At 63.8% G+C, this 56,382-nt stretch carries 55 protein-coding genes (2 of these 55 only partly in view); 11 read left to right on the forward strand and 44 right to left on the reverse strand.

Annotation, left to right across the window (positions count from 1 at the left end):
• Positions 1-428: the 5' portion of a D-glycerate dehydrogenase gene (locus FJ967_RS10660; protein WP_140731661.1), read on the reverse strand. It extends 574 nt beyond the left edge of the window; only the first 428 of its 1,002 coding nucleotides appear in the window; it begins with the start codon at positions 426-428; its stop codon lies beyond the left edge, outside the window.
• Positions 429-576: 148 nt separating this feature from the next.
• Between FJ967_RS10660 and FJ967_RS10665 the strand changes: the two genes are divergently transcribed.
• Positions 577-1,134 (forward strand): SH3 domain-containing protein, encoded by a 558-nt coding sequence (locus FJ967_RS10665; protein ID WP_140731662.1) that lies wholly within the window; start codon positions 577-579, stop codon positions 1,132-1,134.
• Here FJ967_RS10665 and FJ967_RS10670 read toward each other — a convergent pair.
• Positions 1,124-1,504, reverse strand: coding sequence for a DUF4260 domain-containing protein (locus FJ967_RS10670; RefSeq protein WP_181175768.1), 381 nt, complete (start codon positions 1,502-1,504; stop codon positions 1,124-1,126). The two genes, FJ967_RS10665 and FJ967_RS10670, sit on opposite strands and share 11 nt — an antisense overlap.
• Before the next feature lie 64 nt (positions 1,505-1,568).
• Positions 1,569-2,000 (reverse strand): iron response transcriptional regulator IrrA, encoded by a 432-nt coding sequence (gene irrA / locus FJ967_RS10675; RefSeq protein WP_181175772.1) that lies wholly within the window; start codon positions 1,998-2,000, stop codon positions 1,569-1,571.
• 242 nt (positions 2,001-2,242) lie between these two features.
• Between irrA and fabA the strand changes: the two genes are divergently transcribed.
• The 4 genes from fabA to FJ967_RS10695 all read left to right on the forward strand — a co-directional run bounded on the left by fabA (position 2,243) and on the right by FJ967_RS10695 (position 6,590).
• Positions 2,243-2,758, forward strand: coding sequence for a 3-hydroxyacyl-[acyl-carrier-protein] dehydratase FabA (gene fabA / locus FJ967_RS10680; RefSeq protein ID WP_010913332.1), 516 nt, complete (start codon positions 2,243-2,245; stop codon positions 2,756-2,758).
• Positions 2,759-2,807: 49 nt separating this feature from the next.
• On the forward strand, positions 2,808-4,028 hold the full coding sequence (fabB, locus tag FJ967_RS10685; RefSeq protein WP_140731664.1) for a beta-ketoacyl-ACP synthase I: 1,221 nt from the start codon (positions 2,808-2,810) through the stop codon (positions 4,026-4,028).
• Positions 4,029-4,056: 28 nt separating this feature from the next.
• Entirely contained in the window at positions 4,057-4,869 is an 813-nt protein-coding gene (fabI, locus tag FJ967_RS10690; protein ID WP_140731665.1) for an enoyl-ACP reductase FabI, read from the forward strand.
• Positions 4,870-5,045: 176 nt separating this feature from the next.
• On the forward strand, positions 5,046-6,590 hold the full coding sequence (locus FJ967_RS10695) for a bifunctional diguanylate cyclase/phosphodiesterase (protein ID WP_140731666.1): 1,545 nt from the start codon (positions 5,046-5,048) through the stop codon (positions 6,588-6,590).
• Positions 6,591-6,602: 12 nt separating this feature from the next.
• On the opposite strand, the gene FJ967_RS10700 is transcribed toward FJ967_RS10695, so the two are convergent.
• The 10 genes from FJ967_RS10700 to rimP all read right to left on the reverse strand — a co-directional run bounded on the left by FJ967_RS10700 (position 6,603) and on the right by rimP (position 18,897).
• Complete coding sequence (locus FJ967_RS10700; RefSeq protein ID WP_140731668.1) at positions 6,603-7,613, reverse strand: class I SAM-dependent methyltransferase; 1,011 nt, start codon at positions 7,611-7,613, stop codon at positions 6,603-6,605.
• 69 nt (positions 7,614-7,682) lie between these two features.
• Entirely contained in the window at positions 7,683-9,830 is a 2,148-nt protein-coding gene (gene pnp, locus FJ967_RS10705; RefSeq protein WP_140731669.1) for a polyribonucleotide nucleotidyltransferase, read from the reverse strand.
• A gap of 408 nt (positions 9,831-10,238) precedes the next feature.
• Positions 10,239-10,613, reverse strand: coding sequence for a 30S ribosomal protein S15 (gene rpsO / locus FJ967_RS10710; protein WP_281405675.1), 375 nt, complete (start codon positions 10,611-10,613; stop codon positions 10,239-10,241).
• Between the two features lie 77 nt (positions 10,614-10,690).
• Entirely contained in the window at positions 10,691-11,785 is a 1,095-nt protein-coding gene (gene corA, locus FJ967_RS10715) for a magnesium/cobalt transporter CorA (RefSeq protein WP_140731671.1), read from the reverse strand.
• Between the two features lie 44 nt (positions 11,786-11,829).
• Positions 11,830-12,816 (reverse strand): tRNA pseudouridine(55) synthase TruB, encoded by a 987-nt coding sequence (truB, locus tag FJ967_RS10720; protein WP_140731672.1) that lies wholly within the window; start codon positions 12,814-12,816, stop codon positions 11,830-11,832.
• Positions 12,816-13,226, reverse strand: a complete 411-nt coding sequence (gene rbfA, locus FJ967_RS10725; RefSeq protein WP_140731673.1) for a 30S ribosome-binding factor RbfA — start codon at positions 13,224-13,226, stop codon at positions 12,816-12,818. The genes truB and rbfA overlap by 1 nt, the downstream gene beginning before the upstream one ends.
• Before the next feature lie 125 nt (positions 13,227-13,351).
• Positions 13,352-15,919, reverse strand: a complete 2,568-nt coding sequence (gene infB / locus FJ967_RS10730; RefSeq protein WP_140731674.1) for a translation initiation factor IF-2 — start codon at positions 15,917-15,919, stop codon at positions 13,352-13,354.
• Positions 15,916-16,566, reverse strand: coding sequence for an RNA-binding protein (locus FJ967_RS10735; RefSeq protein WP_140731748.1), 651 nt, complete (start codon positions 16,564-16,566; stop codon positions 15,916-15,918). The genes infB and FJ967_RS10735 overlap by 4 nt, the downstream gene beginning before the upstream one ends.
• Positions 16,567-16,604: 38 nt before the next feature.
• Positions 16,605-18,200 (reverse strand): transcription termination factor NusA, encoded by a 1,596-nt coding sequence (gene nusA / locus FJ967_RS10740; protein WP_140731675.1) that lies wholly within the window; start codon positions 18,198-18,200, stop codon positions 16,605-16,607.
• A gap of 49 nt (positions 18,201-18,249) precedes the next feature.
• Complete coding sequence (rimP, locus tag FJ967_RS10745; RefSeq protein WP_140731676.1) at positions 18,250-18,897, reverse strand: ribosome maturation factor RimP; 648 nt, start codon at positions 18,895-18,897, stop codon at positions 18,250-18,252.
• 289 nt (positions 18,898-19,186) lie between these two features.
• Between rimP and FJ967_RS10750 the strand changes: the two genes are divergently transcribed.
• Positions 19,187-19,351, forward strand: a complete 165-nt coding sequence (locus FJ967_RS10750; protein WP_140731678.1) for a hypothetical protein — start codon at positions 19,187-19,189, stop codon at positions 19,349-19,351.
• Positions 19,352-19,366: 15 nt separating this feature from the next.
• Here the strand turns inward: FJ967_RS10750 and FJ967_RS10755 are convergent, their stop codons facing one another.
• From FJ967_RS10755 to lnt, 4 genes are all read right to left on the reverse strand, one after another.
• A complete protein-coding gene (locus FJ967_RS10755; RefSeq protein ID WP_140731679.1) occupies positions 19,367-20,068 on the reverse strand; it encodes a tRNA (guanosine(46)-N(7))-methyltransferase TrmB in 702 nt (233 codons plus the stop codon).
• A 27-nt stretch (positions 20,069-20,095) separates the two neighbouring features.
• Positions 20,096-21,361: a methionine adenosyltransferase gene (gene metK / locus FJ967_RS10760; protein WP_140731680.1), complete on the reverse strand. Its 1,266-nt coding sequence runs from the start codon at positions 21,359-21,361 to the stop codon at positions 20,096-20,098.
• Between the two features lie 168 nt (positions 21,362-21,529).
• Entirely contained in the window at positions 21,530-21,949 is a 420-nt protein-coding gene (locus FJ967_RS10765; RefSeq protein ID WP_140731681.1) for a helix-turn-helix transcriptional regulator, read from the reverse strand.
• 138 nt (positions 21,950-22,087) lie between these two features.
• A complete protein-coding gene (gene lnt / locus FJ967_RS10770) occupies positions 22,088-23,680 on the reverse strand; it encodes an apolipoprotein N-acyltransferase (RefSeq protein ID WP_140731682.1) in 1,593 nt (530 codons plus the stop codon).
• Here lnt and FJ967_RS10775 point away from each other — a divergent pair.
• Positions 23,679-24,260, forward strand: coding sequence for a hypothetical protein (locus FJ967_RS10775; protein ID WP_140731683.1), 582 nt, complete (start codon positions 23,679-23,681; stop codon positions 24,258-24,260). The genes lnt and FJ967_RS10775 overlap by 2 nt on opposite strands.
• A 46-nt stretch (positions 24,261-24,306) precedes the next feature.
• On the opposite strand, the gene FJ967_RS10780 is transcribed toward FJ967_RS10775, so the two are convergent.
• From FJ967_RS10780 to FJ967_RS10845, 14 genes are all read right to left on the reverse strand, one after another.
• The gene (locus FJ967_RS10780; RefSeq protein ID WP_140731684.1) at positions 24,307-24,777 is read right to left on the reverse strand and encodes a VOC family protein; all 471 of its coding nucleotides are present in this window, start codon (positions 24,775-24,777) and stop codon (positions 24,307-24,309) included.
• Between the two features lie 14 nt (positions 24,778-24,791).
• A complete protein-coding gene (locus FJ967_RS10785; protein ID WP_140731685.1) occupies positions 24,792-25,883 on the reverse strand; it encodes a hemolysin family protein in 1,092 nt (363 codons plus the stop codon).
• Between the two features lie 27 nt (positions 25,884-25,910).
• Positions 25,911-26,408, reverse strand: a complete 498-nt coding sequence (ybeY, locus tag FJ967_RS10790; protein WP_140731686.1) for an rRNA maturation RNase YbeY — start codon at positions 26,406-26,408, stop codon at positions 25,911-25,913.
• Positions 26,409-26,426: 18 nt separating this feature from the next.
• The gene (locus FJ967_RS10795) at positions 26,427-27,419 is read right to left on the reverse strand and encodes a PhoH family protein (RefSeq protein ID WP_246675246.1); all 993 of its coding nucleotides are present in this window, start codon (positions 27,417-27,419) and stop codon (positions 26,427-26,429) included.
• Positions 27,420-27,502: 83 nt separating this feature from the next.
• Positions 27,503-28,912, reverse strand: a complete 1,410-nt coding sequence (miaB, locus tag FJ967_RS10800) for a tRNA (N6-isopentenyl adenosine(37)-C2)-methylthiotransferase MiaB (protein ID WP_140731688.1) — start codon at positions 28,910-28,912, stop codon at positions 27,503-27,505.
• Between the two features lie 76 nt (positions 28,913-28,988).
• The gene (locus FJ967_RS10805; protein ID WP_140731689.1) at positions 28,989-29,789 is read right to left on the reverse strand and encodes a 1-acyl-sn-glycerol-3-phosphate acyltransferase; all 801 of its coding nucleotides are present in this window, start codon (positions 29,787-29,789) and stop codon (positions 28,989-28,991) included.
• Positions 29,790-29,815: 26 nt separating this feature from the next.
• Positions 29,816-30,310, reverse strand: a complete 495-nt coding sequence (rimI, locus tag FJ967_RS10810) for a ribosomal protein S18-alanine N-acetyltransferase (protein ID WP_140731690.1) — start codon at positions 30,308-30,310, stop codon at positions 29,816-29,818.
• Positions 30,310-30,987, reverse strand: coding sequence for a tRNA (adenosine(37)-N6)-threonylcarbamoyltransferase complex dimerization subunit type 1 TsaB (gene tsaB, locus FJ967_RS10815; protein ID WP_140731691.1), 678 nt, complete (start codon positions 30,985-30,987; stop codon positions 30,310-30,312). Before tsaB ends, rimI begins: the two co-directional genes overlap by 1 nt.
• Positions 30,988-31,095: 108 nt before the next feature.
• On the reverse strand, positions 31,096-32,202 hold the full coding sequence (locus FJ967_RS10820) for a DUF1513 domain-containing protein (protein WP_140731692.1): 1,107 nt from the start codon (positions 32,200-32,202) through the stop codon (positions 31,096-31,098).
• 61 nt (positions 32,203-32,263) lie between these two features.
• The gene (locus tag FJ967_RS10825; RefSeq protein ID WP_140731693.1) at positions 32,264-33,343 is read right to left on the reverse strand and encodes an imelysin family protein; all 1,080 of its coding nucleotides are present in this window, start codon (positions 33,341-33,343) and stop codon (positions 32,264-32,266) included.
• Positions 33,343-34,944 (reverse strand): di-heme oxidoredictase family protein, encoded by a 1,602-nt coding sequence (locus FJ967_RS10830; protein WP_140731694.1) that lies wholly within the window; start codon positions 34,942-34,944, stop codon positions 33,343-33,345. The genes FJ967_RS10825 and FJ967_RS10830 overlap by 1 nt, the downstream gene beginning before the upstream one ends.
• Before the next feature lie 12 nt (positions 34,945-34,956).
• Entirely contained in the window at positions 34,957-35,442 is a 486-nt protein-coding gene (bfr, locus tag FJ967_RS10835) for a bacterioferritin (RefSeq protein WP_140731695.1), read from the reverse strand.
• The gene (locus FJ967_RS10840; protein ID WP_140731696.1) at positions 35,408-35,719 is read right to left on the reverse strand and encodes a (2Fe-2S)-binding protein; all 312 of its coding nucleotides are present in this window, start codon (positions 35,717-35,719) and stop codon (positions 35,408-35,410) included. The genes bfr and FJ967_RS10840 overlap by 35 nt, the downstream gene beginning before the upstream one ends.
• 106 nt (positions 35,720-35,825) lie before the next feature.
• On the reverse strand, positions 35,826-37,115 hold the full coding sequence (locus FJ967_RS10845) for an imelysin family protein (protein ID WP_140731697.1): 1,290 nt from the start codon (positions 37,113-37,115) through the stop codon (positions 35,826-35,828).
• Positions 37,116-37,548: 433 nt separating this feature from the next.
• Here FJ967_RS10845 and FJ967_RS10850 point away from each other — a divergent pair, with 433 nt between their 5' ends.
• Entirely contained in the window at positions 37,549-38,802 is a 1,254-nt protein-coding gene (locus FJ967_RS10850) for an FAD-dependent oxidoreductase (protein ID WP_140731698.1), read from the forward strand.
• An 85-nt stretch (positions 38,803-38,887) separates the two neighbouring features.
• Here FJ967_RS10850 and FJ967_RS10855 read toward each other — a convergent pair whose 3' ends face one another.
• Complete coding sequence (locus tag FJ967_RS10855) at positions 38,888-40,165, reverse strand: 4-aminobutyrate--2-oxoglutarate transaminase (protein ID WP_140731699.1); 1,278 nt, start codon at positions 40,163-40,165, stop codon at positions 38,888-38,890.
• Positions 40,166-40,408: 243 nt separating this feature from the next.
• Between FJ967_RS10855 and FJ967_RS10860 the strand changes: the two genes are divergently transcribed.
• From FJ967_RS10860 to FJ967_RS10870, 3 genes are read left to right on the forward strand one after another with little or no spacing between them, the layout of a single operon-like run.
• The gene (locus FJ967_RS10860; protein ID WP_140731700.1) at positions 40,409-41,545 is read left to right on the forward strand and encodes an efflux RND transporter periplasmic adaptor subunit; all 1,137 of its coding nucleotides are present in this window, start codon (positions 40,409-40,411) and stop codon (positions 41,543-41,545) included.
• Positions 41,542-42,618 carry an efflux RND transporter periplasmic adaptor subunit gene (locus FJ967_RS10865; RefSeq protein ID WP_140731701.1) on the forward strand — a complete coding sequence of 359 codons (1,077 nt, stop codon included), beginning with the start codon at positions 41,542-41,544 and terminating at the stop codon, positions 42,616-42,618. Before FJ967_RS10860 ends, FJ967_RS10865 begins: the two co-directional genes overlap by 4 nt.
• Positions 42,618-45,716 (forward strand): efflux RND transporter permease subunit, encoded by a 3,099-nt coding sequence (locus FJ967_RS10870; protein WP_140731702.1) that lies wholly within the window; start codon positions 42,618-42,620, stop codon positions 45,714-45,716. Before FJ967_RS10865 ends, FJ967_RS10870 begins: the two co-directional genes overlap by 1 nt.
• Before the next feature lie 12 nt (positions 45,717-45,728).
• Here FJ967_RS10870 and FJ967_RS10875 read toward each other — a convergent pair whose 3' ends face one another.
• The 12 genes from FJ967_RS10875 to FJ967_RS10930 form a co-directional block, all read right to left on the reverse strand.
• Positions 45,729-46,043 (reverse strand): hypothetical protein, encoded by a 315-nt coding sequence (locus FJ967_RS10875; RefSeq protein WP_140731703.1) that lies wholly within the window; start codon positions 46,041-46,043, stop codon positions 45,729-45,731.
• A gap of 41 nt (positions 46,044-46,084) precedes the next feature.
• The gene (locus FJ967_RS10880; protein ID WP_140731704.1) at positions 46,085-46,834 is read right to left on the reverse strand and encodes an ABC transporter ATP-binding protein; all 750 of its coding nucleotides are present in this window, start codon (positions 46,832-46,834) and stop codon (positions 46,085-46,087) included.
• Positions 46,831-47,676: an ABC transporter ATP-binding protein gene (locus FJ967_RS10885; RefSeq protein ID WP_140731705.1), complete on the reverse strand. Its 846-nt coding sequence runs from the start codon at positions 47,674-47,676 to the stop codon at positions 46,831-46,833. The genes FJ967_RS10880 and FJ967_RS10885 overlap by 4 nt, the downstream gene beginning before the upstream one ends.
• A gap of 10 nt (positions 47,677-47,686) precedes the next feature.
• Positions 47,687-48,607, reverse strand: coding sequence for a nickel transporter permease (gene nikC, locus FJ967_RS10890; protein ID WP_140731706.1), 921 nt, complete (start codon positions 48,605-48,607; stop codon positions 47,687-47,689).
• Positions 48,604-49,665, reverse strand: coding sequence for an ABC transporter permease (locus FJ967_RS10895; protein WP_140731707.1), 1,062 nt, complete (start codon positions 49,663-49,665; stop codon positions 48,604-48,606). The genes nikC and FJ967_RS10895 overlap by 4 nt, the downstream gene beginning before the upstream one ends.
• Before the next feature lie 18 nt (positions 49,666-49,683).
• Positions 49,684-51,327: an ABC transporter substrate-binding protein gene (locus tag FJ967_RS10900; RefSeq protein ID WP_140731708.1), complete on the reverse strand. Its 1,644-nt coding sequence runs from the start codon at positions 51,325-51,327 to the stop codon at positions 49,684-49,686.
• A gap of 260 nt (positions 51,328-51,587) precedes the next feature.
• Positions 51,588-52,874 carry a lytic murein transglycosylase gene (locus tag FJ967_RS10905; protein WP_140731709.1) on the reverse strand — a complete coding sequence of 429 codons (1,287 nt, stop codon included), beginning with the start codon at positions 52,872-52,874 and terminating at the stop codon, positions 51,588-51,590.
• Between the two features lie 25 nt (positions 52,875-52,899).
• Positions 52,900-53,505 (reverse strand): recombination mediator RecR, encoded by a 606-nt coding sequence (gene recR, locus FJ967_RS10910; RefSeq protein WP_140731710.1) that lies wholly within the window; start codon positions 53,503-53,505, stop codon positions 52,900-52,902.
• A 90-nt stretch (positions 53,506-53,595) separates the two neighbouring features.
• Positions 53,596-54,594, reverse strand: a complete 999-nt coding sequence (locus FJ967_RS10915; RefSeq protein ID WP_140731711.1) for a cell wall hydrolase — start codon at positions 54,592-54,594, stop codon at positions 53,596-53,598.
• A 221-nt stretch (positions 54,595-54,815) separates the two neighbouring features.
• On the reverse strand, positions 54,816-55,223 hold the full coding sequence (locus FJ967_RS10920; protein WP_140731712.1) for a hypothetical protein: 408 nt from the start codon (positions 55,221-55,223) through the stop codon (positions 54,816-54,818).
• Positions 55,224-55,238: 15 nt separating this feature from the next.
• The gene (locus tag FJ967_RS10925) at positions 55,239-55,562 is read right to left on the reverse strand and encodes a YbaB/EbfC family nucleoid-associated protein (protein WP_140731713.1); all 324 of its coding nucleotides are present in this window, start codon (positions 55,560-55,562) and stop codon (positions 55,239-55,241) included.
• 31 nt (positions 55,563-55,593) lie between these two features.
• A protein-coding gene (locus FJ967_RS10930; protein WP_140731714.1) for a DNA polymerase III subunit gamma/tau crosses the window boundary here: on the reverse strand, positions 55,594-56,382 show its final stretch. 1,038 nt of this gene lie beyond the right edge of the window; only the last 789 of its 1,827 coding nucleotides appear in the window; the start codon falls outside the window, past its right edge; its stop codon occupies positions 55,594-55,596.

Consider the following 56,382-nt stretch of genomic DNA (forward strand, 5'->3'; position numbering starts at 1 on the left):
GTCGGCGACCAGCCGGCCCATTTCTTGTCGCCGGTGAGCACGGTGGCGCCTTCGGCCAGCCGGCGCGGCACCGCCAGCATCAGCGCCATGGTCATGTCGGCGGTATCTTCGGTAAGCACATTGGGCGTGTTGGTGACAGTGATGCCCTTCTTGGCCGCGGCCGCCACGTCGATCTTGTCGACGCCGTTGCCGAAATTGGCGATCAGCTTGAGGTTGTCGCCGGCCTGGGCGATCAGCGCCGCATCGATCTGGTCGGTCACGGTCGGCACCAGCACGTCGGCCTCCTTGACCGCGGCGACCAGTTCGGGCTGCGTCATCGGCCTGTCCTCGACATTTAGCCTTGCGTCGAACAGCTCGCGCATGCGGGTCTCGACCGGGTCGGGCAGCTTTCGCGTGATGACCACGAGAGGCTTCTTTTTGCCTACCATTTTATCCCTCGTTGAGACCTCTTTAACCAAGACCGGCGAAACTGAAAGCTGGTCGCGGTAGCCGATTTACCCATGTAACAAGCGGTGCCGCCGAAGACAAAGAAAAAGGGGTGCCGCAGCCATCGGGCCGGCGCCGAAAGGAACGAAAGTGTCTGGTTTCGCGTCGCTTCGCCTGGCCCTCAGCGCAGCATTTCTCGGCGCTCTCCTCTATTCTCCGCTTGCCGGCGCGCAGAGCGCCGCCACCGCCCAGAGCGCCATCACGCTCGGACCGAGCGGTCTGCCGCTGCCGCGATTCGTCAGCCTGAAATCCGGGCGCGTCAACTCGCGCGTCGGCCCCGGTGCAAACTACTCGGTCGACTGGATGTATCTGAAGGCCGGCCTGCCGATGGAGATCATCCAGGAGTTCGATACGTGGCGGCGCGTGCGCGACGCCGACGGCTCGGAAGGATGGATCAACCAGTCGCTGCTTTCGGGCCGGCGCACCGCGATCATCGCGCCCTGGCAGCGCGGCAAGGGCGGCCAGATCAATCTTCTGAAGAGTGCCGACAAGGATGCCAGGGTGGTGGCGATCGTCGAACCCGGCGTGATGGGCACGATCAAGTCCTGCGACGGCCAGTGGTGCGAAATGACGCTCGACGGCCATACCGGCTGGCTTGCCCAGTCGGTCGTCTGGGGTGCTTATCCCGGCGAGCGGGTCAAGGATTGAGCGTCTCGCTTTTACGCCCGATGCGGCCAAGATGGGTGTCCTGAAAACCCGTTGACAGTTTCAGGCCGTAGCCCAGGGCACGATCGATCGCGATATGGGCGATCCAGATCAGCGCGATGGCACTGCCGACGGCATTGCCGGCGAGATGCCCGGCAACCAACAGAACCATCGGCACGATCAGGATGTGCAAGGCATTGTAGGCAATGGCGCCAAAGCGCGGTCCCGCCAGATAGAAGGCCATCGACAGATCCGGCGCAAGGATGAGCAGCGCGAAGAGCCACCAGGAAACGCCTGTCGCGCCATAGAAGACAATCGCGGCAGCCGCCACCACGGCCCATTCGAGCCGGACTATCAGATCGAGCGTTTTCATCCCAGGCCGATTGTTCTTGCCCGGGCGATTGGCCGGGCGCTGCCGATCGTTCGGCCCCTGCCCGTCATTCCGGACGCTTGGGCCGCAGCCTCACCACGATATCGACATTGGCGATTTCCATGCCTTCGGGCGGATCCGGCAGGTTGGTGACCGTGACCGGACCGTTGGCGATGTCGAAAATCCGGTTTTCGCCCTCGATGTAGAAATGGTGGTGGTCGGAGGTGTTGGTGTCGAAATAGGTCTTGGCGCCCTCGACGGCGAGGATGCGCAGCAGCCCTGCCTGGGTGAACTGGTGAAGCGCGTTGTAGACGGTGGCCAGCGACACCGGCACGCCTGCGGCCAGCGCTTCCTCGTGCAGTTCCTCGGCCGACAAATGGCGGTCACCCTTGGCAAAAAGCAGGTCGGCCAGCGCAATGCGCTGGCGCGTCGGCCTCAGGCCGGCTTCACGTACCCGCTTGTCCACAGCGACATTTTCCTTCCGGCAGCCCCGGTCCATCTGGTCTTCCAAGCTCACAGTCCCGCTTCAAGACACGCCCAGAGTGGCAAAAAAATGAATGTATGCCGAAACCGGACCCCTGTTGACATATATTCTGTCGCCCGAATGCGATCAATAGCGCGCATTGACCCGGGCAGACTGGCGGGTTAAGCGCAAACGCCGGTTTCCGGCCTGAAACAGATTGTGTTAGGACACCAACGACAAGGGCGCGCTACCGCCCGCACGATATGGGGACGAAATTGATGGCGGGTAAATCCAGCTACGACTACGAAGAATTGCTGGCCTGCGCCCGCGGCGAGCTGTTCGGAGAGGGCAATGCCCAGCTGCCCTACCCGCCGATGCTGATGTTCGACCGGATCACCGAGATAAGCGAGACCGGCGGCGCCTTCGACAAGGGTTTCATTCGCGCCGAATTCGATATCAAGCCTGACCTGTGGTTCTTCGCCTGCCACTTCATCGGCAACCCGATCATGCCGGGGTGCCTCGGCCTCGACGCGCTCTGGCAATTGACGGGTTTCTATCTCGGCTGGCTGGGCGAGCCCGGCAAGGGAATGGCGCTGTCGACCGGTGAGGTCAAGTTCAAGGGCATGGTCACGCCATCGGTGAAGAAGGTCGAGTATGGCGTGGATTTCAAGCGTGTGATGCGCGGCCGGCTGGTGCTCGGCATCGCCGACGGCTGGATGAAGGCGGATGGCGAGCCCATATATGCGGCGACGGACCTGAAGGTCGGTCTGTCCAAGCAGTCGGCGGTCGCTTGACCGCAGCCCTGGCCCACACACTGGCCGGCATCCCTGGAAGGAGTTGCGAATGAGACGTGTCGTAGTCACAGGCCTCGGCATCGTGTCGTCGATCGGCAACAATGCCAACGAGGTGCAGACCTCGCTGCATGACGCCAGATCCGGCATCAGCTTTTCCGATTCCTTTGCCGAGCATGGCTTCCGCTGCCAGGTCTGGGGCGCGCCGACGCTCGACCCCACCGCGATGATCGATCGCCGCGCCATGCGCTTCCTGAGCCAGGGCGCGGCCTGGAATCACGTCGCCATGGACCAGGCGATCGCTGATGCCGGCCTGGGCGAAGGCGACATCACCAACGAGCGCACCGGTATCGTTATGGGCTCGGGCGGCCCTTCCACCCGCACCATCGTCGAAGCCGCCGAAACCACGCTCAAGAACGGCAGCCCCAAGCGCATCGGTCCGTTCGCGGTGCCGAAGGCGATGTCTTCGACGGCGTCCGCAACCCTGGCCACATGGTTCAAGATCCACGGCGTCAACTATTCGATCTCGTCGGCCTGCTCGACCTCGGCGCATTGCATCGGCAATGGCTACGAGCTGATCCAGTGGGGCAAGCAGGACATGGTTTTCGCCGGTGGCCACGAGGATCTCGACTGGACGATGTCGGACCTGTTCGACGCCATGGGCGCCATGTCGTCGAAATACAATGACAGGGCATCGACCGCCTCGCGCGCGTATGACGCCAATCGCGACGGTTTCGTCATTGCCGGCGGCGCCGGCGTGCTGGTGCTGGAAGAGCTGGAGCATGCCAAGGCGCGCGGCGCCAAGATCTACGCCGAGATCGTCGGCTACGGCGCGACCTCGGATGGCTACGACATGGTGGCGCCCTCGGGCGAAGGTGCTGCCCGCTGCATGCGCCAGGCGCTGGCGACGGTTTCCACGCCGATCGACTACATCAACACCCACGGCACCTCCACGCCGGTCGGGGATTCCAAGGAAATGGGCGCGATCCGCGAGGTGTTCGGCGAAAAAATGCCGTTCATCACGTCGACAAAGTCGCTGACCGGCCATTCGCTGGGCGCGGCGGGCGTGCAGGAATCCATCTATTCGATCCTCATGATGCAGGGTGGCTTCATCGGCGAGAGCGCCCATATCGAGACACTCGATCCTGAATTCGAGGGCATGCCGATCGTGCGCAAGCGCATCGACAACGCCAGAATCGATACCGTTCTGTCGAACTCCTTCGGTTTCGGCGGGACCAACGCAACGCTCGTTTTCCAGCGCTACTCCGCATAGGGCCAAGTTTTTATAAGGATTGCCGGCCATGGACGGATTGATGAAAGGCAAGCGCGGGCTTGTCATGGGTGTCGCCAACGATCATTCGATCGCCTGGGGCATCGCGCAGAAATTGTCCGAACATGGGGCCGAACTCGCCTTCACCTACCAGGGAGAGGCTTTCGGCCGCCGGGTCAAGCCACTCGCCGACAAGGTTGGCGCGGCACTGGTCGTTCCCTGCGACGTCGAGGACAGCGCTTCGGTCGCCGCCACGTTCGAGACCCTTGGCAAGGAATGGGGCGGACTGGACTTCGTCGTCCACGCCATCGGCTTTTCCGACAAGAACGAGTTGAAGGGCCTCTATGCCGATACCAGCCGGGACAATTTCGTCCGCACCATGGTGATCTCCTGCTATTCCTTCACCGAGGTGGCACGCAATGCCGCGCCGCTGATGACCAATGGCGGCTCGATGATCACGCTGACCTATGCCGGCTCGGTCCGTGTCATGCCGAACTACAATGTCATGGGCGTCGCCAAGGCCGGCCTGGAGGCCAGCGTGCGCTACCTCGCCAACGATTACGGCCCGCGCGGCATCCGGGTGAACGGCATCTCGGCCGGTCCGGTTCGCACGCTCGCCGGCGCCGGCATTTCGGACGCCCGCCACATGTTCTCCTACCAGCAGCGCAACTCACCGCTGCGCCGCACGGTGACCATCGACGAGGTCGGCGGCTCCGCGCTCTATCTCCTGTCCGACCTTGCTTCCGGCGTCACCGGTGAAATCCACTATGTCGATTCCGGCTACCACATCGTCTCGATGCCGACGCTCGACGAGTTGAAGCAGGCGGACGGCGGCCGCGACTGAGCGTCGTTGCCGGCCAGCGTCGACGCGCTGGACCTTGGACGACATGCATCGGCCATGTCGCGAGGACATACTTCCCAGTAAAGAAAATAATCCCCTCCAGTAAAATTGGATGCATTCGCGGAAACTCATTTTAAGAAGATTTCCGCTATAGAGTTCCCGATCTGGGGACCTTTTCAATGCCTGCCGTCCGCAACCCGAAGCGAACACCAGTCTTCCGACTGCTCACGATAGCAAGTTCGGGCATTGGCAGTTTCGTGCTCGGCATCTGGGGTCTGAAGCACGGCCTCGGCGACGGATTTGTCGGCATATCGGCCGACATGATGGTCTCGATGATGGCCGCGCTCTGTGCGCTGGCGGCATCGGTGGCGGCAATGTCCTTCTTTGCCGGCGTCGATGAATCGGTGGATTTCGTCTTCAATGAAACCCATTTCGACAAGCTGACAGGACTGCTGGCGCGTCCGGCGATGGTCGGCAAGATCGCCGAGGCGGCTTGCGCGACAAGCCGGACCGGGGAGCCGGTGTTCCTGATCGACATCGACATCGACCGGTTCAAGCAGATCAACGATGCGATCGGCTACACACAGGGCGACGAGCTGATCCGCGCCTTCACCAGGCGGCTGCACACCTGCGTGCCAGCGCGCGCCCTGGTCGGCCGCATCGGGGCCGGCGAGTTCGCGGTGCTGCTCCCGGATAATCAGATTCAGGGAACGCTGGAAAGCATGGTCGAGAGGCTCATCGACGAGATGATGGAGCCATATGACCTCGGCAGCCATCAGCAATCGGTAAGCCTGTCGGTCGGCATCGTGGCGATGCCTAAGGACGGTATCGATCCGGTCCTCATCCTGCGCCGCTCCAACCTGGCGCTGCAGAATGCGCGTTCAAGCGGGGTCGGCAACTGGGCGGTCTTCGACAGCGAGATGGGGCGCGTGGCCGACCATCGTCAATGGGTCGAATCCGAACTGCATGCCGCTTTCGAGCGCGGTGATTTCGACCTTCACTATCAGCCGCAGCTCGATCTTCCGACCGGCCGCATTGTCGGCTACGAAGCGTTGATCCGCTGGAAGCATCCCGAACGCGGCATGATCCCACCGATGGAGTTCATCCAGATCGCCGAGGAAACGGGCATGATCAACCCGATCGGCGAATGGGTGCTTCGCAAGGCCTGCAGTGACGCCCGCCATCTGCCGGACGATTGTTTCGTCGCCGTCAACATCTCGCCGGTCCAGTTCATGACCAAGGATTTCGTCGGCGTGGTGCGCGACACGATGCGGGCCACCGGTATCAAGCCGTCGCGGCTGGAGCTGGAAGTGACCGAGACCGCGATGATGCAGGACCGCGACCGCGCGGCCACCATCCTGAAAGAGCTCGCCGGCATGGGCATTTCGGTCGCCGTCGACGATTTCGGCACCGGCTATTCCAACCTCAGCTATCTGATCGACTTCTCGTTCGGCAAGCTGAAGATCGACCGTTCTTTCGTCAGCCGTATCGATACCGATGCCAGCTCCGGGGCGGTGGTCTCGACCATTGTCGGGCTTTCGCGGGCGCTCGGCGTCAGCATCATCGCCGAAGGCGTCGAGACCGAGACCCAGGCGACGCTGCTCAGGGCAGCCGGCTGCGAGGTCGTACAAGGCTATCTGTTCGGCCGGCCGGCGCCGCTCAACGCCAACATCGGCGGCGCGCCAGCCGCCGAGGAGACCAAGCGGGTCGCCAACTTCCACTGAACCCGCCTCGCATCAGCGGCGCGCCGAGAACACCTTGAACATACCGTCACGGCCAAGCTCTGCATGACTGGCGAAAGCCGCCGACAGCACCGCTTCGTAAGGAAGCTGGCGATTGGCAACCATGAACAGGCGTCCACCGGGCTTCAGAGCCTTGGCCGCCGCCCGGATCATGCCGGCACCAATCTCCGGCTGTGCCGCATGGCTGCGATGGAAAGGCGGGTTCATGGCGATGACGTCGTAGCGGCGCTCGACGGGCTCGGCCAGCAGATCCGTCCAGAAGAAGCCCTGTGCCGCGGTATCGGCTAGGTTGCGCCTGGCCGCCTCCAGCGCATCGAAATCAGCCTCGTAGACATCGAGCGCCGACAGACCGGGTGAGCGGGCGGCCATCTCAGCCGCCACATAGCCCCAGCCGGCGCAGAAATCGGCGGCGCTGCCGCGCAGATCGCCGGGCAGGTTGTCGACCAGCAGTTTCGAACCGGCGTCGATGCGATCGAAGGAAAACATGCCGGGCGCGGTGTGGAACCGGCCCTCAACCAGCACGGCGGGATTGGCGGCACGAAGCGCGGCCGCGGCTTGAGTATCGGCTGGACGGCGCAGCCAGAAGGCAATGCCATGATATTTCGGCATGTGACCATCAAGCGGTGCAAGATCGCCGACGCGCTTGCGCAGGCTGGCAATGCCATCCTCCTTGCCACCGGCGACGACGATCAATCCACCCTCGGCGACGCGCTCGATAGCCTCGGCGACGCGCAGCTCGTTCTGGCCGCGATGGCGGCCGGCAAGCACGAGCGCGCCGTCGAAGCCGTCGCCTTGTGCCTGCGGGGCAACCCCGAAGCCGGCGGCGTGCAATGCCCGGAAATAGGGCCGAAAGCCTTGCACCACATGCAGTTCGGCATCGAAACCCGGCGGCGGTCGCAGACCGGCCTCGGCGCCCAGGAACAGCAATCGCTCGCCCTTGCGCGGCAAGGGAACGGCCTCGGCCTCGAAAGGATGGAAAAGTGTCTTCAGCGGCTCGGCGGACATCCCCATGCTCCCCTAAACGAAAACGGGCGCGACATAAGCCGCGCCCGCTTCGATTGGTTGTCAGGCGCCTCAGGCGGCGTTTTCTTCGCCTTCGGCCTTCTTCTCGCGCACGATTTCCTTGCCGGTGGCCTGGTCGACGACCTTCATCGACAGGCGAACCTTGCCGCGCTCGTCGAAGCCCATCAGCTTGACCCAGACCTTGTCGCCTTCCTTGACGACGTCCGAGGTCTTGGCGACCCGGTCGTTGGCAAGCTGCGAGATATGGACGAGGCCGTCACGCGGACCGAAGAAGTTGACGAAAGCGCCGAAATCAGCGGTCTTGACGACGGTACCTTCGTAGATCTCGCCGACTTCCGGCTCGGCGACGATGGTGTGGATCCACTTCTTGGCCGCCTCGATCTCCTTGGCGTTGGACGAAGCGATCTTGACCGTGCCGTCGTCCTCGATGTTGATCTTGGCACCGGTCTTCTCGACGATTTCGCGGATGACCTTGCCGCCTGAACCGATGACGTCGCGGATCTTGTCGGTCGGGATGTGCATGACCTCGATGCGCGGTGCAAACTCACCGAGCTCGGGGCGGGCGCCGGTCAGAGCATGCGCCATCTCGCCGAGGATATGCTGGCGGCCATCCTTGGCCTGGTCCAGCGCGATCTTCATGATCTCCTCGGTGATGCCCTCGATCTTGATGTCCATCTGCAGCGAGGTGATGCCGTTGGCGGTGCCGGCGACCTTGAAGTCCATATCGCCGAGATGATCCTCGTCACCAAGGATGTCGGAGAGCACGGCGAAGCGCTCGCCTTCCTTGATCAGGCCCATGGCGATACCGGCGACGGGCTTTGCCAGCGGCACGCCGGCATCCATCAGAGCCAGCGAAGTGCCGCAGACGGTGGCCATCGACGACGAACCGTTGGACTCGGTGATCTCCGAGACGACGCGCAGCGTGTAGGGGAACTGGTCGGCGGAGGGCAGCATCGGACGGATGGCGCGCCAGGCGAGCTTGCCATGGCCGATTTCGCGGCGGCCCGGCGAACCCATGCGGCCGGTCTCACCGACCGAATAGGGAGGGAAGTTGTAGTGAAGGAGGAACTTCTCCTTGTACATGCCGGTCAGCGAATCGACATACTGCTCGTCCTCGCCGGTGCCGAGCGTGGCGACGACCAGCGCCTGGGTTTCGCCGCGGGTGAACAGCGCCGAACCGTGGGTGCGCGGCAGGACGCCGACTTCCGAGACGATCTTGCGGACCGTCTTCAAGTCGCGGCCGTCGATGCGCGAGCCGGTGTCGAGGATGTTCCAGCGCACGACCTTGGCCTGCAGTTCCTTGAACACCGAACCGATCTGCTCGGAAGCATACTTGGCCTCCTCGCCCTCGGCCGGAGCGAACGCGGCCTTGACCTTCGCCTTGACGGCGTCGACGGCGGCGTAGCGCTTCTGCTTGTCGGTGATCTTGTAGGCGTTGCTGAGCTCGTCGCCGACGATCTTCAGCATCTCCGCTTCAAGCGCGGAATAGTCCGGAGCGGTGAAATCGCGCGGCTCCTTGGCGGCAACCTCGGCCAGCTTGATGATCGCCTCGATCACCGGCTGGAAGCCCTTGTGGCCGAACATGACGGCGCCGAGCATCAGGTCTTCGCCAAGTTCCTTGGCTTCCGACTCGACCATCAGCACGGCATCGCTGGTGCCGGCGACAACGAGGTCGAGCTTTGATTCCTCCATCTCGTCGACATGCGGGTTGAGCACGTACTCGCCGTTGATGTAGCCGACGCGAGCGCCGCCGATTGGGCCCATGAAGGGGACGCCCGAGAGCGTCAGCGCGGCCGAGGTGGCGACGATCGACAGGATGTCGGGATCATTTTCGAGATCGTGCTGGACGACGGTGACGACGATCTGGGTGTCGTTCTTGTAGCCGTCGGCGAAGAGCGGGCGGATCGGGCGGTCGATGAGGCGCGAAACCAGCGTTTCCTTTTCGCTCGGACGGCCTTCGCGCTTGAAGTAGCCGCCCGGGATCTTGCCGGCGGCATAGGTCTTTTCCTGGTAGTTGACGGTCAGCGGAAAGAAGTCGAGGCCGGGCTTGGGCTCCTTCATCGAGACGACGGTGGCCAGAACCTTGGTCTCGCCGTAGGTGGCGAGCACGGCGCCGTCAGCCTGGCGCGCGATCTTGCCGGTTTCGAGGATGAGCGGGCGGCCGCCCCATTCGATTTCCACTTTGTGTTGATTGAACATGTCTTGTCCTTTGTATGAGGAAGGGCCGCGCCATTTTCAGCGTGCGCGGGTGCCCTTTCCTCTGGCTTCCTTTCTCGGGCAGCCACGGGCAAGACAACGGGAGGCTCGGTTGGTCGGCACCCTGGCCTGCGAGCATCCTGCAATCCTGCCCCATGACCGTCCATGGGTGGTTCCGAGTGGCCCTCTGCGCGCTCGAAACCCGATATGGCCAATCGATCGATCGGCCTGCGCATGACCCCGAAAAGCACGGCTTACGGAACGCGTCACGCGCAAATTCAACGCTTCGGAGCGTCCGTCCGGCACTGAGACAAATGTGCGCGGCGCTCCAGTCCTGCATTCGAGATCGGTAGGTCCGGTGCTCGAATGCGCGACCGGCGGACTCCTTGAAAGAGCCCGCCGGTCAATTCGTCAACGGCGCAGACCGAGCTTCTCGATCAGTGTCTGGTAGCGCGCGTCGTCCTTGCGCTTGAGGTAGTCAAGCAGGCTGCGGCGCTGGGACACGAGAGCGAGCAGACCACGGCGGGAATGGTTATCCTTCTTGTGGTCCTTGAAATGGTCTGTCAGGTTCTTGATGCGCTCGGAAAGGATGGCAACCTGGACTTCCGGAGACCCGGTGTCGCCCTTGGCGGTTGCGAATTCGGTCATCAATTCCTGTTTGCGCTCGGCAGTGATCGACATCGTGTTTTTCCTTATATGTTCGAGGAAACGGGTCGCCCTCAGCCGGGATGTCGTCCAGCAGGGGCCGGTGCAAGCAAGGCGTCTCAGCGCTATGCTGCGGCGCATATAGTGCAATTCCCGACAAAACACCAGCCCAATTCACAAGCCGGCTTCTGACGCTCGAATTCCAGGTTCAATCCCGGTCAAAGCCACTTCTTCCACTTGAAGAATGCGATCAGCCCGACGGCGATGGCAGCCATGAACAGCAACGACAAGGGATAGCCGTAATAAGCCTTCAGTTCCGGCATGTTCCACGGCGAGGATTCAGGATCGAAATTCATACCCCAGATGCCGACCAGGAAGGTGAGTGGCATGAAGATGACCGAGACGATGGTGAGATAGCTTATGACGTCATTGGTGCGGGCCTGGCTCAGCGACAGGTGCATTTCGATCAGGCCGGTCAGCATGTCGCGCTGGGTCTCGACCAGTTCGATCAGCCTGAGAGAATGGTCGAGCGTGTCGTTGAGGAAGACCTTTGTCTCGGCCTTCACATAAGACACGTCGTTGCGGATCAGCGTTGCCAGCGCATCGCGCATCGGCCACAGCACGCCCTTCAGGACATTGGCATCGCGCCGCAATTCGTGCAGCTGCCGCATCTGGTGCTTGTGCGTCGAATGCAGCATCTGGTCCTCGATGCTGTCGACCAGGTCGCCGGCGGCCTCGATCGGCGGAAAATAGCTGTCGACGATGGCATCGATCAGCGCATAGGCGAGATAGTCGGCGCCGCGCGTGCGCAGCCGGTTGGGCGCCGAGCTCTCGATGCGCTTGCGCACCGGATCGAAGGGATCGCCTTCGCGCTCCTGGAAGGTGACGACGAAGTTCTCGCCAAGGAACAGGGCAATCTGTTCGTAGCGATGCGACGTCACGTCGTCGATCATGCGCACGACGACGAAGGCGTGATCCTCGAAGAAGTCTACTTTCGGGCGCTGCCCGGTATTGACGACGTCCTCCAGCGCCAGCGGGTGCAGAGTGAAGATGCGGCCGATCTCCTCGATCAGCCTGATGTTGGCAAGGCCGGTGCAATCGAGCCAGATGACCGGCCATTTCTCGCAATTGGCCACGACGTCGTCGATGCTGGCATTCTCGATCGTCTTGAATTTCTGCGGCGAGATCAAAGTCAGCCGCAACTCGGAGCGCCGGGCCGCCGGATCGGCGATCAGCGTGCCTGGCGAAGCGCCGACCGGCGGCCGCCTCGTCTTTGCCGGCGCGTGCTTCTTGACCGTCTCAGCCTTTGCCATGGAGCCCTCTGCCGCAATATCGTGCCGACATTAGATGAGAGGCATCACCCGGCAAAGACCCGCTTGGGTTTGAACATGCCTTGCTCGATGGCTCCAATGGCGACCAGCTTGCCGCGCGACGTCGCACAGGCCTCTTCGGCCTCCACCGGCGCGTCGCGGCCACGAATGATGACCGGATTGCCAAGACGGATCTTGGTCGCGGCGTCGTCGCTGATGGCGATCTGGGGCAAGCAGTCGAGCGCAGCCGAGGTGTCGACCAGAAGCGTGTCGATGGCGCCGAAGTCGACCGGCCTGGCCGCCGCATCAGCCTGTTCGGCTTCGTCGGCTCCGTCCGCTTCCTGCCCGTCCGCGGCGCCGAAGCGGGCCGCCTCGAGTTCGGCAATGGTGACGAAATCCTCCGGCGTGAACGGCTCGACCTCGACCCGGCGCAATTCGCTGATATGGCCGAAGCAACCGAGATCGCGGCCCATGTCGCGGGCCAGCGAGCGCACATAGGTGCCCTTGCCGCATTCGACCTCGAAAATGGTCCGGTCCGGCTCGTGCGCGACAATATCGAGCCGGCCGATCTCGATCTCGCGCGCCGGGATATCGACCGTCTCGCCGTCACGGGCGAGGTCGTAGGCGCGTTCGCCCGCGATCTTGATGGCGGAGAATTGCGGCGGCGTCTGCATGATGACGCCGGTGTATTTTCCCAGCAGCGCCCGGACGTCGCTTTCCGACGGGCGCTGATCGGCTTCTTTCGTCACCGGACCCTCGAGGTCGTCGGTCGAACGCTCCTGCCCCCAGGCAACGGTGAAGCGGTAGATCTTGGCGCCATCCTGCACGTAGGGCACGGTCTTGGTGGCCTCGCCGAGCGCGATCGGCAGCATGCCGGAGGCAAGCGGGTCGAGCGTGCCGGCATGGCCGGCCTTTTCGGCCTGAAACAGCCATTTGATCTTGGAGACGGCCTCGGTCGAGCCCATGCCGACCGGCTTGTCCAGCACCACCCAGCCGGAGACCGGCCGGCCCTTCTTCTTGCCGCGACGCGCCATTATTCTTCTTCCTTGTTGTCGTCGCTATCCAGATCGCGCGCCACTTCGGGCGACTTCAGGAGATCGTTGATCCTGGCGAAATTGTCGAATGAGGTATCTTGCCGGAAGCGGAATTCCGGCATGTACTTCATCTGCCTGAGCGCGCCGGAGACTCGGCCGCGAATGAATTTCGCGTGCTTGTTCAGCGCTTCGATGACGGCATCGGCATCCCTGGCGCCAAGCGGCGAGACAAAGGCGGTGGCGATCTTCAGATCGGGCGACATGCGCACTTCCGAGACCGAAACGACCGCGTTTTCAATCAACGGATCGATGATTTCGCCGCGCTGCAAGGTCTCGGAGAGCGCATGACGCACCTGTTCGCCGACGCGCAGCATGCGCTGGGATGGGCCTGATGTTGTGGAACGGGGCATTTTTCTCAATCCTGAAAGCGTGGGGCGCGGGATGGGACCGTGCCGCATGTCTCAAACGGTCATTCCGAACAGGACGGGGGCGGCGGTCTTTCGACCACCGCCCGGTACCTGCCGGTCGCTCGAACTCAGAGCGTGCGGGTCACCATCTCGACGCGGAAGCACTCGATGACGTCGCCGACGCGCATGTCCTCGTAGTTCTGGAAGGCCATGCCGCATTCCTGGCCGCCGGGGACTTCCGAAACCTCGTCCTTGAAGCGCTTCAGGGTCTTCAGCGTGCCTTCGTGGATGACGACGTTGTCGCGGATCAGGCGAACGCCCGCGCCACGCTCGACCTTGCCTTCGGTGACACGGCAGCCGGCGATCTTGCCGACCTTGGTGATGTCGAAGATCTCGAGGATCTCGGCATTGCCTATGAAGGTTTCGCGACGCTCCGGCGACAGCAGGCCCGACAGAGCCGCCTTCACGTCATCCACGAGGTTGTAGATGATCGAGTAGTAGCGGATCTCGATGCCCGCGGCAGCGGCGGCGGCACGCGCCTGGACATTGGCGCGAACGTTGAAGCCGATGATCGCAGCGCCCGACGTTTCAGCCAGCGAGACATCGCTTTCGGTGATGGCGCCGGCGCCGGCATGGACGATGCGCGCACGCACTTCGTCGGTGCCCAGCTTGTCGAGCGCGGCGTTGATCGCCTCGATCGAGCCCTGCACGTCGCCCTTGATGACCAGCGGAAATTCCTTCAGTCCGCTCGTCTGCAACTGCGACATCATCTGTTCGAGCGAGCCGCGCTGGCCGGCATGTCTGGCGACCGCCTTCTCGCGCGCCAGACGCTGGCGATATTCGGTGATCTCGCGGGCGCGGGCTTCGTTGTTGACCACGGCGAAGCGGTCGCCTGCCTGCGGCGTTCCCTGAAGGCCGAGCACCTCCACCGGCATCGCCGGCGGCGCTTCCTTGATCTGCTCTCCGCGATCGTTGACCAGAGCGCGGACACGGCCCCATTCGTTGCCGGCGACCAGGATGTCGCCCGGCATCAACGTACCGGTCTGCACCAGAACGGTGGCGACAGGGCCACGGCCCTTGTCGAGCTGCGCCTCGATGACGACGCCCTCGGCGGTACGGTCCGGGTTGGCCTTGAGGTCGAGGATTTCGGCCTGCAGAAGGATCGCTTCGAGCAGCTTGTCGAGGTTGGTTCCCTTGGTCGCCGACACTTCGACGTCAAGCACTTCACCGCCCATCGATTCGACGAAGACCTCGTGGCGCAGCAATTCCGAACGCACTTTCTGCGGATCGGCGCCGTGCTTGTCGATCTTGTTGATCGCCACGATGATCGGAACGCCGGCCGCCTTGGCATGGCTGATCGATTCGATCGTCTGCGGCATCACGCTGTCGTCGGCCGCCACCACCAGGATGGCAATGTCGGTGGCCTGGGCACCGCGGGCGCGCATCGCCGTGAAGGCGGCGTGGCCGGGCGTGTCGATGAAGGTGATCTTCTGACCGTTCTTCTCGACCTGATAGGCACCGATGTGCTGGGTGATGCCGCCGGCTTCGCCGGAGACGACATTGGCATTGCGGATCGCGTCGAGCAGCGAGGTCTTGCCGTGATCGACATGGCCCATGATGGTCACGACCGGGGGACGCGACACCAGGTCCTCGGCATTGTCGGCGATGTTGAACAGGCCTTCCTCGATGTCGGACTCGGCGACGCGGCGGACCGTGTGGCCGAATTCGGTGGCAACCAGTTCGGCCGTATCGGCGTCGATAACGTCACCCGGCTTCAGGATCTGGCCCTGTTTCATGAAGAACTTGACGACGTCGACCGCACGCTCGGACATGCGCTGCGCCAGTTCCTGGATGGTAATGGTCTCGGGCAGGATCACTTCGCGCATGACCTTCTCGCGCGGCTCATTATGCATCGCGCGCTTGAACTTCTCCTGGCGGCGGCGCATCGACGACAGCGAACGGGCCCGCGCATCCTCGTCGGAAAGCGCGGAGTTCAGCGTCAGCTTGCCACGGCGGCGATCTTCCTCGCCCTTGGTCGGCTTGGCCGGACGCGCGACTTCGGGCGTGACCAGGCGACGCACCGGCGCTCCGGCGCCAGTGCGCTTCGGCTTGACCTCTTCCTCTTCGTCAGATGTCGCGAGCTCAGCGGCCTGCGGCGCACGGCGGCGCGCCTCTTCCTCGGCGCGACGGCGGGATTCGGCCTCGGTCTGCAACCGTGCCTCTTCCTCGGCCTGGCGGCGCGCGGAATCCTCGCGTTCGCGCTTGCGGCGCTCCTCGTCATCGGCGCGGCGCTTGGCTTCCTCGGCGGCGCGCTGACGATCTTCGACCTCGCGCACCTTCGAGCCTTCGAGCGCCCTGCGGCGCGCTTCCATTTCGCTGCGCGACAATTCGTTCAGCACCATGCGCTCGACCGGGGGCGGCGGAGGCGGGGCCTTCGGCGCTTCCTGCACCACGGGCGCGGCCGCCACCGGCGGCTTCGGCGTGAAGACAGGCATGGGGGCAGCGGCGACCGGCTCCGGCTTGTCGCCAGGCATCGAGAATTTGCGCTTCTTGGTTTCGACGACGACCTGCTTGGTGCGGCCGTGCGAGAAATTCTGGCGCACGGTGCCCTGCTCCATGCCGGGGCGCTTCAGCGTCAAGGTCTTCTTCGGCGTCACACTCAGCGTATTGTCGTCGCCCGATTTCGTATCGCTCATTCCATATCCTCTGCGGCGTCATCTTCATCAGCAACGGCCGCAAGCATTGCCAGATCGTCCGGGGTACCGCCCCGATATCGGTCGAGCGCAACCATGCGCTTCTCAACCGCCTTACCCGCGTCTCCCGCGAGGACGGCAGCATGTATCACATTTGTACCCCCCAATGCCAAGCTCAACTCGGCCTCGGAGAAAAGTTTGTAGGCAAGGGTGGAAGGGCCGCCCATATGGACGGTCGCCCGCCTGGCCTGGCTGATCTTGCGCACCCCGTCGTCGGACGCTTCATTGGCGTGGAGCACGAAAAGCGCCAGTCCGGAGCGCACCGCGCTCTCGACCTTGGTGGCGCCCAGCGCGATCGCGCCTGCCTTGCGGGTAAGACCCAGCATGCCGAGCGCGGATTTGGAGAGCAACCCGTCGACCATGCCGCCCAGATCGGGGGGCACGACCACCTGTGCCTTGAAGGCGCGGGCAAAAAGGTTCCTGGCCGCCGCCTTGTCGATATGTAGGCGGTCGGCAGTGACCCAGCAACCGCGGCCGGGCAGATTTCTCTTGAGATCGGGAACGACGGCCGAATCCGGGCCGACGACGAACCGGATCAGCTCATCCGGTTCGGCCTGCTTGCGGGTAACGATGCAGGTGCGATCGTTCATCTCGTCCAAGGGCGGGTTCTGTGCGATGCGGTTTCACCTCACGCACCAACGGCTTCGTCGGCCGATGCTTCCTCGGCTGCAAGCTCGTCCTCGGAAATCCAGCCGGCCTTGAGGCGGGCGGCAAGCACCATCTGCTCGGCGTCGGCGCGCGAAACGCCGTGATTGGCCAGCACGCCAGGATACACTTTGGTCTCGCCGTCCTTGCGTTCCTTCCAGCCGGTCAGGTCGTCGGCGGCATAGCCGGCGAAATCCTCGATGGTCTTCACGCCATCCTCGCCCAGCGTCACCATCATGGCGGTGGTGATGCCGGGGATGTCGCGCAGCTCGTCCTCGACGCCCAGCGCCTTGCGCTTCTCGTCATGCTCGGCTTCGATCTTCTCCAGATATTCGCGGGCGCGGGTCTGGATTTCCGACGCGGTATCGTCGTCGAAGCCGTCGATCGAGGCGATCTCGCCGGCATCGACATAGGCGACTTCCTCGACGCTGGTAAAACCTTCCGAAGCCAGCACCTGGCCGACCATCTCGTCGACGTCGAGGGCTTCCATGAACAGCGCCGAACGCTCGACGAATTCCTTCTGGCGGCGCTCGGATTCCTCGGCCTCGGTCAGGATGTCGATATCCCAGCCGGTCAACTGCGAGGCAAGCCGCACGTTCTGGCCGCGACGGCCGATGGCCAGCGACAGCTGATCGTCGGGAACCACCACTTCGATGCGTTCCGCGTCCTCGTCGAGCACGACCTTGGCGACTTCCGCCGGCTGCAGCGCATTGACGATGAAGGAGGCGGCCGAAGGCGACCACGGAATGATGTCGATCTTTTCGCCCTGCAATTCGCCGACGACGGCCTGAACGCGGCTGCCGCGCATGCCCACGCAGGCGCCGACCGGATCGATCGAGCTATCGCGCGAGATGACGGCGATCTTGGCGCGCGAGCCGGGGTCGCGGGCGACCGACTTGATCTCGATGATACCGTCATAGATTTCCGGCACTTCCATGGTGAACAGCTTGGCCATGAATTGCGGATGGGTGCGCGACAGGAAGATCTGCGGGCCGCGCTGTTCGCGGCGCACGTCGTAGACATAGGCGCGGACACGGTCGCCATATTTGTAGTTTTCGCGCGGGATCAGTTCGTCGCGGCGGATGATCGCCTCGCCACGGCCGAGATCGACGATGACATTGCCATATTCGACGCGCTTGACGGTGCCGTTGACGATCTCGCCGATACGGTCCTTGTATTCGTCGTACTGGCGGTCGCGCTCGGCCTCGCGCACCTTCTGCACGATGACCTGCTTGGCCGACTGCGCGGCGATGCGGCCGAAATCCATCGGCGGCAGCTGTTCGGCGATGAAGTCGCCGAGCTGGGCGTCGGGGTTGCGCTCACGGGCCGAGGAAATGGCGATCTGGGTGGCGTAGTCGTCGACCTTTTCGACCACTTCCATCAGCCGCTGCAGCTTCATCTCGCCGGTGTTCGGGTTGATGTCGGCGCGGATGTTGGTCTCCTGGCCATAACGCGAACGCGCCGCCTTCTGGATCGCATCGGCCATGGCGGCGATGACGATCGACTTGTCGATCGACTTTTCACGCGCGACCGCATCGGCAATCTGCAGCAGTTCAAGTCTGTTGGCGCTTACAACCATGTTCTTTCTCCCGAGCCTGTTCGCCAGGCCTTCGCGCCCGGCGGCTCAATCAAATTTCCTGTTCGTGTTCTTCCGTGACGTCCGGTTCGGCATCCTCGGACACATCGTCGTCCGGCTCGCCACGGCGTTTCTTGGCTTCCTTGCGCGCCCTGTTGTCCTTGGACAACGCATCGCGGATGAGGTCGTCGGTCAGGATCAGGCGCGCTTCGGCAATCGTATCGTAAGGCACGCGCACCGTCGGCTCCTCGCCGTAAGCCGCCTTGTCGCGCTCGATCAGCACGTCGGTCTCGCCGGCCTCGGCGATCTTGCCCTTGAAGCGCTTGCGGTCGGCGACGACGACCGATGTCTCCATTTTCACCAGATGGCCAGTCCACGTCGTGAAATCCGACTTGCGGACCAGCGGCCGGTCGATGCCGGGCGACGAGACCTCGAGATGATATGCCTTCTCAATCGGATCGTCGACGTCGAGCGCCGGCGACACGGCGCGGCTGACTTCCTCGCAATCCTCGACGGTCATGGTGCCGTCCTCGCGCTCGGCCATGATCTGCAGCGTCAGCCCGTTCTGGCCGGACAGCCGCACGCGCACAAGGCGGAAGCCGATGCCGCGCAGCACCGGCTGGATGATCAGCGCGATGCGCGCATCGATGCCGCTTTCGCGGATGATGCGGTCGTCACCTTCGCTTGCCGTTGCCGTCATTAGGCCCTGTCGTTCTTTCGAGGCTGTCGGCGGGTAATAAAAAAGAGCGGGACCGGGTGGACCCACTCTTCGTCATACCGACCAAGAATTTGAGGCTGATATAGACGAACACGGCCGCTGTTTCAAGCCCGGCGTGCCAGGCCGGCAAAAGCCCTTAAAGCCCCAGCGTTGCTCCAGGCGCATGGCCCCCATGCGGCAATCCCCCTGTGAGAGCGGGCGGGGCGCTCCTATTTATTAGCCACGACACGAACAGAACCCGGCGCGCGGTGGCGCGCGAAAGGACAAAATCATGAGCAACCGCAGACTATTCTCCGCCCTCGGCGACATCTTCACCACATTCGGCAGCGCTGTGGCTGCATCGCGTGCCGTGGAAGCCGGCCGCAAGCCGCGCGCGGACGACCTGCGCAAGCTCGGCATGGATCCGGCCGTCTTCAACCGAATCGGCCGCTTCTGAGCTTGCCGGGATGGCTTATGTCCTGACGAACGTCAGATAGGCCGGTGGCCGGCCTTCGCGAATCGCCTTCGCCTCGTAACGCGTGCCTGGCCAGCCATCGTAAGGGCGGTGCCAGTCCGCCGCCTCCCTGGCCTGCCACGCGAAGGCGCCATGCGCCCGGCAGTGCAGAAGGGTCCAGTTGACATAGGTATCGATATCGGACGCGAAGCGGAATCGCGAGCCCGGCTTCAGGACGCGCGCGAAACGGTCGAGATTGACCGGACTGACGAAACGCCGCTTCCAGTGCTTCTTCTTCGGCCAGGGGTCGGGATAAAGGAGGTCGATGCCGTCGAGCGAGGCCGGCGGCAGCCAGTCGAGCAATTGCGTGGCATCGTCATCGAAAACGCGCAGATTGGCGAGCGGCGCCTTGGCGACCGCCATCATCATCTTGGCCATGCCGTTGACGAAGGGCTCTACGCCGATGAAGCCTGTCGACGGCGCCTCGGTGGCGCGATGCAAGAGATGCTCGCCACCGCCAAAGCCGATTTCGAGCCGAACCGTCGAAACCTCGGCTTCAAACAGGAGGCGCAAGTCCGACGGCGCCCCGACCGTGAGGTCGAGCCGGTATTTGCCAAGCCCGCCTTCGAGCGCCGCCGCCTGCTGCGGGCGCACCGGTTTGCCGCGCCGACGGCCGAAGAAGGCTTCGGTCGTTCGGCTTGGCCTGTCCCCGTCACGCATCGACCGGCGCAAGTCCTGCCGCCGCCCTCAGGCCGCGACAGCATCCTTGAGCGCCTTGGCCAGATCGGTCTTTTCCCAGGAGAAGGAACCGTCGCGGCCGGCCTTGCGGCCGAAATGGCCGTAGGAAGATGTCTTGGCGTAGATCGGCTTGTTGAGATCGAGATGGCGGCGGATGCCTGACGGCGACAGGTCCATCACGCTGCGTAGCGCATCCTCGAGCTTTGCCTCGTCCACCTTGCCGGTGCCGTGCAGGTCGACATAGACCGACAGCGGCTGGGCGACGCCGATGGCATAGGAAAGCTGGATGGTGCAGCGGTCGGCAAGCTTGGCGGCGACGACGTTCTTGGCCAGGTAGCGCGCCGCATAGGCGGCCGAACGGTCGACCTTGGTCGTGTCCTTGCCCGAGAAGGCGCCGCCACCATGCGGAGCCGCGCCGCCATAGGTGTCGACGATGATCTTGCGGCCGGTGAGCCCCGCGTCGCCGTCCGGACCGCCAATGACGAACTTGCCGGTCGGATTGATGTACCACATGCAGTCGTCGGCGATCTTGAGATCGCCAAGCGCCTCGCGAATATAGGGTTCGACGACCTTGCGAACCTTCTTCGAATCCCAGGTTGCGTCGAGATGCTGGGTCGACAGCACGATCTGCGTCGCTTCGGCCGCCTTGCCGTCGACATAGCGGACAGTGACCTGGCTCTTGGCGTCCGGTCCGAGCTTGCCGGCCTCGCCGTTGTTTTCGTGACGGGCGGCGGCCAGGAGTTCGAGGATCTTGTGGCTGTAATAGATCGGCGCCGGCATCAGGTCCGGCGTCTCGCGGCAGGCGTAGCCGAACATGATGCCTTGGTCGCCTGCACCTTCCTCGCCCTGGCGGTCGGCTGCATTGTCGACGCCCTGGCCGATGTCGGGCGACTGGCCATGCAGCAGCACCTCGATCTTGGCCGTCTTCCAGTGGAAGCCCGCCTGCTCGTAGCCGATCTCGCGGATCGCCTTGCGGGCGACGGATTTGAATTTCGCCGGGTTGACGACCGGGTGACCCGCGGCATCCTTGAGGATGTTGCCAGCCTTGTCCTTCTTCAGCAGCGTCTCGGGAACGCGCACTTCACCGGCGATGACGACGCGGTTGGTGGTTGCCAGCGTCTCGCAGGCGACACGGACTTTCCACGGGTCCATGCCGGTCTTCTTGGCTTCACGATAGACCAGATCGACGATTTCGTCGGAGATCCGGTCACAGACTTTGTCGGGATGGCCCTCGGCAACGGATTCCGAGGTAAAGAAGTAGTTCTGCCGCGTCACGGGTGTCCCCTCTTGAAAAACGATCGGCAGGCTGCCGATTTTGGCGCGCCACGTGTTAGCGGGGCAAAGCGCTGCTCGTCAAGCGCTGCCGCGGGTCTGGCCTGAATGTCGGAGACGATATCTTGTGCCACCGGCGGCGGGTGCCGCCGGTGCGAAGCGCATCGCGGATCAGTCGAGATCGTCCTCAGCGAGCGATTTCACCAGGTCGATGATCCTGCGGCGCACCTTGACGTCGGCGATCTTGACAAAGGCCCGGTTGAGCTGAAGCCCTTCGGGACTGCCGCAGAATTCGACGGCGAAGGCCATCGAACTATCCTCGGCAAAGCCACGGCCGGCTGCCGATTCCTGGCCCGGCGCATCCTCGAAGAAGAAGGCCACGGGCACGCCGAGTATGGAGGCTATCGCCTGCAGGCGGCTGGCGCCGACGCGATTGGTGCCCTTTTCATATTTCTGGATCTGCTGAAACGTGATGCCGAGATTCTCGCCCAGCTTTTCCTGGCTCATTCCGAGCATATTGCGGCGAAGCCGGACCCGGCTTCCAACGTGGATATCGATGGGATTGGGTTTCTTCTTGTTCTCTTCTGTCATTTTTTCCTCGCCGAATTTTTTCGGCTTTGTGTTTTTTTCCTGCCCAAACAAAGCCGGAGGCGACTGCCCCAACAGAACGATCCACCGGCTTCGAGAAATTTTCAGGCGGTACAGTATGAGTTTCTAATGTGCCAACTGTCAATTCACCCGTAGCCTTTGCCTTACGTTCAAGAAGCCCCCCACCAGCGCAAACAGCAACATGATCAGCATTCCGTTAATGCGCCGCTGGTCCGACGAAACGACCGTCTGTCCCGAAACAGGCACCTTCACATCGATGGCCCCGCGAGCGTCGATCGCCAGCGCATCGACGATGCGGCCATGTGGATCGACAACGGCCGAGATGCCGTTGTTGGCAGCACGCAACAAGGGCAATCCATTCTCCACTGCGCGAATCTGGGCCTGCCTGAAATGCTGATACGGTCCCGGCGTGTCGCCGAACCATGCATCATTGGTAACGTTCACAATAAGCTGCGCTGACGTAGCGTCAACTGCCACGAGTTCAGGAAAGATCACCTCATAACAGATAAATGGCAGGGCGCGGATGCCGCCCGGCACCGTGATGGCGTGACGCTCGTTGCCGGCCGTGAAGTTCATCGGCCCCGCGACAAGCTGTTCGATGCCGAAACGGCTGAGCAGATCGGCAAAAGGCAGGTATTCCCCGAACGGCACCAGATGGACCTTGTCCACGGCATCGGTGATTTCGCCCTTGTCGTTGATCGCCACCACGGAGTTGTAGTAGCGGCTGTCGGCGCCGGCCGCCGAACCGCCCTCTTCGCGCACGACGCCGGCGATCAGCATCTGGCCGTCGCCCAGCATGTCGCCCAGCGCCGTCAAGGCGTCAGGCCGCTCGGTGAAAAGGAACGGCACCGAGGTTTCGGGCCACAGGATAAGTTGCGGTTTCTCGTGACCTGGGTCCGGCGCCTTGGCGGACAGGCCCAGCAAGGTGGCGAAGATACGGTCGCGCACCGAGGCATCCCACTTTTCCGACAAGTCGACGGCCGGCTGGACGATACGGACATTCAGACTGCTAGCCGCCGGCTTTTCGGGGGCGGCGAGCCTGATATAGCCGAAGCCGGCATGGGCGGCCGCGAGCACGACAAACAGCGCGGCCCCCAGACGAAGGTGCCGGCGCGCCGCCAGCAGCGCCGGCAGTGAAAAGAGGAAAACCGCGAGCGCGTTCATGCCGATCATGCCGGTCACCGAGACGCTCTGCATCAGAAGCGGCACCGGCATCGCCGCATAGCCAATGGCATTCCAGGGAAAACCGGTGAACAGGAAGCCGCGCAGCCACTCCGCCAGCGCGAAGCCGAAGGCAAGCGCGGCGATACGGCCGATATCGCTGCTCCACAGCAGCCTGGCGACCATCGTTGCGAAGCCGTAGAAAAATGCGAGCGCAAAGGGAATGCCGATCACCGCGAAGGGAAGCGCCCAGGCGAAGTCGTCGGCCTCGACCAGCAGTGCCGAGCCGATCCACCAGAGGCCAGCGAGGAAATAGCCGAAGCCGAACCACCAGCCTACGGCGAAGGCCGGCCGCAGCCGCCGAAACAGGCTGCCCGAGGCTTCGCCGGTTGCGCCGTCGAGCAGCCAGACGAGCAGCGGGAACGAAATGAAACAGGCGGCGAAGAAATCGTAAGGCGCCTGGCCCAGCACCGCCAGCGCGCCGGCGAGAAACGCCACCAGCGCACGCCGCCAACCCCAAAGCAGAATTATCCGGCCGGCAAGGCGCTCCATGCGTATTTCCGAGTCGCGCGAATCAGGAACCAAGATTTATCAGGCCGCGCCGCGTGCTCCAAACGCCACCGATCAAAGCCCCCCAGCAAAGCTCGGGTTCGACGCAATGCCGCATTGCGGCTGCCAGCCGCAATGCCATGATGGCGGATCATCGCGGGAGCATGACGCCATGAAGCCACATCCCATTCTGCGCGGTTTGCTCGGCATCATGATGGTTTGCGTCCCGAGCGCGATCTTGCTGGCCACGCTGGTTCAGCCCTGGAACGGCATCCCTGGTATCGCGGATTTCTTTTTGCTCTTCGGCGTAAGCCATGGTCCGGGCTTGCTCGCCCTGGGTGTTTTCGTGTGGTTCTTCTCACTCAAGCGGCGTCCCGGATGGGCATGGGCAGCCGGATTTGCCGGTTGCGCGGCCCTGAACGTTGCCCTGTGGGGCATGGTGGCGCTCCTTTCAGCGCCCCCGCACAGCTACTTCGACCTGACCGGCGTGCTGGCCATCGCTGCAATTCCAAGTGTCGCGGTATCGGCGATTGCCGGTGTCTGCTTCGGCAGATTGGGCGCCGCGCCCGCAGTGACGGGCTAGACCAGGGCACACGCCGCATGGATGCGAGTTGCCGAGTGCAGCGCCCCTACCGATGCCAACCCTCTATACGCAGGCCGCCGAGCTTTTCGGCCTCCTCCCTCGAGACGGCGCGCAAGGTTTGCGAAAAGGTCCAGACATGACCCTCGGGGTCGCGCGCCCGGTACTGGCGTTCGCCGTAGAACTGGTCCACAGGTTCCTGGATGATCTCTGCTCCGGCCGCCCGCGCCCGCGCGCAATGCACATCCAGGCCGTCTTTGAGCCTGATATAGACCGACTGGGTGTTCTTGCCGGCAACCGAGGCGGGGCTCGCGACGTAATCGCTCCATTCGGAATCGACGATGATGTAGCCATCGCCGAACCGCATCTCGGCATGGACCAGCTTCCCATCGGTGTCGCTGACCATCATGCTGCGCTCGAAGCCGAAGGCCGCTTCGAGCCATGCAAGCGCAGCACGCGGGTTCCGGTAGAACACGCCAGAGCCGAGGACCGGATGCTTGAACGGATCCTCCATCGTCATGGCACGGCAGCTTTTCAGGCCTGCTCGGTGCGGGCCGTGGCGCGCCGGCGGCGCTCGCCCTTCTGGCTCTGCACGATGCGCACGCGCTTGACGCGGCGCGGATCGGCATCGAGGACATGGAATTCGAAGCCGGGAATGGCCTGCACCACCTCGCCGCGCGCCGGCACGCGGCCGAGCGTGTTGAAGATCATGCCGCCGATCGTGTCGACATATTCGCCATGTTCACCGGCGGCGAAATCCTCGCCGATCATCTTGGCGACCTCGTCGATCTCGGCCTTGCCGTCGACGACGAACACCCCCTCGCCGGTCTGGGTGATCATCGGCTCGTCTTCGTCGTGCTCGTCCTCGATATCGCCGACAACCATCTCGACGATGTCTTCCAGCGAGACGAGGCCATCCGTGCCGCCATATTCGTCGATGACCAGCGCCATTTGCGTGCGCGTCGTCTGCATGCGGCCCATCAGGTCGGAAGCGAGCATCGACGGCGGCACGAACAGAACCTGACGGATCAGATTAAGCTCGCCGATGGTGCGCGCGAGATCGACCTGGGCAAGATCCAACTGCGTGGCGGCGGGCGTCTTCCTGGTCGTGCGACCTTTCCTGACACGGGCGATCTTGGTGATGTGCGCCAGGACGTCACGGATATGGACCATGCCGCGGGGGTCGTCGAGCGTCTCGGAATAGACCGGCATGCGCGAATGTCCGGACTGTTCGAACATGCCGAGCAGGTCGCCCAGCGTCGTGGCGATCTCGACCGCCTCGATGTCGGCGCGCGGCACCATGACGTCCTCGACGCGCACTTCGCGCAGCCGCAGGATGTTGTTGAGCATGGCGCGTTCGCCAGGCGAAAAGGATTCGGCATCGCTGGTCGTCTCGGCGAGCGCGCCGGCGATTTCCTCGCGCAGGCTGGTGCCGTTGCGCTGCCTGAACAGACCCAGCACGCGGTTGAACAGGGACGGGCCGGCAGGCGACGGCTCGGTCGCGGCACCGGTATTGGCGATATTAGGGGTAACGGTACTCGGACTCGACCCCTCTTCCGACGTATCGGAAGCCTTGGTCGTACTGCCGGCGTCAGGGCGGGCGGCAGTTTCTGGTTTGTCGTTCATCGTCGTCCGGTCAATTGGTCTTTTTAGTTACGCGTAGGGATCAGGAATGGCAAGCCTTGCAAGCGCCGCGCGCTCGATGGCTTCCATCTCCTCGGCCTCGGCATCGGTCTCGTGATCATGGCCCATGAGATGCAGCAGGCCATGGATGACGAGATGGGAAATATGGTTCGCAATCGGCTTGTCTTCCAGTGCCGCCTCGCGCGCAACGGTTTCGGCGGCGAGCACGATATCGCCCAGCATCGGCGGCAGCGGACCGCCCTTTGCCGGCGGAAACGCCGGGAAAGACAGGACATTGGTGGGTTTGTCCTTGCCGCGCCAGCCGGCATTGAGCGCCCGGATATGCGCATCGTCGGAAAAAACGACGCTAAGTTCGGAATGACCTTTCGAGCCGGTTTCGGCGAAAGCCGCCGTGGCGGCGGCATCGACCAGCCGCGCAAGCACGTCCTCGTGCGGCCATTGCCCCGCCTCGACCATGAGATCGATGTCGATGGGCAGCGACCCGCTTGGCCTGTCGCGCTCAATCATGACGCCGCATCAGCCCGCTCAGCCTTCGGACCCCATGCCGCGCGCGAGCTTGCCGTCCCGGTCATAGGCCTTGACGATCTCGGCAACCAGCGGATGCCTGACGACATCGCCCTCGTTGAAGCGCACGGTGACCATGCCGGTAACGCCATCCAGGATTCTGAGCGCCTCGACCAAGCCGGACTTGGTGTTCTGCGGCAAATCGATCTGGGTCGGATCGCCGGTGACGATCATGCGCGAATTCTCGCCGAGACGGGTGAGGAACATCTTCATCTGCATCGGCGTGGTGTTCTGCGCCTCGTCGAGGATGACCGCGGCATGCGCCAGCGTGCGGCCGCGCATGAAGGCAAGCGGCGCGATCTCGATCACCTCGGCGGCAATGGCACGCTCGACCTTGTCGGCCGGCATCATGTCGTAGAGCGCGTCGTAGAGCGGCCGCAGATAGGGATCGACCTTTTCCTTCATGTCACCGGGCAGGAAGCCCAGCCGTTCGCCGGCCTCGACCGCCGGCCGCGACAGCACGATGCGCTCGACCATGCCGCGTTCGAGCAGCATCGCCGCATGCGCCACCGCCAGATAGGTCTTGCCGGTACCGGCCGGACCGATGCCGAACACCAGTTCCGACCGCTCCAGGGCCCGCATATAGGCATCCTGGGTCAACGAACGGGCATAGATGGTCTTCTTGCGGGTGGCGATCTGGGCGGCCGAGACCTTGCCCTTGCGCTCCAGCGTCGGCAGCGTGAGCTGGTCGTCGGCGGCGATTGCCATGCGCACGGCGCCATCGACATCGGACTGGCCGATATCGACGCCCTTCTGGAGGATGCCGTAGAGATTGTCCAAGGCGCGGCGCGCCTGTTCGGCGGCGGACGCGGACCCCTTGATGGTCAGCTGGTTACCGCGCGAACGGATGTCGACGCCGAGCTTCTGCTCGAGCCGGGCGAGGTTTTCATCGAACTGGCCGTAAAGGGCGCTGGCAAGCTTGTTGTTGTCGAAAGTCAGAACGATGTGCGCCATGTCAGAAGCCCCAGATGCCGGTACCGGGGGCAGATTCTTCAGCTCCGCTGCGCTCAACCGTCTCTCCTCATCTGCCGAGACCATCAGGCCAATTCGGCGAACAGGCTGTTGTAGCCCGTTCCTGTGATTCGCACCTTGATAATGTCACCGATTTCGCCGGCGTTTTCATCAACAATAACCGGCTGCAGCCAGGGCGACCGGCCGACCTTCTGGCCGGCCTGGCGGCCGGGCTTCTCGATCAGCGTATCGATGGTACGGCCAACCAGGCTCGAGCCGAAATCCTGCTGCTGTTTCAACAACAATGCCTGCAGGCGCTGCAAGCGCTCGTCCTTGACCGCTTCGGGGACATGGTCGGGCATGTCGGCGCCCGGCGTGCCCGGACGCGGCGAATATTTGAACGAGAAGGCGGAGGCGTAGTTCACCTGGCGCACCAGATCCATGGTCGCCTCGAAATCCGCCTCGGTCTCGCCGGGGAAGCCAACGATGAAGTCGCCCGACAGGGCGATATCGGGGCGCGCGGCGCGGATGCGGTCGAGCAGCCCCAGATAGTCCCTGGCGGTGTGCCTGCGGTTCATCGCCTTGAGAATGCGGTCGGACCCCGATTGCACCGGCAGATGCAGATAAGGCATCAGGGCGGCCAAGTCGCGGTGCGCCGAGATCAGCTCGTCGTCCATGTCGCGCGGATGGCTGGTGGTGTAGCGCAGCCGCGCCAGCCCCGGGATTTCGGCGAGCCTGGACAGCAGCCGGCCGAGGCCCCATTCCTCGCCGTTGTCGCCTTGTCCATGCCAGGCGTTGACGTTCTGGCCGAGCAGCGTGACCTCGCGCACCCCGGCGTCCGCCAGACGCTCGGCCTCTGCAACGATCTGCGCCACAGGCCGCGATACTTCCGATCCCCTGGTATAGGGCACCACGCAGAAGGTGCAGAATTTGTCGCAGCCTTCCTGGACGGTGAGAAAGGCGGTGACGCCGCGCTTGATCACCTCGGCGCGCTTTGGCTGCGGCAAATGCTCGAACTTGTCCTCGATGGCGTATTCGGTCTCGACGATCTTTTCGCCGCCGCGAACCCGCGCCAGCACGTCGGGCAGGCGGTGATAGGTCTGCGGACCGATGACCAGGTCGACGGCCGGCGACCGACGGATGATCTCGGCGCCCTCGGCCTGCGCCACGCAACCGGCGACGCCGATCAGCATCTCGCGGCCGCTGCCGGCGCGCTCGGCCTTCATGTCGCGGATGCGGCCGAGCTCGGAATAGACCTTTTCGGCCGCTTTTTCCCTGATATGGCAGGTGTTGAGCAGCACCAGATCGGCCTCTGCCATCGCATCGGTCGCGGTATAGCCGTCGGCGGCCAGCGCATCGGTCATGCGCTGTGAATCATAGACGTTCATCTGGCAGCCATAGGTCTTGACGAAGACCTTCTTCGCCGCCGCGGCACGTGCCGCCGGCAGTTCGGCCACCGTGCCGATCTCGTCGCTTTCAATCGTGTTCAAGTCCATCCGGCGGCTTCTAACGCCTTTCCGTGACAAAAAACAGACGATTCTGGGCATGCGTCGGCTGATGCATGCCGAAGAGCTAGCGGCTCGGGAGCGGATCCGCGAGCGCCGACTGCATCATCTCGCGCACCTGGCCTTCCATCAGCCTGGAGGTTTCCTTGCGGTTGGAGCCCTTGGCAAAGGCGACCGGCTCGCCGAAATGCACTTCGACGTCGAGTGCGCCCTCGGCCATCAGCACCTTGAGATGCGGCATCAGGTCCTCGTCGCCGATCCAGGCGGCGATCGGACGGTGGCGGCGGCCAAGCGGCACGCCATGCAGGCGCGTATAGGCGATTGCCACCGGCTGGATGAAAACCTCCTGCGCGGCCCCCTCAGCTATCGCCATCGAGGCAGCGCCGAACAGGGTGCTCTTGAAGGGCAGGACGACATTGCCGTCGCCGGTCGACCCCTCGGCGAACAGCACCATGGCATCGCCCTTGGCCATGCGATTGGCGATTTCGCTCGCCTGGTCGCCCGAGGAGCGCTTGCGCTCGCGCTCGATGAAGACGGTGCGCTGCAGCTTCGACAGCATGCCGATCAACGGCCAGCCCTCCATGTCGGCCCGGGCGATGAATTTCACATCGGCAAAAGAGCCCAGCACCATGATGTCGGTCCAGGAGATGTGGTTCGAGGCAACCAGCAAGGGCCGTTTGTCGGAAAGCGCGCCCTTGACATGGATACGCATGCCAAGCGCCCGGATGATCAGCCGGTGCCAGATCTTGAGGATGACGGTTTCCGGCCACCAGCCGGTTTTCATCGACAGTATCTGCAGTGGAACGAGAACCAGCGACCCGGCGACAACGAGGCCCAGCGCCAGGAAGATCCTGATTTTTCCGATCATATGTCCTGGCCCTGCCCGATCCCTCGCTAGCGAAGATCGCGGCGCATGACAAGCGCGCCGGTCGGCCCGCGATCGGGCGACTTGTAGTAATCCGGGCGCTTGCCGACTTCCCGAAAACCCAGCCGGCGATAGAGGGCGATCGCGGCGGCATTGGTCTCGTCGACCTCGAGGAACAGGGCTTCGGCGCGCTGCGAATGCAGTTGGCGCAGCACCGCGTCCATCAACTGCCAGCCCAATCCCTGGCGGCGATGCGATCGCGCCACCGCGACCGTCAGGATTTCACCCTCGCCGGCGGCCAGCCGGGCCAGCACAAAGCCGACGGGCGGCTTGGCGCCCTGCCCGGTTTCGCGCGCGGCATAACCGAACACGGTGTCCTGTTCGAGCAAGGCGGCGAACTCGCCGTCGGTCCATGGGCGGACAAAGTCCTCGCGGTGCAGCACCGAGACCGCCGGGCTGTCGGTGATCCTGAGCGGCTCGAGCGCGTAGTCCCGGCGACGCGATTGGAGAAAAGGTATACGCATCAATTTTTTTGCCTCGAAAGTATGAACCCGGCCTGCGGCTTGGCGTCCGCGCCGCGCAAATAGAGCGGTTTCGGCCGATCGCCCTGACCCTTGGCGGCAGCCAGCCGGGCGTAGGTGAGGATGTCGGCGGTGGCACCCTGAGGCCCGGTGTCGAAGGGGCGGCCGGCCGATTGGGCGATCAGCGCCGCTGCCGTTCCGGCGAGCACCGCGGAACGTTCCGACGCCATGGTCAGCGCGTCCGCCAGTGTGGCCACCGCCGGACCGTAAGCCAAAACTGACGTTTGATCGTAAAGCGCGGTATGGATTTCCTCGCGTCCGGCATCGAGCGCCGCCAGAACGGCGCGGCCGGGAAACGCCGCTGCCGCCTCGGCGGCCAGCGCTTCGAGGGTGGTGACCCCGATTGCCGGAACCTTGAGCGCCAATGCCAGGCCGCGCGCGGTCGAGACACCGACGCGCAAGCCAGTGAAGGAGCCGGGGCCGACGGACACGGCAATCGCACCAAGATCGGAATAGGCAGTCCTGCCCGCCTCCAGCGCCTCGGCAATGACAGCCATCAGGTGTTCGGCATGCCCTTTGCCGAGATCAAGCACCGAGCGGCCGAGCTCCTCCTTCGCTCCGGCGTCGTAGACGCAGGCGGCGCAGAAGCTGGCGGCACAGTCGATGGCAAGCACTTTCATGGAACGACCGGTTCTCAAAACAATTCCCTGTGCCCGCCATGGCGCGCAACCGCAAGGGTATAGTGCACAATTTGTTAAGCGGCTTCGGTTCGCCCTGGCAGGAGAAGCCTATGCGGCCGGGTCTATGCGCAGCATGTGATTGTCCCAGACATAGTCCGGTTCCGACCGCCTGGCGCCACCGCCCTCGATGATCTCGCCGGCCCCGGTGGTGGCCATGAAACCCGCTCCGTCGGGCGCCACGCCGCAGACCTCGACCAGCGCGCTGGTCGAAACAACCTTGCCGCTGCCGGCATCGATCACGACCAGCGAATTGCCTTCCGGCGAGGAAACGGCAACGGTGCCTGCAAGAGGATTGGCGGCGACCGAACCGATATAGTTGCGGAAGCCGGACAGCACGTCACCAGGCATGTCGAGCAACGCCAGATCCTTGCCACGCGCCGCACGGCCGACCAGCAACGGCCGATCGGTGCCCGGCCCCCTATACTGGCAGCCGAACCAGACGGTGCCGGACTTGTCCATATCCATGTGGCGGATCGACAATTGATGCAGCGCCGCCGGCAATTCATGCTTTTCGATGAGATCGCCGGTGACGCGGTCGATGAGCACATAGGACGGCTTCATGGTGGCGATGTTGAGCTCGGCGCGCCCGTAGTCGGGATGGGTCTCGATGCCGCCATTGGCGACCGCGATCGTCCTGCCGTCGCCCAGAAGCAGAAGTTCGTGCGGCCCCATGCCATAGGTCGGGAATTCGCCGATGCGATTGAATTTCGCCCTGGTGTCATAGACGCCGACGACGCCCGCCGCATTGTCGAAATCGTTCTCGGTGGCATAGAGCAAGGCGCCGTCGGGCGAGAACACGCCATGGCCGAAGAAATGCCGGCCGGTGATGCTGGCGATGGTCAACGGCGCTTCACGTCCCGTGTGGTCGAAGACCACGGCGAAGGTGCCGGGCTGGCGGGCGAAGACCACAGAGCGCTTCGATACCGGATCGAAGGTCACGTCATGGCCGCGGTCAGGCAGGTCCACCGCATGGAGTAGCTTACCGTCCTCGGACAGGACGGCGGCGCCGTAGCTGCCGTCACGCTTGACGAAGGCGGTGGCAAAGATGGCGTCCGCCGCCAGCGTCGCTGCCCAGGCGGGGGGCGCCAGTACGGCAGCAAAGCCAAGGCCCGCGGCCCTGAGAAAGTCGCGACGATCGATGAGCGGCGTTTTCATCCTCTGCTCTCCTTTCGAGCATGATCTCGTCCGAAAAGTCTGCAACTTTTCGGGATCATCCTCAGTCCCCATCCAGCGACGAGAAGCCAGCGGTGAGGCCGAATTCGGCGGTCAGCCTGGTGCCGATCAGGGTGGAGAGGCTGGAGGTGATCAGCCTGAAATGCTCGAGCTTTTCGCGCAGTGCCGGATCGGCGAGCGCCTTGTCGATCGGACCCTGGACGGATTTCGCGGTCGCGACACCGTTGACCAGTTGGATATGGATCGATTCCGCCATCCAGCGCGAATCGGCGGGCAGCGCCTCGCCGAGCTTCGACACCTGGAACAGCGCGTCGATACCGGCGAGATTTCCGGCCAGAGAATTGGTTACGTTTTGCGACCGCCAGTAGATCGCCAGCTTCGGTTTGTCGGCATCGGCCCTGGCGCCAAGAAAGCCCTTGAGGCGGACATCCCTGACCATTTCCAGCTCGTTGATGAAGACGCCGACCAGTTCGGTCACCGCCTCATTGCCATCACGATAGAGCGGGTTCTGCGGCCCCGGATTGGCCCAGAGTGCCGCAAAGCCATCGGCCTTGTTCCAGGCAGCGCTGACCTCGCCGGCCATGGCGTCGATGTTTGCGGCAATCGCCGCGCCATAGGCGCAGCGATAGGGCTCGTCCTTGTCGGCAAGCGTATCGGCGCCGTCGCCGTAGAGCACGAACTCCAGCGCGCCTAGCCCCTGCATGGCAACGCTCTTGCCGGCAAGTTGCGCGGGATCGGCGGCTCCCGGATCCTTGTCCGACAGCGCCGCCTGCACCTGTTTGAGGCCGATGCTCTTGCGGTCCGGCCAGAACAGCATGCGTTCGAGCCGGTTGTTCTCCTTGATCGGGCCGAAACCAACGATCTCGGCGGACGACCAGGCATAGACCATGGCCGAAAACTCGGTCCGCGCCGCATCGAGCTGCGCTTGTGACGGCGTCTGGCAGAGTTCGTGCATCGCCTTGGACACAGCTTGCGTGCGCTCATGCAGATCGGCATAGGCTGGACGGACAAAGCCGTCGATCGCCCGCTGGATGACATCTGAGGCTTTCACCGCGGCCGATGCCGGGAAGGCACCGAGCAGGGCTAGGGGAAGAGCGAGAACAAGCGCGAAACGCTTCGGCATCAAAGTGACTCCAGGAATTTGACCAGCGCATCGCGCTCACCGGCCTTGGCCGCGGCAAAGCGGTCGCGCGCATTTTGCGCCTCGCCACCGTGCCACAGGATAGCCTCGACCAGGCTGCGCGCACGGCCATCGTGCAGATAGAAGGAATTGCCATTGACGGTTTCGGTAAGGCCTATGCCCCATAGCGGCGGGGTGCGCCACTCGCTGCCGGTCGCATCGCCGACGGCCTGGCCATCGGCAAGGTCCGGTCCCATGTCGTGCAGCAGGAAATCGGAATAGGGCCAGATCAGCTGAAAGGCCTGCGCCTTGTCAGGCGCGTCGCGGCGGGTGACGAATTTCGGGGTGTGGCAGGCAATGCAGCCGATTTCGTAGAAGATCTCCTTGCCGGCGAGCACATCAGCCGCGTCCAGGTCCCGGCGTGCGGGGACCGCCAGGTTCTGCGAATAGAACGTGACCAGGTCCATCACCGGCGCCGGCGCCTCGGCCGGGCCGAGGCGTTCCTGCACGCCGTTGGGCATGGCCAGGCATTTTTCCTGCGCTGGCGTGCAGTCGCCCCAATGTTTCGGCTCTTCCGGCGTCGATATGCCGATATCGCCGGCAAAGGCATCCGCCGCCTGCTGGCGTATCGAGGCGGTCTGCGCCTTCCAGCCGAAGCGGCCAAGGGTCAGTTCCCCACTCAGGCCATCACGCACGATGTTCGGCTTGCCGGAGATGCCATCGCCGTCCCGGTCATCGGCGTCGGCCCGAGCCAGAATGTCGGCGGGCGCGATCTGCTCGATCAGGCCAAGGCCGATCATCGGCGGTGTCAGGCGCGGCGACAGCGTGGTGCGCGGATCGAGTGGCCCATAGCCGAGATCGGTGATCGAGTAGGTCGGCTTGCGCAAGGAGATCACGGTGCCGTCCGTCAGCTCTACCGTGCGCTCCTGATAGTCGACACGCATCCTGCCTTCGCCCTTGAGGCCGGGAACGGCGAGTTCCTGCAACTGGGTGCCATAGACCGGATCGGGGAAATTGAGCACCTTGCGGCCGGCCAATGCCGCTCTCTCTTCAGCGTTGCCGGCATCGCGCGCCAGTCGCAGGAACATCGATGTGGTGCCGGCATCGCCTTGCGGCGGACGACCACGGCCATCCTTCAGGTGGCAGTTCTGGCAGGCGCGTTCGTTGAACAGCGGACCAAGCCCGTCCGATGCCTGCGTCGAGGACGGCGACGACACCCAGTTCTTGCGGAACAGCGCGTTGCCGAGCTTGAAGGTGCCTTCTTCCTCGAAGGTGATGTTTTCAGAGGATTGCGAGAAGGAATCGCGGCTGACCTCCTTTTCAGAGGTGCCGGCGCCGCCTTGCATCCGCTCGAAGGGCTCAGGTTTGGAGAAATCCGTGGCCGGCCTGGTGACGGCGGTGACGCGCGCCTGATCCTTGGCATTGAGATCGGTGCGCGTGGTGGCGAAGCCGGCGGATTGAAGGTCGCCGGCGATCGCTGAAGAGGTCAGGGCAGCGGCAACGATGGCGAAGCGCCAACGCACCGATCCGGCCGGCGTTTTCAGAGGGAGCGGCGAGCCCTTGGCCCGCCGCAAGCGGCGCAGGACGTCTAAAGGGCGCCGCATTCCCGCATGTCCTTACTCCGCCTCGTCCGCCGATGCGGCGTTGAGCAGGCCGTATTTCTCCTCGCCGATGGAGGCAAGAAGGTCGAGCTGTGTCTCGAGGAAGTCGATGTGGCCCTCTTCGTCGGTGAGCAGTTCCTCGAACAGTTTCATCGATACGTAGTCGCCCGCTTCCTCGCATATTTCGCGCGAGCGCTTGTAGGCCGTGCGCGCGTCATATTCGCCGGCAAGGTCGGATTCGAGCACTTCCTTGACGTTCTGCCCGATGCGCAGGGGCGCCACGGACTGCAGGTTCGGATGGCCTTCCAGGAAGATGATGCGGGCAATCAGCTTGTCGGCGTGATGCATCTCCTCGATCGATTCCGCCCGCTCCTTCTTCGCCAGCTTGGCGTATCCCCAGTCCTCCAGCAGCCGATAATGCACCCAATACTGATTGACGGCTCCGAGCTCCAGGAAAAGAGCCTCGTTAAGCCGCTCGATGATCTGTGGTTCGCCTTTCATGGGTTCTGCTCCCGTATTGGACGCGCAGGCCTCTGACGCGGTCCAGATGTGAAACGATGTCCACGCCGCTCGCCTCCGAGCGAGCGTGGTAATTCTCGGTTACCCGAATGATCGTTTCCACCACATTTGGAAAGCAGCCGCAACAGCGACCGCGCTTATGCATCGTATGATAGATCTTTGCAGGCACGATCAGTTGCCAGGGGTCCTGGTCCAGCAGCCCGATGATCGTCTGCTCGATCTCCCTCTCCGTGATGATGTTGCAATGGCAGATCAGCATTTCAGTGCTCGGATGGCTGACGGCGCCTCCCGCGCCGTGTGGCTTGATTTCTTCCCGAAGCGCCCTTCCGAAACCGGTCGCCCGGCTCCGGATCGGGCTCCAGGCCTTACTTGAACACCTTGTCAGGTGCGTCGAGGCTGTCGGAACCTTCGAAAGCGATGGCGTTGAGCTTCAGGGAGCCGACGGCGCGTTCGATCGACTTGGTCTGGTCGACCAATGCGTCGATCGCCGCCTGCACGGTGGCATTGCCTGCCGTATTGCCCTCGGCGATCTGCTGGTCATAGGCCTCGCCGGCCTCGGCCCGCGCCTTGATCGCTTCCATCTTGGCGACGGTGACATCGAGCTTGTCGGACAGCTCCTTGTCGATCCCGGCGTCGGCTGCCTTGACCATGTCGTGAACCGACGGCCCGGAAACCATACTGCCATCCAGTCTGGTGTAGCTGGCGAGATAGGCGGCGCGGATGCCGACGGCGTCATAGAGATGGGAGTTGTAGGTGTTGTCGGAGAAGCAGTCATGCTCCTCTTCGGGGTCGTGCAGCAACAGGCCGAGCTTCATGCGCTCACCGGCCAGCTCGCCGTAGGAGAGCGAGCCCATGCCGGTGAAGATCACCGAGATGGCCGTGTTCGGCTCGCCGTCGACGAGGTTCTTGCGCGCGGCGCCGTCTTCCTTCCAGTTGCCGACCATCTCCTGCAGGTCCGAAACCAGCAAGGTGCTGGCGGACTTCAGATACTCGGCGCGGCGGTCGCAATTGCCGCCGGTGCAGTTCTTGAGATCATAATCGGTGTAGGGACGCTCGCCGGCGCCCGGGCCGGTGCCGTGCAGGTCCTGGCCCCAGAGCAGGAATTCGATGGCGTGATAGCCGGTAGCGACATTGGCCTCGATGCCGCCCGCCTCCTGCAGCGTGCCGGAGAGGAATTCCGGAGAGAGCTTGGAGGCATCGACCTTCTTGCCGTTGATCTCGATCTCCTTGTTGGCGATGACATTGGCCGTGTAGAGCGAATTCGCATCCGACTCGGTGCCGTAGCTCTTGGCGACATAGTCGATCAGGCCTTCATCCAGCGGCCAGGAATTCACCTTGCCTTCCCAATCGTCGACGATCTTGTTGCCGAAGCGGTAGACCTCGGTCTGCTGGTAGGGCACGCGCGATGCCTTCCAGGCGTCGCGGGCGGCATTCAGCGTTTCCGCCGACGGATTGGCCAGCAGCGCGTCGACCGCCTTGTCGAGGGCCTGCGCGGTGGTCAGCGAATCCTCATATTTGGCAAGCGCGATGTCGGAATAGGTCTTGATGACCGCCTTCGCATCGGTTTCCGCCTTGGCGGGCAGCACGAACACCGCCGCCGTCAGCACCGCCGTGGCGCCGATCGCCGCCAGCCTGCCGCCATATCGTGCCGTCATTATCGCTCTCCAGTTCAAAGGGAATTTGGTAAAAGGCGCACGTGCCCACTGGTGCCTGGACATAGGCACGCCATAGGGCACAAAGGATGCCGCGCCATTGCGCGGCTCTCGGAAGAAAGACACCAAATGCCTCCAATCGAACGGGTTCAAGGCCCAAACATCAAAGGGATGCGCTGACGCGCGAGCTTCCTTAAAGCTTCGAGTCCGATGGAAGTCAATGAAAATTGCTGGAAAAGCCAATTGAAACAATAGTTTAGAATTATTCTAAACTAGGATGGTCAACTTTAGCTGCCCCGCCTGTATCGATTTTGCCGCCGCACTGTGCGATTGACAGTCGCCATTCCCGGTGCGACCCGCAAACACTCTCTTGCGGCGGCGACAGACAATTGCCACCTGGCAGGACGCCCTAGGATCAAATCGAGATGGGAATGCAATGAAGAACGGCGTGGTCATTGTCGGTGCGGGTCATGCGGGCGTGCAAGCGGCCGCCAGTCTGCGCGAGGACGGGTATGACGGGCCGGTGATCCTGGTCGGCGACGAGAACGAACTCCCCTACCACAAGCCGCCGCTGTCGAAGACCTTCATCAAGGATGCCGAGGCCAAGCCGCAGCCCTTGCGCGGCGAGGCTTTTTATACGGGCAACGCCATCGACTACCGGCCCGGTATCCGGATCGCTGGCATTGATACAGCGGGCCGAAGGCTCGACATGGAAGGGGGCGGCGGGCTTGCCTTCGACCATTTGATCCTGGCGACCGGCTCGCGGCCGCGAGTCCTGCCGTTGCCCGGCTCCGACCTGTCCGGCGTCTTGTCGCTGCGCTCGCTGGCCGATGCGCGGCTGATCCGGGAACTCAGCGCGCACAGCGAGGATGTCGTCATTCTCGGCGGCGGCTTCATCGGCCTGGAGATCGCCGCGACGCTGCGGGCCGCCGGCCGCACCGTTACCGTTGTCGAAGCGGTCGAGAGGCTGCTTGGGCGCGCCGTGGCGCCGGTGGTGGCAAGCCATGTGCGGCAGCGGCTGGAAGCAACCGGTGTGCGCATCCTGACCGGTACCACGGTCGCCAGCCTCGAAGGCGAAAACGGCCATGTCAGCGCCGTCATCACCTCATCAGGCGAAAGGCTGCCGGCGCGCATGGTCATCGTCGGCATCGGCGCCGTGCCGAATATCGAACTCGCGCAAGCCGCCGGCCTCGCGGTGGCCAACGGCATCCGCGTCGATCACCAGATGCGCAGCTCGGTGCCGGAGATCCTGGCTATCGGCGACGCGGCCTCCTACCGGCACTGGTTCACCGGCGCGGATGTGCGGCTGGAATCGGTACAGAACGCGACCGACCAGGCGCGGCTCGCCGCGCGCACCATATCAGGCCATGCCGACGCCTATTCGGCAGTGCCGTGGTTCTGGTCCGACATTGGCGACATGAAATTGCAGATGGTCGGGCTGACCGCGGGCGGCGACAGCCACGTCGTGCTCGGCGACCTGCCGGAGAACAAGTTCTCGATCTATCACTATGCCGGCGACCGGCTGCTCGGCATCGAATCGGTCAACCGCCCGGGCGACCACATGCTTGGCCGCAAGATGCTCGGCGCAGGGTTTTCGCCGGCGCCGGAGACGGTGGCCGAGGGGCCTGACGGGTTGAAGGCGGCGCTGGCCGCGTTTCAGCAGGCTGAGCCCGAAAGGGCGGTGGGTTAGTCAGCACCACCTGGATTGAACGTCCCCGCCGCCCCTCCTTCCGGCACCTTCTCCCCGTAAACGGGGAGAAGGCAAGCTCGCCGGCTCAGGCGGCACAAACCTCGCGGATCGAGCTTTCCAGAATGTCGAGCGCTTCGTTCATGACCTCATCCTGGATGGTGATCGGCGCCAGGAAGCGGATGACGTTGCCGTAGACGCCGCAGGTCAAGAGGATCAGCCCCTTGTCGAGCGCCTTGAGGCGGATGGCGTTGGCGATCTCGGCCGAGGGCAGACCTTTCTTGACGTCGTTGAACTCGACCGCGTTCATGAAGCCGAGGCCCCTTATGTCGACGATCTCGGGCACGTCGTCGCGGATCGACTGCAGACGCTGCTTCAGCCGCGCGCCCAACGTGTTGGCGCGATCGCAGAGCTTCTCGTCCTCGATCACATCAAGCACCGCATGCGCGGCCGCGACGCCGATCGGGCTGCCGCCATACGTGCCGCCGAGCCCGCCAGGGCCGGGCGCATCCATGATTTCGGCGCGGCCGGTGACCGCCGACAGCGGAAAGCCGCCGGCCAGGCTCTTGGCCATGGTCGTGATGTCGGCCGCCACGTCATGGTGATCCATGGCGAACATCTTTCCGGTGCGGGCAAAGCCGGTCTGCACCTCGTCGGCGATCAAAAGCATGCCATGCTGGTCGCACAGCTTGCGCAGCGCGGTGAGGAGTTCACGCGGCGCGTCGTAGAACCCTCCCTCGCCCTGAACCGGCTCGATGATGATGGCGGCGACGCGCGCCGGATCGACATCGGCCTTGAATAGCCTGTCGAGCGCGGCAAGCGAATCGGCCACCGAGACACCATGCAGCGAAACCGGGAACGGCACGTGGTAGACGTCGCCAGGCATGGCGCCGAAGCCCACCTTGTAGGGCACGACCTTGCCGGTCAGCGCCATGCCCATGAAGGTGCGGCCGTGGAAGCCGCCGCCAAAGGCGATGACGGCCTGGCGTCCCGTGGCGTTGCGGGCGATCTTGATGGCGTTCTCGACGGCTTCGGCGCCCGTGGTGACGAAGATCGTCTTCTTCTCGAACTTGCCGGGCAGCATTGTGTTCAGCCTTTCGGCCAGCCGCACATAGCTCTCATAGGGCACGACCTGATGGCAGGTGTGGGTGAAGCGGTCGAGCTGCGCCTTTACAGCCTCGATCACCCTGGGGTGGCGATGGCCGGTGTTGACCACCGCGATGCCGGAGGAGAAGTCGATATAGCGGCGGCCTTCGACGTCCCAGATTTCCGAATTCTCTGCCCGGTCGGCATAGATCTGCGTGGTCATGCCGACGCCGCGCGAGATCGACTGGTTCTTGCGTTCGGAAATGGCGGAGTTCTTCATGATATCCCTCACCGGGCCATCCCTCATCGAGATTGGGCCCGTTCTGTTTGATGCCGTTGTGTTCCCTTCTGGCCTTATTTCATATTTTCCTCAAGCCGGCACCGTCACCAGGTCGATTGGGCCTGACTTAACCAGTCCGGCGATACGTGTACGAGAGCGGTTTCCTTTTTTCCGGGATCGATTATCCTCCTGATATCCGCGAGGGGATCGCGCTCAGCGACCGGCACGCGGCCGAGGGGAGCCATGAGCAGGAACGCGACATCGTCCGTCTCGCCGCCATCCGCCAAGGCCGCCGGCCTTTTGCCTTTTCCAGCTGTTTCAATTTTCGCCTGCGCGGCCCTGGCGCTGCTGGCCGGTTGCCAGAAGCAGGAGGCGGCGGACAAAAAGCTGCCGGTCATGGTGCGCACCGAAACCGTGGCAACCTCAGATTATGCGCCGAGAACCTCGCTGACCGGGGTCATCGCAGCGCGCACGCTGAACAACCTGTCGTTCCGGGTCGGCGGGCGCGTCGCCGAGCGGCTTGTCGATGTCGGCCAGCATGTCGACCAGGGCACGGTGCTTGCCCGCATCGACCCGCAGGAGCAGGAATCCGATCTGCGCTCGGCACAGGCCGACCTCGATGCCGCGCAGGCGCAATTGACCCAGGCGGCGGCCACTTTCGAACGGCAGAAGACGCTGCTTGCCCAGGGCTTCACCACCCGACGCGACTATGACGCCGCCGACCAGGCGCTGAAGGTGGCGCAAGGCAGCGTCGATGCAGCGCAGAGCGCGCTGGCCAATGCCCAGCAGAACCTGTCCTTCACCGAGCTCAAGGCCGGTGCGGCCGGCGTCATCACCGCCCGCCAGGTCGAAACAGGGCAGGTTGTACAGGCAGCACAGACCATCTTCACCGTCGCCGAGGACGGCGACCGCGACGCGGTGTTCAATGTTGAGGAGACGCTGGTCGCCAAAACGCCGCCCTCGCCCGCGGTGACGATCACGCTCCTGTCCGACCCGCAAATTCGGGCAACGGGCAAGGTGCGCGAGATCTCGCCGGCCGTCGACCCGGCTTCGGGCGCGATAAGGGTCAAGGTCGCCATTCCCGATACGCCGGCCGGCATGCCGCTGGGCGCGGCCGTCATCGGCTCGGTCAGCGCCAAGCCTGCCAAGGCAGTTCTGTTGCCATGGCAGGCGCTGACCTCGAGTGCCGGCAAGCCGGCCGTCTGGATCGTCGATCCCGCCACCAAGGCGGTGACGACGGCACCGGTCGAGGTGCTGGCTTTCGATTCGGGCACCGTGGTCATCGCCAACGGACTGAACGAAGGCCAGAGCGTCGTTACGTCGGGCGGGCAATTGCTCAGCCCCGGCCAGACGGTCGAGATATCGGGAGCGGCGCAATGAAGCGGCTGCCAGCCATCCTGCTTGGTCTTGCCGCGGTCGGCGTGCTCGCGGCCTGCTCGAAATCGGAAGAGAAGCCACCGGAGATCGTCCGGCCGGTGCTGTCGGTCGTGGTCGAGCCGCGCACGACCCAGACCTTCGGTTTTGCCGGTTCCGTCGAGCCGCAGGTCAGCGCCGACCTCGCCTTCCGCCTGCTCGGCCGCGTGGTTTCGCGCGACGTCAACGTCGGCGACATCGTCAGCAAGGGCACGACCATCGCCGCACTCGATCCGACCGCACTGGAACTGGCCGTCCAGGCCGCCAAGGCGGAACTCTCCAATGCGCAGGCGCAGTTCGCCAATGCCGCCGCCAGCGAGGAGCGGCAACGGCAGTTGCTCGCGTCGGCCAACACGCCGCAATCCGCCTTCGACGCCGCGCAGCAGGCACGCAAGGCGGCGGAAGCCAGCGTCGAGCGGGCCAAGGCTTCGCTGGCCAAGTCGCAGGAACAATTGGGCTATGCCAGGCTCTTCTCCGACTTCGACGGCGTCGTCACCGCTGTCGGCGCGGAGGTCGGCCAGACAGTCTCGGCCGGGCAGACGGTTGTGACCGTGGCGCGCTCGGACCTGCGCGAGGCGGTGGTCGACATTCCCGACCAGCTGACCGGCGATCTTCCGCCGGGCACGCCGTTCCAGGTCATCCTGCAGTCGCTGCCGACGATCCAGACCGAAGCCAAGCTGCGCGAGATCGCGCCCCAGTCCGAAGGATCGACCCGCACGCGGCGCGTCAAGCTGACGCTCACCGATCCGCCGCAGGCGTTCCGGCTGGGTTCGACGGTGACGGCCACCCGCATGACCAAGGTCGAGCCGGTGATCGAGCTGCCGCTGTCGGCGCTGCTCGAAAAGGACGGGTCCGACAAGGTGTGGATTGTCGATCCGCAGACGTCGAGCGTGAGTGCGCGTGATATCAAGATCGCCGCGAAGAAGAGCGGCACCTTCACGGTGGCCGAAGGCCTCGAAGCCGGCATGCGCGTGGTCACCGCCGGCGTCCATAGCCTTGTTGAAGGCCAGAAAGTCAAAGTGCCGGAGGGAGGCGTCTGATGAAGGGCTTCAATCTCTCCGACTGGGCGCTGAACCACCGTTCGATGGTCTGGTATTTCATGCTGGTCTTCGTCGTGGCCGGCATCTTCTCCTACCTCAATCTCGGCCGCGAGGAAGACCCAGCCTTCACCATCAAGACCATGATCATCCAGGCCAACTGGCCGGGGGCTTCGGTCAGGGAGACGGTGCAGCAGGTGACCGACCGCATCGAGAAGAAGCTCGAGGAACTCGACAGCCTGGACTACACGAAATCGGTCACCACCGCTGGCCAGACCATCATCTTCGTCAACCTGAAGGACACCACCAAGGCGCGCGATGTCGTGCCGAACTGGCTTCAGGTGCGCAACATGGTCAACGACATCAAGGCGCAGTTTCCCCAGGGCGTGCAGGGACCGTTCTTCAACGACCGCTTCGGCGACGTCTACGGCAACATCTATGCCTTCACCTCGGACGGGCTGACGCCGCGCCAGCTGCGCGACTATGTCGAGGATGCCAGGACAAAGATCCTGACCGTGCCCAATGCCGGCAAGGTGGATCTCGTCGGCGCGCAGGACGAGGCGATCTACCTCGAATTCTCGACCCGCCAGATCGCGGCACTTGGCCTCAACCAGCAAGCGATCGTCGCCAGCCTGCAGGCGCAGAACGCCATCACGCCGTCCGGCGTCGTCCAGTCCGGACCGGAGCGCATCAGCGTTCGCGTCGGCGGCCAGTTCACCTCGGAGGAGAGCCTGCGGGCCATCAATCTGCGCGTCAACGACCGCTTCTTCCGGCTGAGCGACGTGGCGACGATCACGCGCGGCTATGTCGATCCGCCCACGGCCCTGTTCCGCTTCAACGGCCAGGACGCGATCGGTCTTGCCATCGGCATGAAGCCCAATGCCAATCTCCTGCAGTTCGGCGAAGCGCTGCATGAGGAGATGAACAAGGTGCTGGCCGACTTGCCGGTCGGCGTCGGTGTGCATCTGGTGGCCGACCAGCCGGTCATCGTCGAGGAAGCGGTTTCGGGCTTCACGCGCGCCTTGTTCGAGGCGGTGGCCATCGTACTCGCCGTCTCGTTCATCAGCCTCGGCATGCGCGCCGGTTTCGTGGTGGCGCTGTCGATCCCGCTGGTGCTGGCCATCACCTTCACGGCGATGGAATATCTCGGCATATCGCTGCAGCGGATTTCGCTCGGCGCGCTGATCATCGCGCTCGGCCTGCTGGTCGACGACGCCATGATCGCGGTGGAAATGATGGTGGCGCGGCTGGAGGTCGGCGACAGCCTGCGCAAGGCGGCGACCTATGTCTACACTTCGACCGCCTTCCCGATGCTGACCGGCACGCTGGTGACCGTCGCCGGCTTCATCCCGATCGGCCTCAACAACAGCGCCGCCGGCGAATATACGTTCACGCTGTTCGTCGTCATCGCCGTCTCGCTCCTTGTGTCGTGGATCGTGGCGGTGCTGTTCGCTCCGCTGCTTGGGGTGACCATCCTGCCGGCGACGATGAAGACCAAGCATCACGACCAGCCGGGGCGCTTCACCTCGCTGTTCCGGCGCGTGCTTGTGGGCTCGGTGCGCCACCACTGGCTGACCATCATCGCCACCGTGCTTCTCTTTGCCGCCTCGATCGCCGGCTTCGGCCTGGTGCAGCAGCAATTCTTCCCGCCGTCGGACCGGCCGGAGCTGATCGTCGACTGGAACCTGCCGCAGAATGCTTCGATCGCCGACACGCGCGACCAGATGGAGCGGTTCGAGCAACGGGCGCTGGTCGGCAATCCCGATATCGATCATTTCTCGTCCTATATCGGCCAAGGCGCGGTGCGCTTCGTGCTGGCCTACGACGTGCAGCCGGCCAATCCCTATTTCGGCCAGACCGTGATCGTCACCAAGAGCCTGGAAGCGCGCAACCGGGTGAAGGCGGCGCTCGAAAAGCTGCTGCGCGAGGAATTCGTCGGCACGGATGCCTTCGTCAAGCTGCTGGAGCTCGGACCGCCGGTCGGCCGCCCCGTCCAGTATCGTGTCGGCGGTCCCGACATCCAGACGGTGCGCGAACTGGCGCAGAAATTCGCCGGCGTCATTTCCGCCAACCCGAAACTGGCGGCGCCGACTTTCGATTGGAACGAGCCGCAGCGCGTGCTGAGGGTCGACGTGCTGCAGGACAAGGCGCGCCAACTCGGCATCACCTCCTCCGACATCGCAAGCGCGCTGAACAGCACGGTCGGCGGGGCGACCATCACCCAGGTCCGCGACGCCACCTACCTCATCAATGTCGTGGCGCGCTCGCGCGAAGCCGAACGCGGCTCGATCGAGACCTTGCAGAACATGCAGCTGCCGACAAGCACCGGTGAAGCCATCCCGCTCGCGGCGGTGGCCAATTTCCGCTACGACCTGGAGCAGCCGACTGTATGGCGGCGCGATCGCATCCCGACCATCACCGTGCGCGCCGGGCTGGTAGGTGACGTGCTGCCCGCGACCGTCGTCAACGAGCTGAAACCCTCCGTCGAGGCCTTCATCGCCAAGCTGCCGCCTGGCTATTCGGTCGAGACCGCCGGCTCGGTCGAGGAAAGCGGCAAGAGCCAGGGGCCGATCGCCGCCGTGGTGCCGCTGATGCTGTTCGTGATGGCGACCATACTGATGGTGCAGTTGCAGAGTTTCCAGCGCCTGTTCCTGGTGGTGGCGGTGGCGCCGCTCGGCCTGATCGGCGTGGTGGCGGCACTTGTGCCGAGTGGCGCGCCGCTCGGCTTCGTCGCCATCCTCGGCGTCCTGGCGCTGATCGGCATCCTGATCCGCAACTCGGTCATCCTGATCGTGCAGATCGAGGACCTCGTCGCCGAGGGCAAGGATCGCTGGGCGGCCGTCATCGAAGCGACCGAGCATCGCATGCGGCCGATCGCGCTGACGGCGGCGGCCGCCAGCCTGGCGCTGATCCCGATCGCGCGAGAAGTGTTCTGGGGGCCGATGGCTTACGCCATGATGGGCGGCATCATCGCCGGCACGGCGATCACGCTGCTGTTCCTGCCTGCGCTTTATGTGACGTGGTTCAGGATCAAGGAGCCGAAAGGCAGCGACGATTCGCCCCCCTCCGAGATCAGGGAACTGACGGAGAACCCGACCTAAGGTTTCGCCGTATCATTCATTATCGTTGGAGGGCGACGGGCGCGATTTGGCTCGCTGCCATGGCGACGATTTCGAACTGCGCCAGGCATGCCAGCCTTCGGGCAAATCGACCAATTCGAGGATGCTCGAATCTTGATTGACCACTTCCTGCAAGCCGACGAGCATTATTTCGCGTTCATCCCAATCACGCGTATCGCTGCTGTAGAATAGCCAACTGCCGTCATCTTCCATATGCGAAACGGATGCGATCCAGTCGCCGTAGGCAAATATGCTCCTGTCGGAGAACACCGCAACATTGGGCGGATCTGCAAACTTCCATTCCTCCACGAGAACTCCCCGAAGATGGCTCTGCGCTCGAGAAAACGACTTCAAGCGGTCCTCACGAACCCTTCGCTCGCCCTCAACAAATTGCGCGTATAATCCTTCGTGACGCGGCGTTCGACAAGATCACTCGCAGTCAGGTTCTCCACCGCCTCGCCGCCCTGCATCACCATCAGCCGCTCGCACATATGGGTGATGATGGCGAGATCGTGGCTGACCATCAGGAAGGTCAGCTTGCGGCGCCGCCGCACCTCTTCGAGGAGGTTAAGCACTTCCGCCTGCACCGAGGCGTCGAGCGCCGAGGTCGGCTCGTCGAGCAGCAGGATCGACGGTTCCAGGATCAGCGCTCTCGCGATCGCCACGCGCTGGCGCTGGCCGCCGGAAAGCTGGTGCGCGTAGCGGAAGCGAAAACCGTTACCGAGACCGACCTCATCCAGTGCGCGCTCGATGCGCTTCTCGCCATCGGCGAAACCATGGATGGCGAGCGGTTCCTGCAGCAGGCGGTCGATGGTCTGGCGCGGATGCAGAGAGCCGTAAGGGTCCTGGAAGACCATCTGCACGTCGCGGTAGAAAGCCTTGTCGCGGCGCACGCCGAGCATCTTGCCGTTGACGGCGATGCTGCCCGAGGCGACCGGCGCGAGGCCGGCAATGGCCCGCAGCAATGTCGATTTGCCGGAGCCGGATTCACCAACCAAACCGAAGGATTCGCCCGGTTCGACTTCCAGGCTGACGCCCTTCAGCGCGCGAAAGCGGTCGAAGATCACCTCAAGCCTGTCGACAGCGATCGCCGAAGTCATGCCGCCCACTCCGGCTTGCGGTCGAGGACGGGCAGCGGGTGACGGTCGGCGCCGATCTTGGGCATGCAGTTGATGAGGCCGCGCGTGTAGGGGTGCTGGGCTTGGCCGAGTTCCGACGCCTTGAGCTGCTCGACCACCTTGCCGGCATACATGACGATAACGCGGTCGCAGAAGGAGGAAACCAGGCGCAGATCGTGCGAGATGAAGATCAGCCCCATGCCGCGCTCGGCGACCAGCCGGTCGAGGATGCCGAGAACGTCGAGTTGCACGGTGACGTCGAGTGCCGAGGTCGGCTCGTCGGCGATCATCATTTCCGGGCCGGCGATCAGCATCATGGCGATCATGGCACGCTGACCCATGCCGCCCGACACTTCATGCGGATGCAGGTCGAAGACGCGTTTGGGATCACGGATCTGCACCGCCTCCAGCATGGCGAGCGCCCGCTCGCGCGCCTCGGCTTTGGAGACTTTCTCATGCGTGCGCAGCGTTTCGACGATCTGGCGGCCGATGCTCATCACGGGATCGAGCGAGTATTTCGGGTCCTGCAGGATCATGGCGATGCGGTTGCCCCGCAACGCCCGGCGTTCGCGCGCAGAGACGCCAAGCAGATCGATGCCGTCGAAGGTCAGTTTGTTGGCCGATATCCTGGCCTGCGGCGGCGTCAGGCCCATGATGGCGCGGCCGGTCTGCGACTTGCCCGAGCCGGATTCGCCGACAATGCCGAGCCGTTCGCGGCCAAGCGAAAAGGAAACGCCGCGCACCGCCTCGACCAGCCCGGTGCGGGTCGGGAAGGTGACGCGCAGATCGTCGACCTCAAGCAGCGTCCCGGTCCTGCCGCTCATTGGTCGTCACTCATTGGTCGCCACTCCGGGGATCGAGCGCGTCGCGCAGACCGTCGCCGAGCAGGTTGAAGCCGAGGCTGACGATGAGGATGGCAAAGCCTGGCGCACCGGCCACCCACCACTGGTCGAGGATGAAGCGGCGGCCCGACGCGATCATGGTGCCCCATTCGGGCAATGGCGGCTGCGCGCCGAGGCCGAGGAAACCCAGACCGGCGGCCGTCAGGATGATGCCGGCCATGTCGAGCGTCACCCGGATGATCAGCGAGGAGATGCACAGCGGCATGATGTGGCGCAGCACGATGCGGAAGGGCGAGGCGCCCATCAATTGCACGGCCTTGATGTAGTCGGAGTTGCGCACGGTGAGCGTCTCGGCGCGGGCAATGCGCGCATAGGGTGGCCAGGAGGTGATGGCGATGGCTAGGACCGCGTTCTCGATGCCCGGGCCAAGGGCGGCGACAAAGGCCAGTGCCAGCACCAGCTTGGGGAAGGCGAGGAAAATGTCGGTGATGCGCATCAGTATGGCATCGGTCCAGCCGCCTGCATAGCCGGCGACGGTGCCGACCAGGAGGCCTATGGGGGCCGCGATGATGGCAACCAGGATGACCACGTACAGCGTCCAGCGCGAGCCGTAGAGGATGCGCGAATAGATGTCGCGGCCGAGATCGTCCGTGCCGAACCAGTGTTCGGCGCTCGGCGCCAAGAGCCGTGCGTTCTTCAGGTCGCCGAAGGTCGGCGAATACGGCGCCAGCACACCGGCGAGGGCGGCGACGAGGAGCAAGGCGATGATGATCAGCAGGCCTACCAGGGCCAGACGATTGGCGGAAAAGCGCCGCCAGGCGACATAGGCGCGGCCGAGCCTTGCCTGCATGCGCGAGGCCGGCCGCTCGCTGAGCAGCCAGTCGCGACGGCTCTGGATGGTCCCGACGCTCATGCCGATTTCGTCCTGGGATCGAGCACTCGGTACAGCAGGTCAGACAGAAGGTTGATGCCGATGAACACCGAGCCGATGACGATGGTGCCGCCGAGCACCGCATTCATGTCGGCGTTCTGCAGCGAGTTGGTGATGTAGAGCCCGATCCCCGGCCAGGAGAACACCGTCTCGGTCAGCACCGAGCCTTCGAGCAGTCCGGCATAGGAGAGCGCGATCACCGTCACCATCGGCACGGCGGCGTTGCGCAAAGCGTGGCCCCAGATGATGCGGGTCTCCGACAAGCCCTTGGCGCGCGCGGCGACGACATATTCCTGGGCGAGTTCATTGAGCATGAACGAGCGCGTCATGCGGCTGATATAGGCGAGCGAAAAATAGCCGAGCAGCGAGGCTGGCAGGATGATGTGCCGGAAGGCGTCGTAAAAGACGTCCCACTGTCCCTGCATCGCGGAGTCCAGCAGATAAAAACCGGTGATCGGCGTGAAGGTATATTCGTAGACGACGTCGAGCCGTGCCGGAAAGGCCACCCATTGCAGCTTGGCGTAGAACAGCACCAGAGCCAGCAGACCCAGCCAGAAGATGGGCACGGAATAGCCGATCAGTCCGATGATGCGCACGACCTGGTCGATCAGGCTGCCACGCCGGACCGCGGCCAGCACACCGAGCGGCACGCCGAACAACGCACCGATCAGCGTTCCCAGCGTCGCCAGTTCCGTGGTTGCCGGAAGTGCGCGCCTGATATCGGTCATGACCGGATTGGTCGTCAGCACCGAGGTGCCGAAATCGCCGTTGAGCGCGCCTTTGACATAGATGTAGAACTGCTCGATCAAGGGCAGGTCGAGCCCCATCTCACGGCGCGTGCGCTCGACGACATTGGCCGGCGCGCGGTCGCCCAGAACCGCCAGCACCGGGTCGATCGGGATGACACGGCCAATGAAGAAGGTGACCGCGAGAAGACCGAGATAGGTCGTCACCGCGATGACCAGGAAGCGGCCGATCGCTGAGGCAATGGCGACGGCGCGGGCGCTGCCGCGCCCGCCCTCGTTTTCAACAGCGCTCATAAGGCGCGTCCGCGGGCGCTACTCTTTCGAGACCGGCCCGACGAAGTTGGTGTCGAAGCTCGGGCCGAGCGCGAAGCCCTTGAGGTTCTTGCGCAGGCCGGCCACTTCCAGCTGCTGATGGATGAGCACAAAGGGGCTGGTGTCGAGGATCTTCTTCTCGAGATCCTTGTACATGTCGGCGCGCTTGCCCGAATCCTTCTCCAGCAATGCGGCTTCCGTCTCCTTGGTCAGGTCCGGAATGTCCCATGCATTGCGCCAGGCCAATGTCTTGGACTTGCCTGCATCCGAGTTGTCCGGATTGGAGGCGAAGGTCTGGGCATTGGAGTTCGGATCGAAATAATCCTGGCCCCACTGGCCGATATAGATGTCGTGATTGCGGGCGCGGTACTTGGTCAGCGTCTGCTTGCCATCGCCGGGTATGATCTCCAGCTTGATGCCGGCCTGGCCGAGCGTCTGCTGGATCGATTCCGCCATGCCCGTCGTCGGCTGGCCTGTACGCACATCCATAGTGACGCTGAAGCCGTCAGCCAGGCCGGCCTTGGCCAGCAATTCCTTGGCCTTGGCGACGTCGAGCTTGAAGGGGTTTTCGTCCAGTTCACCCAACACACCCTTGGGCAGGAAGGTCTGGTGGATCTCGCCGATACCCTTGAGGATAGTCGAACCCAGCGCATCGTAGTCGACCAGATATTTGAAGGCCTGGCGTACTTCTGGTTTGGCCAGGTTCGGGTTCTTCTGGTTCAGGCTGATGTAATAGACCGTGCCCTTCGGGGCGCTGGTCGAGGTGAGATCGGCATTCTTGGCGATGGCGTCGAGGTCGTTAGGTTCGAGGTTGCGGGCGACGTCGATGTCGCCGGCCTCAAGCGCCAGGCGCTGCGCCGAGCTTTCCTTCATGTTGCGATAGATGACGCGGGCGAGCTTGGCCTTCTCGCCGTAGTAATTGTCGTTGCGCTCCAGGACGACGGCCTCGTTGGCGCGCCATTCACGCAGCTTGTAGACGCCCGAACCGGCATAGCCGGTTTTCAGCCAGGCATTGCCGAAATCATTGTCCCATTTGTAGTCGGCGCTCGGCGTGACCGCGGCGACATGTTCCTTGACCAGCTTGGCGTCGACCACCGAAGCGACGGTCGCCGACAGGCAGTTCAGGACGAAGCTTGGCGCATAGGCCTTGTCGACGATGAACTGGAAAGTGGTGTCATCGACGGCCTTGGCCTTCTCGGCGACGTTGTCGCCGCTGATGCCGAACTGATCGATGATGAAGGCCGGGCTCTTGTCCAGCTTGACGGCGCGCTCGAAGGAATAGGCGACATCGGCCGCCGTGATCGGGTTGCCGGAAGCGAATTTGAGGCCCGGCTTGAGTTTGAACGTATAGGTCAGGCCATCGTCCGAGACGGTCCAGCTTTCGGCGAGATCGCCCTTGACCTTGGAGGTGTCGCTGAGGTCGAGGCGCACGAGAAGATCGTAGGTATTGCCGGTAACCTCGGCGGTCGACAGCTCGAACGCCTCGCCTGGATCCATGGAGATGATGTCGTCGATGGCGAAGCCTTCGACCAGCGTGTCGGCGGGAGTGACCGCACCGGCGGGCGCGCCGGCCAGAAGCAGCGCCGACATGGCGGCACCGGCAAGCAAGATGCGGGATCGTAGAGCAAGCTTTTCCATCATCATGACGATTGTTCCCTGTTTTGTTGTTTGTCGACCTGAGTTCCCGGCTCAGGATTGAAGTCTTCTTTCAAGGCTCGGCAAGAGCCCCTGACCCAGCACCGTCGAGGTTTTTGTCCAGTTGGTCAACACCATATTCGGCGCCCCCGAGACGGCAAGGAGGATTTCGGCAACGGCATGAGTGGATCAGAAAGCAGCGTGGCATGTCCATGCATGCGCCGGCTAATCGATGCCGCGGATCGGGAAAAATCTGCCAAATTCCAGGGCTATTTCAGCGCGGCGACGAGGCTGGCGTCAGGGAAACAGGTAGCGGCCTGGCCATTCTTTTCCTGCCATTTGCCGATCGAGCGGCGGGTCTTGAAACCGGGCAGGCCATCGGCGCTGCCGACATCATAACCCTTGGCTTCCAGCGCGCGCTGCAGGGCGGCGATGTCGGAACGGTGGAGATCCCCGACCGGCCCCCAACTGCCGGCAAAATTCTGATCGCCATGGGCGATGCGGTCGGCGCCATGGCCGATGAACAGCGCGTAGAGGTCGCTGGTGTTGTATTCCTTCAGCACGTAGAAATTGGGGGTCGCGATAAAGGCCGGGCCGCTGCGCCCGGCCGGCATCAGCAGAAAGCCCTGCGCCTTCATCTCGCTGGCCGGGAACGCCTTGCCGCCGACGCGTTCGATGCCCATGGCGGCCCATTGCGAGATCTTTTTGCCCTGGTCAGGTCCCTCCAGCGAACAGGAGACGCCCTGCGGCACCGTCACCTCGAACCCCCAGCCACGCCCCCTCACCCAGCCATAATGGACGAGATAGTTGGCGATCGAGGCGAGTACATCAGGCGTTGAATTCCAGATGTCGGGCCGGCCGCCGTCGAAGGCGACGGCATGCTTGAGGAAAGAGGTCGGCATGAATTGCGGCTGGCCGAGCGCGCCGGCCCAGGACGATTTCATCGCGCCGACCGGGGCCAGCCCGCGCTGGACGATTTCCAGAGCCGCCAGCAGTTCGGTGCGGAAGAAATCTTTTTTCGTCGACATGAACGCCTTGGTGCCAAGCACCTCGAAGGCGTCGTAGGGCATCTTCGCCGCGCCGAATCCGGTCTCGCGGCCCCAGATAGCAAGGAGGATTTCGCCCGGCACGCCATAGCGCTTTTCGATCGCGGCAAGCGTGCTGGCATTGGCGGCTTCGCGCGCGCGGCCGCCCGATGTCACCGCACGGACCGTCTTCTCGGCAAAATAGGCGCCCGGCGACCCGAACTCTGCCTGATGCTGCTTCTGCGGCGTCTTCGGCTTCTCGCCGGGCATGACGAGATCGGGCAGCTTCAGATTGGGTTTTATGCCGTCGAAGGCTGTGTCGAAAGTGGCCTTGGAAATGCCTTTTGCCTTGGCCTCGGGCCAGAGGTCGTTCTGCAGCCAGGCGCGGAACTGATCGTCGATTTTGGCGGCGTGGGTGGGGGGAGTGAGGACAAGGAAGGCCAGCGCGGCCAGGAAGAATGCAAGACAAGACTTGCGGAGGCCGAGTTCTGGCGCGTGCACCACCAGCTTCGAAAGATGCGTGACAATCATAGCGCCCATCCTCCCGCCAATCTTGTCAAAATGCCGTCCGCGAGCGCAGTGCGGCGGCCAGCGTGCCTTCATCCAGATAATCGAGTTCACCGCCGACCGGCACGCCGTGCGCCAGCCGCGTTACCTTGACTTCGAAGCCGGAGAGCTGGTCCGTGAGGTAATGTGCCGTCGTCTGGCCCTCGACCGTCGCGTTGACGGCAAGGATGATCTCCTTCACTTCGCCGCCGGCGACGCGGTCGATCAACGAGCGGATGTTGAGCTGGTCGGGGCCAATACCGTCAAGCGGCGACAGCGTGCCGCCGAGCACGTGGTAGCGCACATTCATCGCCGCCGCCCGCTCCAAGGCCCAGAGGTCCGAGACGTCCTCGACGACGATCAACGTGGCGGCGTCGCGGCGCGGATCGGTGCAGATCATGCAGGGGTCGGAGGTGTCGACATTGCCGCAGGTGGAGCAGATGCGCACCTTGTCGACGGCCTCGCCCATGGCGGCTGCGAGCGGCGACAGCAACTGTTCCTTCTTTTTGATCAGATGCAGCGCCGCGCGCCTGGCCGAACGGGGGCCAAGTCCCGGCACCTTGGCCAGGAGCTGGATCAGGCGTTCGATCTCGGGACCGGCGATTCGCTTGGACATCGCTCTGATCTAGGATTTTTCAGAGCGCTTTGAAACATCCCGCATCAGTGCATGGTCAGCATGCTGCCATGGCGGCCGCCGGAGCGCGGATCAATTGGCTTCGAGCGGCCGGCCCTGGCTGACGATCATCGCGCCGATGGCGTCGGTGTTCTCAGGCGTCGACTGGAAGCCCATCGCCGCTTCCTGCTCGCCCTGGACCGAGGAAATGACGCTCTTGCTCGAGGTTCCGCTGTCCAAGGTCCCGCCGAAGCGCGCGGCATCCGGTTCTTCCATCGGCTCCTGCATGGCGACCATTGTCTGCTTCGCCGTCACGCGCGCCGACTTTGCCATCGGCGCCGCGGCTGCCGTCACATAGGTCTCTTGAACCGGAGCGGTCCTGGTTTTGGGCTGACGGGCCGGCTCCGCCGCGGCGGTCATGTAGACCTGTTGCGTGGCAGCGGTGCGGGAGGTCTTGGCCGGTCGCACGGGCTCGGCCGAGGCAACCATCGTCACGGGCGCGGCGGGCTTGACCACGTCCGGCGCCACCGAAGCAACCATTGGCTCATCCGGCAGCGGCTGCCAGTTGCGACCGCGCTTTTCGTAGAAGGCATTGCCGCCGGCAACCATGGTGTAGTGCATGTTCTTGTAAGGGAAGCGCAGGCCGGCCGTGTGGAAATACATCGTGTTCTTGAGCTTGGCCTTGCGCTCGCCCTTGAGCACGGCGTCGGCGGCCTCCTCGACATCGGGCATTGCGCGCGAATTCATCGGCCTGGTCATGACGCCCGGCGCGAACTGCCCACGCTCGCCCACGACTTCGCAGATCGTGTTGCCATGCTGGCCCGAGCGCAGCCGGTTCATCACCACCGTGCCGACGGCGACCATGCCGTCGCGGCTCGACCGGTTGGATTCGAAGAACATCGCCCGCTCCAGGCATTCCCGGTCCTTCGGCGTATGGCCGGAAGCGCGCGATGTCAGGAAGCTCGGCGTGATGGCGTCGGTCAGGCTGGCGACCGACATGCCATGCGAAGTGGTCTGGCTGCAGGCAGCCAGAAACAAGGGAGACGTAACGACGCCGAGCAACAGCGGCATCTTCCATCGCTTAGAGATCAACAGGCTACCCTCTCACTTCCATGCCCGCCCCAGGCTGCGGCAAGAATGAGACACTTTCGGGCAAAATGATGGCCAAAGCGTTATTAGTGATGAACTGTTACTGAATAGACACAAATTGTGACTTTCCAGATAGATCGTGCCATCGTCTCACAAACGCGATGATGGCTGTCTCTTGGTTTCGCCGCAATTGCAGGAACCGGCTCGCCCTCTTTAGAACACCCTTACTGCCCGGCGGCGACTGCCACCGGCCGGCCAGGCTCGATCTCTTCGATCTTCTCCGAAAACAGGCCCCGGTTGAGAAACAGCGCCCGCGCGGCCCTGGCCGTCGGCGCGATCTTGCCTGGCCAGTCGCTGTCGATGAACTCGGCCTTGGTGAAATCAGGATTGGTTTCGGAGGCCGCCTCCAGGAACTCGGCGATCTCCAGTACGACCGCGCGTTCGTCCTTCGAAAGCGCGGACGCGCCGGCCTCGATGGACGGGCGGTGAACGAAATCCTCGAACAGATTGAAGTAGCCCTTGATGCCGACGAGATCGACGCCGGCATCGCAATCGGCCAGGATTTCCAGAATCTCGTAGATCCTGTTGCGGATACGCTGCTCGATCAGTCTTTCGGAGGGCTCGTCGGCCATGGACTCAACCGAACGCTAGAACGGCAGTTTCATTCCCGGCGGGATGGGCAGGCCGGCGGTCAGCGCCTTGGTCTTTTCCTGCATGATCTGCTCGACCTTGGCCTTGGCGTCGTTGTGCGCGGCGAGAATCAGATCCTCGAGGATTTCGACCTCGTCTTCCTTGAACAAGGACGGGTCGATCTTCAGCGACTTCATATCGAATTTTCCGCTCAGCGTGACGCTGACCAGACCACCGCCGGCCTGGCCGGTCGATTCAACGGTGGCGATCTCGTCCTGCATGGCCTGGAATTTGGCCTGCATTTCCTTCGCCTTGCCCATCAGGCCGAGAAGATCTTTCATGGTCCGATCCTTTGCGGATTAGTGCTGAATATCAGGGTTCGTCGTCATCGGACGGTGGCTCGACCGGCACGTCGGCCTCGGTCGTGTCTGCGTCCGGGGTGTCGGGAATGCGCACATCGATGATCTTGGCGCCGGGAAAGCGCGCCAGGATGGCGGCTACCGTCGGATCGCTCCTGGCATCGAGGAAGGCGTTTTCGCGCTTCGTCGATTCCATCTCGGCCAATGTCTGGCCGCCCCCTTCCTTCGACAGCGACACCAGCCAGCTGCGGCCGGTCCAGGCACGCAGCTTCGTCGTGAGGTCATTGAGCAGCATCTTGGGCGCATCGTCGGTCAGGCCGACGTCGATGCGGCCGGGCTCAATGCGCAAGAGCCGAATGCAGCTCTTGAGCAGCACCTTGAAGGCGATGTCACGCTGCGCATCGGCAAGCGCGATGATGTCGGCCAGCGACTTCAGCGGCACGGGCTGGCTCTCCGGCGCCGGCTGCGGCGGGGCAACGAAAGCGGCCGGAGCAGGCGTGGCCTCGACCAGCCGCATGGTCTGCGCGCCGCCCGACCCGCCGGGCATGCGCGCCTGCGCCACGGCGCTGGCGCCATTGCCGGGATTCACGGGGCCGGAGCCTACCGAGGCACCATTCGGGCGCGGCGCGGCGCCATTTGCCGCGCCGCCGCTCTCCAGCGATCTCAGCGCCTCGTCCAATGTCGGCAAATCGGCGGCGTGCGCCAGCCGGATCAGGACCATTTCGGCGGCGCTGACCGGCCGGTTGGAGGACTGCACCTCGGGAATGCCCTTGAGCAGCATCTGCCAGGTCCGTGACAGCAC

It is taken from the genome of Mesorhizobium sp. B2-3-4, assembly GCF_006442315.1.
In the GTDB taxonomy this organism is placed as follows: Bacteria; Pseudomonadota; Alphaproteobacteria; order Rhizobiales; family Rhizobiaceae; genus Mesorhizobium.

Coding starts and splice junctions, on each gene's coding strand:
- FJ967_RS10670 (WP_181175768.1), bottom strand. CDS start 1,504: ATGAAAACGCTCGATCTGATAGTCCGGCTCGAATGGGCCGTGGTGGCG.
- irrA (WP_181175772.1), bottom strand. CDS start 2,000: ATGGACCGGGGCTGCCGGAAGGAAAATGTCGCTGTGGACAAGCGGGTA.
- fabA (WP_010913332.1), top strand. CDS start 2,243: ATGGCGGGTAAATCCAGCTACGACTACGAAGAATTGCTGGCCTGCGCC.
- fabB (WP_140731664.1), top strand. CDS start 2,808: ATGAGACGTGTCGTAGTCACAGGCCTCGGCATCGTGTCGTCGATCGGC.
- fabI (WP_140731665.1), top strand. CDS start 4,057: ATGGACGGATTGATGAAAGGCAAGCGCGGGCTTGTCATGGGTGTCGCC.
- FJ967_RS10695 (WP_140731666.1), top strand. CDS start 5,046: ATGCCTGCCGTCCGCAACCCGAAGCGAACACCAGTCTTCCGACTGCTC.
- FJ967_RS10700 (WP_140731668.1), bottom strand. CDS start 7,613: ATGTCCGCCGAGCCGCTGAAGACACTTTTCCATCCTTTCGAGGCCGAG.
- pnp (WP_140731669.1), bottom strand. CDS start 9,830: ATGTTCAATCAACACAAAGTGGAAATCGAATGGGGCGGCCGCCCGCTC.
- rpsO (WP_281405675.1), bottom strand. CDS start 10,613: ATGCGCCGCAGCATAGCGCTGAGACGCCTTGCTTGCACCGGCCCCTGC.
- corA (WP_140731671.1), bottom strand. CDS start 11,785: ATGGCAAAGGCTGAGACGGTCAAGAAGCACGCGCCGGCAAAGACGAGG.
- truB (WP_140731672.1), bottom strand. CDS start 12,816: ATGGCGCGTCGCGGCAAGAAGAAGGGCCGGCCGGTCTCCGGCTGGGTG.
- rbfA (WP_140731673.1), bottom strand. CDS start 13,226: ATGCCCCGTTCCACAACATCAGGCCCATCCCAGCGCATGCTGCGCGTC.
- infB (WP_140731674.1), bottom strand. CDS start 15,919: ATGAGCGATACGAAATCGGGCGACGACAATACGCTGAGTGTGACGCCG.
- FJ967_RS10735 (WP_140731748.1), bottom strand. CDS start 16,566: ATGAACGATCGCACCTGCATCGTTACCCGCAAGCAGGCCGAACCGGAT.
- nusA (WP_140731675.1), bottom strand. CDS start 18,200: ATGGTTGTAAGCGCCAACAGACTTGAACTGCTGCAGATTGCCGATGCG.
- rimP (WP_140731676.1), bottom strand. CDS start 18,897: ATGACGGCAACGGCAAGCGAAGGTGACGACCGCATCATCCGCGAAAGC.
- FJ967_RS10750 (WP_140731678.1), top strand. CDS start 19,187: ATGAGCAACCGCAGACTATTCTCCGCCCTCGGCGACATCTTCACCACA.
- FJ967_RS10755 (WP_140731679.1), bottom strand. CDS start 20,068: ATGCGTGACGGGGACAGGCCAAGCCGAACGACCGAAGCCTTCTTCGGC.
- FJ967_RS10765 (WP_140731681.1), bottom strand. CDS start 21,949: ATGACAGAAGAGAACAAGAAGAAACCCAATCCCATCGATATCCACGTT.
- FJ967_RS10775 (WP_140731683.1), top strand. CDS start 23,679: ATGCGTATTTCCGAGTCGCGCGAATCAGGAACCAAGATTTATCAGGCC.
- lnt (WP_140731682.1), bottom strand. CDS start 23,680: ATGGAGCGCCTTGCCGGCCGGATAATTCTGCTTTGGGGTTGGCGGCGT.
- FJ967_RS10780 (WP_140731684.1), bottom strand. CDS start 24,777: ATGACGATGGAGGATCCGTTCAAGCATCCGGTCCTCGGCTCTGGCGTG.
- FJ967_RS10785 (WP_140731685.1), bottom strand. CDS start 25,883: ATGAACGACAAACCAGAAACTGCCGCCCGCCCTGACGCCGGCAGTACG.
- ybeY (WP_140731686.1), bottom strand. CDS start 26,408: ATGATTGAGCGCGACAGGCCAAGCGGGTCGCTGCCCATCGACATCGAT.
- FJ967_RS10795 (WP_246675246.1), bottom strand. CDS start 27,419: ATGGCGCACATCGTTCTGACTTTCGACAACAACAAGCTTGCCAGCGCC.
- miaB (WP_140731688.1), bottom strand. CDS start 28,912: ATGGACTTGAACACGATTGAAAGCGACGAGATCGGCACGGTGGCCGAA.
- FJ967_RS10805 (WP_140731689.1), bottom strand. CDS start 29,789: ATGATCGGAAAAATCAGGATCTTCCTGGCGCTGGGCCTCGTTGTCGCC.
- rimI (WP_140731690.1), bottom strand. CDS start 30,310: ATGCGTATACCTTTTCTCCAATCGCGTCGCCGGGACTACGCGCTCGAG.
- tsaB (WP_140731691.1), bottom strand. CDS start 30,987: ATGAAAGTGCTTGCCATCGACTGTGCCGCCAGCTTCTGCGCCGCCTGC.
- FJ967_RS10820 (WP_140731692.1), bottom strand. CDS start 32,202: ATGAAAACGCCGCTCATCGATCGTCGCGACTTTCTCAGGGCCGCGGGC.
- FJ967_RS10825 (WP_140731693.1), bottom strand. CDS start 33,343: ATGCCGAAGCGTTTCGCGCTTGTTCTCGCTCTTCCCCTAGCCCTGCTC.
- FJ967_RS10830 (WP_140731694.1), bottom strand. CDS start 34,944: ATGCGGCGCCCTTTAGACGTCCTGCGCCGCTTGCGGCGGGCCAAGGGC.
- bfr (WP_140731695.1), bottom strand. CDS start 35,442: ATGAAAGGCGAACCACAGATCATCGAGCGGCTTAACGAGGCTCTTTTC.
- FJ967_RS10840 (WP_140731696.1), bottom strand. CDS start 35,719: ATGCTGATCTGCCATTGCAACATCATCACGGAGAGGGAGATCGAGCAG.
- FJ967_RS10845 (WP_140731697.1), bottom strand. CDS start 37,115: ATGACGGCACGATATGGCGGCAGGCTGGCGGCGATCGGCGCCACGGCG.
- FJ967_RS10850 (WP_140731698.1), top strand. CDS start 37,549: ATGAAGAACGGCGTGGTCATTGTCGGTGCGGGTCATGCGGGCGTGCAA.
- FJ967_RS10855 (WP_140731699.1), bottom strand. CDS start 40,165: ATGAAGAACTCCGCCATTTCCGAACGCAAGAACCAGTCGATCTCGCGC.
- FJ967_RS10860 (WP_140731700.1), top strand. CDS start 40,409: ATGAGCAGGAACGCGACATCGTCCGTCTCGCCGCCATCCGCCAAGGCC.
- FJ967_RS10865 (WP_140731701.1), top strand. CDS start 41,542: ATGAAGCGGCTGCCAGCCATCCTGCTTGGTCTTGCCGCGGTCGGCGTG.
- FJ967_RS10870 (WP_140731702.1), top strand. CDS start 42,618: ATGAAGGGCTTCAATCTCTCCGACTGGGCGCTGAACCACCGTTCGATG.
- FJ967_RS10880 (WP_140731704.1), bottom strand. CDS start 46,834: ATGACTTCGGCGATCGCTGTCGACAGGCTTGAGGTGATCTTCGACCGC.
- FJ967_RS10885 (WP_140731705.1), bottom strand. CDS start 47,676: ATGAGCGGCAGGACCGGGACGCTGCTTGAGGTCGACGATCTGCGCGTC.
- nikC (WP_140731706.1), bottom strand. CDS start 48,607: ATGAGCGTCGGGACCATCCAGAGCCGTCGCGACTGGCTGCTCAGCGAG.
- FJ967_RS10895 (WP_140731707.1), bottom strand. CDS start 49,665: ATGAGCGCTGTTGAAAACGAGGGCGGGCGCGGCAGCGCCCGCGCCGTC.
- FJ967_RS10900 (WP_140731708.1), bottom strand. CDS start 51,327: ATGATGATGGAAAAGCTTGCTCTACGATCCCGCATCTTGCTTGCCGGT.
- FJ967_RS10905 (WP_140731709.1), bottom strand. CDS start 52,874: ATGATTGTCACGCATCTTTCGAAGCTGGTGGTGCACGCGCCAGAACTC.
- recR (WP_140731710.1), bottom strand. CDS start 53,505: ATGTCCAAGCGAATCGCCGGTCCCGAGATCGAACGCCTGATCCAGCTC.
- FJ967_RS10920 (WP_140731712.1), bottom strand. CDS start 55,223: ATGGCCGACGAGCCCTCCGAAAGACTGATCGAGCAGCGTATCCGCAAC.
- FJ967_RS10925 (WP_140731713.1), bottom strand. CDS start 55,562: ATGAAAGATCTTCTCGGCCTGATGGGCAAGGCGAAGGAAATGCAGGCC.